A 57,671-nucleotide genomic window follows, 5' to 3' on the forward strand; every position below is an offset into this window, starting at 1 on the left:
TTGGAAGAAAGAAGATACACCTAATAAATTTAAACCGTTATTTAGTACACCGATAATAAGTACACCGATGAATGTACCAACAATCCATCCTCTTCCTCCAGAAAGACTTGTTCCACCTAATACAACTGCTGCAATTGCATCTAATTCGTAAGAAGTACCTGCAGTCGGCTGTGCAGAATCTAATCGTGATGTTAAGACAATACCTGCAAGCGCTGCCAAAATTCCGGAAAGACCGTAAATCATTACTTTAATTCTCGTAACATTAATACCTGATAGTGCTGCTGCTTCTTCATTTCCACCAATTGCAAATGTACGGCGACCAAATGTCGTTTTCTTCAAAATGAAATACAGTACTGCGAAAGCAATCATCATTGTAACAGCTGGTACCGGAATACCAAGAAAATAACCGCGGCCAAACATTTGGAACATTAAATGATCACCAAGGCCAGTGATCGGACGTCCGTCCATATAAACAAGCGTCAACCCGCGAAAAATAGTCATTGTTGCTAAAGTTGCAATAAATGGAGCTACTTTTCCTTTCGCAATGATGATACCGTTTACAATTCCCATTACAAGACCTGCCAATAATCCAACTGCCATTGCAAGAAACGGATCCATGCCACTTGCCATCATTCCAGCAACAAGTGCACTTGATAATGCTAAAATAGAACCTACCGATAAGTCAATACCCCCTGTTAAAATTACAAAGGTCATTCCGAATGCAATAAGCGCATTAATCGATACTTGGCGCAGTATATTAAATAAATTTGGAATTTCAATAAATGCTGGATTTAAAGCCGTAATTACGACGATAATTAGTGCTAAACCGATTAAAGAACCGAGTTGCTGTAATACATTCCCCTTCTTAGCCATCCTTATTCTCCCCCTGTAGCTAGTGCCATAATAGACTCTTGTGACGCCGCATCTTTCTCTAAAATACCGCCGACTTTTCCTTCATGAATGACAAGAACGCGATCACTCATTCCTAAAACTTCTGGAAGCTCAGATGATACCATAATAACGGCATCTCCTTGCTCGGTAAGCTTATTCATAATAGAGTAAATTTCTTTTTTCGCTCCAACATCGACACCCCTTGTTGGCTCATCTAAAATGAGTAACTGCGGGTGGATACCTAACCATTTTGCAATAACAACCTTTTGCTGATTTCCACCAGAAAGAGATTTCACTGCTTGCTCTCCACTAGATGCTTTCACATTAAGAAGCTTCATCATATCCTCTGTAAACTGTTGTTCTAGCTCGTTGCTTAGAACACTTCCCTTTGAAAGACTTTCTAAATTCGGTAAAGCTAAATTTTCTCGAATTGAAAAATCTAACACTAATCCTTCAGACTTTCTATCTTCTGTAATGAAAGCAATTCTTTGTCTAATTGCATCTATTGGACTATCAATCTTTACTTCTTGTCCATTTATAAAAATTTGTCCAGAGTCTAAAGGTTCATAACCAAATATCGCTTTCATAATATCAGTGCGACCAGCCCCCATCAAACCAGCTACACCAAGGATTTCACCTTTCCTCACTTGAAACGAAACATTTTCAAATTTTCCTTTCTTCGTTCCGTTACGCATTTCCAAAATAACATCGCCAATTTGACTATTTCGCTCTGGGTAACGTTCACCAATGCTGCGCCCCACCATCATACTCACTACTTCATCAAACGATGTTTCTGGAATGGATCTCTTTCCGACGTATTCCCCATCACGTAAAATCGTAATGGCATCGCATATTGAAAAAATTTCTTCCATTCGGTGTGAGATATAAACGAACGAAACACCTTCTTTGCGTAATTTATTAATAACAGTAAACAACGTTTCAATTTCACGATCTGTTAATGCAGCTGTAGGTTCATCCATAATAATAACGCTCGCGTTTGTCATTAACGCTTTCGCAATTTCAATAATTTGCTGTTGTCCAACCGATAACTCTCCTGCCAACATAGCGCCTTTTACATGTAACCCTAGCTCCGCTAGTTGCTGCTGCGCAATCGCGTTCATTTGACGCGTACGTAAAATACCTGTCTTTCCATACATTAACTCTTTACCGAGAAACATATTTTCAGCTACTGTTAAATTCGGTAATATGTTCAATTCTTGATGTATAAATGCAATACCGTACTCTTCAGCTTCTTTCGCATTTTTAAAAGTTCGCTCTTTCCCATCAATCGTGATTGTTCCACCATCTTTTTTGTATACACCTGTTAAAATCTTCATGAGCGTTGATTTACCCGCTCCATTTTCCCCCATCAATGCATGAACTTCTCCTGTTTCAATCATAAATTGTGCATTCTTCAAAACAGGATTGCCATTGAACGCCTTTGAAATATTTTTCATTTCAATACGCATTCTCATCACTTCCCTTTATTAAAAAATCACGCCTGCATGTAAAATTACATTAGCATAAGGCGTAGCCTCTCCTGTACGAATAATCGCCTTCGCTTTCTTCGTATGCTCTTTAAATTGTTCATGAGATACATATTCAAACGCTGGCTCTATTAATTTCAGCTCAATTTCTTTATTTACTTCCACATTATTGTTAATAACTTCTTCTGCTAACGTCACTTTTTCAATTGCCATATCATCAGCTACCACTTGCAATACGTCTAAAAAGCTAGGTTTTCCAATCTCAACAGCTAAATCAATTCTTTTTACTCCGTCAGGAATTGGTAAACCGCAATCAGCAATTACAATCGTATCCGTATGCCCAAGTGAAGCAAGGACTGATGCAATCTCACTGTTTAATACGCCGTGCTTTTTCATCCGACAATCACCTGCACTTCACGTACTTTATCTCTCGTTGGCATACCGCCTTGCGCCCCAAGTTTCGTTACAGAAAGACCACCAGCAATATTCGCAAAACGAATTGCTTTTTGAAGTGTTTCTCCTTCAGAAAGCGCAACTGCTAATGCACCATTAAATGTATCACCAGCTCCAGTCGTATCTACTACATCAACAGCAATGCTAGGAACATGTACAATCTCCGTGCCATTATGGAAACGTACACCGTTAGAACCTTCTGTCATCAATAGTTTGTTTGGATATTTAGCCAGTAACTCTTCAATTGGTGATGTGAAATCATCTAATACGATGCGGCACTCATGTTCATTCGGCGTAATATAAGTTGCCTTTTCTAAAATATCTTCTGATAACACTTGTGCTGGCGCTGGATTTAACATAACCGGGATTTTGTGTTCCTCACAAATAGCCAATACATATTTTACTGTTTCAAGTGGAATCTCAAGTTGAAGAACAACCATATCTGCTTTTGTAAGAAGATCTTTTGAACAATCTACAACCGGCTCATTTACAAGAGCATTCGCCCCTTGCACGACAACAATACTGTTATCCTCTTCTGCTAAAACGATATGAGCAATTCCTGTCACCGCATCTGTAACCGGTACCACATAGTCGATAAAAACGCGCTCGTTCTCTAAATTTTTTCTAACTATCGTTCCATAATTATCGTTTCCTACCGCACCAATCATCGCTACATTTGCGCCTAATCTAGCTGCAGCAACCGCTTGGTTAGCTCCTTTCCCTCCTGGAATTGTATGAAATGCTTCACCAATTACTGTTTCCCCTGCTTTCGGACGTTTTTTTGAAACGGCCACTAAGTCCATTGAAATACTACCTACTACTGCAATATTTGGCATCTATTTCATCTCCTTACTTCGTTGTATTTCGTTCTATAATTTCAATCGGTAAACGATAGTGTTTCTCTTCTAATACGTTTCCTTCCATCTGCTCTAACAGCAGTTCTGTTGCAATTTTCCCCATTTCATAAATTGGCTGTGCAACAGTTGTAATAGATGGATACATCATCTCTGTTAAAGAAATTCCATCGAATCCGATAATTTGTAAATCATCCGGAATAGAAATTCCCTTTTGAAGTGCAGCCTTTACAATACCTATTGCAATTAAATCATTTCCAGCCACAATTCCATCAATATGCGGATACTCTTCTAATAATTCCACCGCTACACGCTCACTATTAGCTGGATCAAATGTACTCTCTGCAATCATATAAGAAAGATTATTTTGCGTAATAACGTCTACAAAACCTTCAAAACGTTCATTAGCCGTGCTTACGTCACGCGGTCCGCGAATATGCGCAATATGTTTACAGCCTTTATCTATTAATAGCTTTGTCGCTGCCTGACTCCCTGCATAGTTATCTGCATATACAGTAGGAATACGCTCATTAAACATACGGTCAATTGCAACAACTGGAACAGACAAGTTCATGTAATTCACACTATTTTGTGGATTTGTTGCTACAATAAATCCATCCACATTATTTTGCCTAAGTACATCAATATATTGCTTTTCTTTCTCTAAACTCTCATCAGAGTTACAAAGGACAACTGTGTATCCTTGCTTATGCGCTACATCTTCTACGGCACGTGCAACTTCTGGAAAGAATGGATTCACGATATTTGGAACAACTAAGCCAATTAAACGAGATTTTTTATTATATAGTGAACGCGCTACTGTACTAGGTTTATAATCTAGCATCTCAATCGCTCGCTCCACTTTCTTTAATGTATCTTCATGAACATATCCATTTTTATTTAACACTCTGGAAACGGTCGCAACAGATACTCCCGCTAATTTTGCAACGTCTTTAATCGTACTCATTCTCTTTCCTCTCCATTTCATGTAACCGTTTACAGAAAATAATATAACGTATTTCTAGAAATACGTCAATCATTTCTCACGAAAAAGCTTTTAAGGTTATACTCAAAAAAGCATCGCCATAAGGCGATGCTTTTTCATTACGAATATGATACAGTTTGTTCTTTTTCCTCTGTAGCTGGCTCTTCAGCATCCTTTTTACGATCTGACAGTTTAATCTTCTGTAAGAAAATCGTAAAGATAGCACCCACTACAATAAATACTAATCCTGTTAAGAATACAGTGTGAAGCGAGTCTACTAAAGAGTTTTTCAAGATTGGTACAATGCTGTTAGCGAATGCTTCTGGCATTTGTTTTAATGCCTCTGGGCTAAATAGCATTGAATATAAACCTTGTGGGTCCGTATGAATCATATCTTTAAATTTCGTTACCATTTGTCCCGCTTCTTTCGGGAACGTATCTAATACAGGTACTAAATTTTTTGTTAATGTTGTACCTGAAGTATTATTCATGATTGATCCTAAAATTGTAATACCAAATGTTCCACCGATTTGACGGAAGAACTGACTTGATGATGTTACAACCCCAAGATCTTTTTTCGGGAAGCTTTCTTGTAACGCTAATGTTAATGTCGGCATGACAAGACCCATTCCTAAACCGATAACCATCATATAAGAAGTAGCAGTCAATTTGGTTGTGTGCATATCCATCGTTGTTAATAACCAGAATCCTCCAGCCATTATAAGCATTCCTGTAATAATTTGTGGTTTCACACCAACTTTTAATACAAGTTGCCCACCGATAATACTCATTACAATCATTGTAATCATCATTGGCGTCATGATTGTTCCTGATTCAGCAGCACTTACTCCTACAATTCCTTGCATAAAGAATGGTACGAACATAATCGCACCGAACATTCCGATACTCATAAAGAATCCAATTGCATTTAATAATGTAAATGTACGATTTTTAAAGAAGTGCATCGGTAAAATTGGTTCTTCTGCTTTCGTTTCAACGATAACAAAGCTAACAATACCAATTAAAGCTAATGCAAATAACCCGATAATTTGCCAAGAATCCCATGCGTAATCTTTCCCGCCAAACGTTAATGCAAGTAATAAACTTACAACACCGAGAATCATCGTAAAGATTCCAGCGATATCAATTTTAATTGGTCCTGTTTGTTTATGTGATTTTAATCCCATTGCAATAAAGATTGTTGCTAAAATACCAACTGGTAAATTGATATAGAATACCCATCTCCAGTTCACTGCGTCTACAATCCAACCACCAACTTGTGGCCCAATTACAGAAGCAAGACCGTATAACGCACCAAAAATACCTTGCCATTTCGCACGTTCTTTCCCCGTGAACATATCTCCGATAATAATCATAGCCATCGGCATCATAATACCGCCACCAAGACCTTGAATACCACGGAAAATAATTAATTCTGTCATGCCGTTTGCCATACCACATAACGCTGAGCCAACCATAAAGATAACTAGCCCTGTAATATATACGTTACGACGGCCAAGTAAATCCGCTAATTTACCTGCAATTGGTACAACTGTCGTTGATGTTAACATATAGGCTGTTGTTAACCACGTCATTAAGCTTAATCCACCTAGTTCACCGACGATACGCGGCATTGCTGTACCAACGATTGTTCCATCTAAGGCAGCAAATAGCATCGCGATGATTAAACCGATTAACAACAACTTTCTATTTATATTTTCTTGTTGCTCCATGTAATCTCCTCAATTCCTCTTAGTTATTCTCTTTTTTCTCTTGTGTCCCGCAAATAATTGTTTCTAACTTCTCAAAGAGGCGTAACAAATCTTCTCTTTCTTGTAATTCTAAATGTGAGAAATATTTTGCAATGTGCTCATTACGAGCGGTCATTGCCTCTTCTACTCTAGCTTTCCCCTTTTTTGTTAACTCAATGACGACAACACGACGGTCCTCTTTGTCGTGATAACGCTCTACAAGCTCTTGGTCAATTAAGCGATCGATCATCACTGTAATTGCACTAGGCTTTACATACATCTTTTTTGCTAATTTTGTTGCCCTTGAAGCTCCATAATGATCTAAAATCTTTAAAATATAAAACTGCGGTGGTGTAAGTCCTGTTGCTTGCATTTGTTCTAATAACTCTGTCTGCATTTTCTTTCCAATCGAAAAGGCAAGAGCTTGAATTTTATCGATATGCGTCATATCATTTGGCATGTTATCCACCTCTTATTTAAACAATAAAATATTTAACGTATTTAAATATTAATCCGACGAACAAAATCCGTCAACACTTTTTATTTATAAAAACGTTTACATTTTTGTCACAAAGTTGTATAATTTTCGACGAAGTTAATATTGACAGTCACGGAGAATCGGAGTATACGGCTATGAATCATAAAAAAGGAAACTTTTTTATATTTCATGGCCTTTTTATATTCTCTCTGACTTACGACACTTCGAATTAATTTGGGGAGGATTTTCATTTTATGTTTTTCACACAATTCTTTAAACCTGCGCCCCACGCGGAACGCTTACCAGCTGATCGCGTTGATAGTGAATACCGTAAATTACGTTTACAAGTATTCTTAGGTATCTTCATCGGCTATGCAGGTTACTACTTTGTTCGAAAAAACTTTTCACTAGCAATGCCATACTTAATTGAACAAGGCTTTAGTAAAGGGGAACTTGGGGTTATCCTTTCAGCAGTTTCTATCGCTTACGGATTAAGTAAATTTCTTATGGGTATCGTATCCGATCGTTGTAATCCTCGCTACTTTTTAGCAGCTGGGCTATTTTTATCAGGTATTATTAATATTATTTTCGGCTCATTTTCTTTCATTACAACGAGCATTATACTTATGTTTGTACTTCAGTTTTTAAATGGATGGGTACAAGGTATGGGATGGCCTCCTTGTGGTCGTACGATGGTTCACTGGTTCTCTATTAGTGAACGTGGTACAAAAATGTCTATTTGGAACGTCGCTCATAACGTCGGTGGAGCGCTTATGCCTTCCCTTGTAACATTAGGCTTATACTTCTTCGCAGATGACTGGAAAAGTATTTTTTACTTCCCAGGTATTCTTTCAATTTTAGTTGGTATTTATGTATTAATTACAATGAAAGATACGCCTCAATCTTGCGGATTACCTTCTATTGAAGAACATACTGGAGAATATCCACCAGATGAAAAAGTAAAAGATCGCGAACGCGAACTTTCAGTAAAGGAAATTTTATTTAAATACGTATTAAACAATAAGTTTTTATGGTACATCGCTATTGCGAACGTTTTCGTATATTTCGTACGTTACGGCGTTGTAGACTGGGCTCCTACTTATTTAGTAGAAGAAAAAAGCTTTACTCATAGTAGCTCACGTACTGCTTACGCTCTATATGAATGGGCTGGTATTCCAGGTACACTCCTTTGCGGATGGATGAGTGATAAACTATTTAAAGGACGCCGCGCACCTGCTGGTATTTTATTTATGGTTGGTGTATTTATCGCAGTCCTTGTTTATTGGCTAAACCCTCCTGGTAATCCAATGGTTGATAGTATTGCACTTGTCGCAATTGGATTTTTAATTTACGGACCTGTTATGTTAATTGGTCTACACGCTCTTGACTTAGCACCAAAGAAAGCTGCTGGAACTGCAGCAGGCTTAACTGGCTTCTTCGGTTACTTAGGCGGAGCAGCTTTCGCTAGTGCTGCTATGGGCTTTATCGTCGATGCATTTGGCTGGGATGGCGGATTCATCTTATTGCTTGCATCTTGTGTACTTGCAATGTTCTTCCTTGCTCTTACTTTAAAGACAGGATCTCCAAAACAAAAGCAAGCTTAAGCACTAATATTATTCTTATCAAAAAAAGAGAGACTGTTCTTTCCAGAACACCTCTCTTTTTTCTACATATAAATCTTTTTTCTTACAAAAGATTTATCCTCCTCTCATTATATGTTAGCGTTTTCAAATAACTTCAATCCCTTATATAACAGCATTCAATCTCTGTATAAAAAGATTTTTGAATATTTTCTCAACTTTTCCTTGTCAAACATTGTCAATTTATATTAAAATAACAACAACATACAAAATATTTAGTCTTTTCAGAAAAGATGGAGGGATAGCCATGAAGAATCCACTTCTTCGCATTGAAAACTTACAGACTTCCTTTCGCATTCAAGATCAATATCATGCAGCCGTTGATGATGTTTCGTTAACTGTCCATGAAAATGAAATTGTCGCGATAGTTGGTGAATCTGGTTGCGGAAAAAGTGCACTTGCCCTTTCTATTATGCGACTGCATAATGAAGCAAATACAAAATTACAAGGGCAGCTTAACTATAGAGATAAGGATTTACTATCTATGTCAGCCGCAGAAATGAATAAAGTACGCGGATCAAACATCGGCATGATTTTCCAAGAACCTCTTACAGCACTCGATCCTCTTATGACAGTTGGAAAACAAATCGAAGAAAACTTAGACTACCACACAAGCCTTTCAAAAGTTGAAAAGAAAGAACGCACCTTAGAACTACTTCATCAAGTTGGTATTCCAAAACCAGAACTTACATATAAACAATACCCACACGAATTATCTGGCGGAATGAGACAAAGGATTGTGATCGCAATTGCAATTGCTTGTAACCCAGCACTCGTTATTGCGGATGAACCGACAACGGCTCTTGACGTAACCATCCAAGCACAAATTTTAGACTTACTAAAATCTATTCAAGAACAAACGAAAATGGGCATCATTTTAATTACTCACGATTTAAGTGTTGTAGCAGAAACAGCCGATCGTATCGTCGTTATGTACGCTGGACAAGTTGTAGAAACAGGAAAAGTTGAAGAGATTTTTAATAACCCTCTTCACCCATATACTCGTTCTCTATTAAACTCCATTCCATCTGCATATGCTGAAAAAGAAAAGTTGCATGTAATTCAAGGTGTGGTTCCTTCGTTAGCGAAGATGCCTCGCACAGGGTGCCGTTTCCAAGCTCGAATTCCATGGATTAGACCTGATCAACACGAGGAAAATCCAATTTTACATGAAGTAAAACCAGACCACTGGGTGCGTTGTACTTGCTACAAGCATTTCAACTTCCAAGATAAGAAAGGAGATGACGTAACTCATGGCACTGCTTAAAGTAGAAGATTTAAAAGTACATTTCCCAATTAAAGGTGGTTTCTTCGGCCGCACATTAGATTACGTGCGTGCTGTCGATGGTGTAAGTTTTGAATTACAACCGGGTGAAACATACGGGATCGTTGGTGAATCAGGAAGTGGTAAATCAACAACAGGTAAAGCAATTATGCATTTAACGAAAGCAACAGAGGGTAGCATTCATTTTAATAATAGAGATTTAACAAAGTTAAGTCGCTCTGAGCTACGTGAACAACGAAAAGATATTCAAATGATTTTCCAAGATCCGTATTCATCGCTAAATCCAAAGAAACGTGTTCTCGACATTATTGCGGAGCCTCTTCGAAATTTTGAGAAACTCTCACCTGATGAAGAACGTAGAACTGTTCAAGAGTATCTTAGTATAGTTGGATTAAACCCAGAATCTGTTTATAAATATCCACATGAGTTTTCTGGTGGGCAAAGACAGCGCATTGGTATTGCACGTGCACTTACATTAAAACCAAAGCTTATTATCGCGGACGAACCAGTATCTGCACTAGATGTTTCTGTACAAGCTCAAGTATTAAACTTCTTGCAAGATCTACAAGCTGAACTAGGACTAACTTACTTATTCATTAGTCATGATTTAGGTGTAATTCGTCATATGTGTGACCGTATTGGTGTTATGTATCGCGGACGCATCGTTGAAGAAGCAACAAGTTCTGAAATTTATAATAACCCACAACATATTTATACGAAGCGCTTAATATCAGCTATTCCTGATATTCGTCCTGAAAACCGCGAACAGCAACGGAAATTACGTCGTGAGGTAAGTGCTGAGTATGAGAACTCATATGAAAATTATTTCAACGAAAATGGCCGTGCTTACGATTTAAAACCAATCTCGCCAACGCATCGGGTGGCATTACCATAAGGGAGTGATAAATCATGTGGAAGTTTATATTACGCCGAATCTTAATTATGATTCCGCAATTATTCATATTAAGCGTACTCGTCTTTCTACTAGCTAAAGCAATGCCAGGTGATGCATTAACTGGAGCAGAGATGGCAAATCCGAAAGCAGATCCAAAAGTCCTTGAAGAACAACGTGAAAAGCTAGGATTGAACGATCCTGTAACAACGCAATATGTACGGTGGATTAAAAACGCTGTACAAGGTGACTTCGGTGTTTCCTATGCTCATAAAATGCAAGTAACAGATTTGATTGGTGAACGTCTCGGAAATACAATTTCATTAGCAATTGTTATTCTTATTCTCACTTATATTATTGCCATTCCACTTGGAGTAATAAGTGGCCGTTGGAACGATACTTGGGGCGATCGCCTCATTACACTCTATAACTATTTAGGGTTTGCTACACCGCTCTTTATTTTCGGATTAATTATGCTCTTCCTTTTCGGATTCCAGTTTCCAATTTTTCCAACCGGGGGTAGCGTAGATCCACAAATTGATACTGGTACATTTGCTTATTATGTAAGTAAATTTAATCACCTTTTATTACCGGCCCTATCAGGTGCATTAATTGCCACTGTAGGTACTGTACAATATTTACGTAGTGAAATTATTGATACGAAACATAAAGACTTTGTACGAACAGTCCGAGCAAAGGGTGTTCCTGAATCTAAAGTTTATTCACGACATATTTTACGAAATTCCTTTTTACCAATTGCGGCCTTTTTAGGTTATGAAATTACAGGTTTAGTTACTGGAGCACTCTTCTTAGAGAATATCTTTAGCTATCCAGGAATTGGACAATTATTCATCCAATCTATGGGACAACGTGACTTTAGTGTAGTAACTGCCATTGTTTTATTTACTGGATTCGCAACGTTACTCGGAACACTTCTTTCCGATATCATTTTAAGCATCGTTGATCCACGTATTCGAATCGATTAATGGGAAGGAGGAAAAAATCATGTTAGCAAATCCTGAAAAACAAACCGAAGTCATTCATTACGAGAAAAGCCCCTCTGGTTTCTCCATTATGTGGCGCGAATTTCGTAAAGATAAATTAGCAATGTTTTCACTAATCTTTCTAGCAATCTTACTTTTAGCAGTCTATGTAACATCTTTTATTATGAAGCAAGAAGATATTGTACGCGTAGATTTGTTTTCTATCTACGCACCTCCCTCTGCTGAACATTGGTTAGGCACTGATTATGGAGGCCGTGATATTTTTGGACAACTTATCATTGGTACACGAAACTCATTTACTATCGGACTAGCAATAACGATCCTTTCTTGTTTAATTGGCCTTTCTATCGGATTAATTGCAGGTTATTTCGGAGGAAAAGTTGATAATGCTATTATGCGCTTCATTGATTTCGTAATAGTACTACCAACATTAATGCTTATTATCGTATTTATCACACTTGTACCTACTTTTAATATCACAACGTTTATTCTAATTATGACTGCTTTCTTATGGACAGGAAAAGCACGATTAATTCGATCAAAAGTATTAACTGAAAAAGAACTCGATTATGTAGCTGCATCAAAAACATTGGGAACACCTAACTGGAAGATTATCCTTTTCCAAGTGTTACCTAACTTAAGTTCTATTATTATCGTAAGTGTTACATTAAACCTTGCAGGGAACATCGGTATTGAATCTGGTTTAACTTACTTAGGATTCGGTCTACCAGAAAGTACACCTAGCCTTGGTACACTCGTAAGTTATGCAACAAACCCAGATGTTTTACAAGAGAAATGGTGGATTTGGTTACCTGCATCAATCATGATTTTAGTGTTGATGCTGTGTATAAATTTTATTGGTCAAGCGTTAAAACGTTCGGCTGATGCAAGACAAAGAAAAGGATAAGGGGTGGAGAATTTATGAATAAGCCAAAACTTTACAAAGTATTAAGTACATTAGCAGCTTCAACACTACTACTATCTGCATGTGGGGGTGCCGATAGTGGAAGCAAAAAGACTAGTACTTCTAGCAATAATAAACAAGTAGATACGCAAAAATTTAATGCTGCTGTTAAAAATGATAAAAAAGAAATTAAAGACGGCTCATTAACATACGCTCTTGTTTCAAATACACCATTCGCAGGTGTTTTAAGTAGAGTTGTATATGATGGTGCTCCAGATGCTGAAGTCATTAACTTTTTTGATGAATCACTATTATATACAGACAAAAACTGGGAAATTAATAATGAAGGTCCTGCAACTTATACAATTTCTGACGACAAGAAAACAATTACAATTAAAATTAAAGATAATGTAAATTGGCATGACGGTAACCCTGTAACAGCGGAAGATTTAGAATATTCATATTTAGTTATCGGTAATAGTAAGTATAGTGGTGTTCGTTACGATGCACAAATGCAAATGATTGAAGGGATGGAAGAATATCATGCTGGGAAAGCTGATAAAATTTCAGGGGTAAAAGTAATTGATCCGAAAACAATTTCTATTACTTACAAACAAATAAACCCTTCTATGAAAACAGGTATTTGGACAGCTCCTACACCTAAAAAATACTTAGGCGATGTACCAATTGATAAGTTAGCAGAATCCGACAAAGTTCGTAAAAATCCAATTGGATTTGGGCCATTTAAAGTGAAGAAAATCGTTCCTGGTGAATCAGTGGAATTTGAACGCTTCGATGACTACTGGGGCGGTAAACCTAAATTAAAAAATTTAACTTTAAAAGTAGTAAACCCTGCAATCGTAAACGCGTCACTGAAAAAAGGTGACATTGATATCGCAAAAGTTACTGCAGATCAATATCCAAATGTGAGCAAACTAAAGAATACACAATTAATCGGTGTCACAGACTTATATTATAGCTATATCGGATTTAAATTTGGACATATGGACAAAGACAAAAAAGAAGCTGTAATGGATAAAGACAAATTTAAAGATGTCCGTTTACGTCAAGCGATGGCATATGCAGTGAATCGTGAAGAACTTGGACAGAAGGTATATCATGGCCTTCGCTTCCCAGCTAACTCACCAATTCCACCATCTATGCCGAAGTTCCATAATAACAAAGCTGGTGCATATGACTTCGATGTAGAAAAAGCGAAGAAATTATTAGATGAAGCTGGCTATAAAGATAAAAACGGTGATGGATTCCGTGAGGATCCAAAGGGCGGAGAATTCAAAATTAATTACTTAGCTAGTAGCGGTAGCGATACAAGTGAACCACTTGCAAAATTCTTTATTCAATCTTGGAAAGATATCGGCTTAAAAGTAGAGCTTGTTGATGGTCGTCTACACGAGTTTAACTCATTCTATGATATGATTAAGAAAGATGATCCAAAGATTGATATCTTCGGTGGAGCTTGGGGCACTGGTTCTGATCCTGACTTATCTGGTCTTTGGGCAAAAGATGCAAGCTTCAACTACGGTCGCTGGGTAAACGATGAAAACACTAAATTATTAAACGAAGGTTTATCAGAAAAATCTGGTGATGAAAAATATCGTAAAGAAGTATACGATAAATGGCAAAAATTAATCCATGATGAAGCACCTATGATCCCACTTCACTATCAATTTGAATTAACAGGCGTAAATAATCGTGTGAAAAACTACGATGTTGCTCCTGGTGCAAAATTAACATGGAAAGACGTTGCAGTAACAAGCGATAAAGCAGAAACAGAAAAATAATAAAATAGCTCCTGGCACTGAGATACATGCCAGGAGCTATTTTTTATTTATAATCCTTCTCTTACTATTTATAACAACCAATTCCTTCCCTACTGTAAGATTAAAAGATTTGATGAATCATCTTTATTACAACAGCTAACGTAACAGATGCAGCAAATCCCCCTAAACAAATAAGACTGACACCTTGACTATATGATAAATTTTGAAGTGCTTTCATCTTTTTCATCCTCCCTATCTTCCCTTCGTTATTTTTATTTTACCAATGGAATAATTTTCATAACATCGATTTTTCTGACAACAAACTTACAAATTTGTAAGTTAATATTTTCTAAAACTTATGTATCTATTATGTCCACACTCTCCCCTTTTATACGTCAAAAAAGACCTTGAATTATATCAAGGCCCTGCTTACACTACAGAATATCTCACTCAATTTATTTAATAATCATCACCGGACATTTCACACGCTTTGCTATTTTATGACTCACACTACCAAGCACCATTTCTTGCAGTGTATTTAGCCCTCTACTCCCAGCAATAACAAGATCTATATCTCCTGTATTCACATATTGAACAATCGTATCTCCTGGATCGCCATGTAATATCGTAATTGTATAAGAAATGTTCTCTTTCTTTAATAAACCTTCAATCTCTTTTAATTTATCTTTTCGACTAGCTGATATCGTTTCTAAATCTGTTTGACCTTGTATAATATCTGATTTTGCTGTTCTATTATCTACTACGTACACAACTTCAACATTTGCTTCTTCGCTACATTTCGCAATATATGTTGCATGTTCCGCTGCTCGAAGTGCATGTTCAGAACCGTCACATGCTAATATAATTTGTTTATACATATGCTGAATCCCCTTTTCGTTATCCTACTCGTATTATATAATAAAGCCCCCTAAAAAGGAGGCTTCTAACTAGCAATTCTTTTATTATAAGTAGCTAAATTTGTAACAAGTTTTGCACTACGTTCATTTAATCCCGTTATACTTACTTTCACGCCACTTTGTTCATACTTCATGATAACTTTATCAATTGATGCCACTGCTGAATCATCCCATACGTGTGCGTGAGAAAAATTCAACTCAATTTCTTTTACATCTTCCTCAAATGAAAAATTATTTATAAAATCTGCCGTAGATGCAAAGAAAAGTTGGCCGTGAATTTCGTATATTTTCTTATTTTCAATATATAAATGTTTCACGTGAATCTTTGCCATATTGAATGCAAATAAAACCGCACTAATTACTGTTCCGATAATTACACCTAATGCTAAATTATGTGTAATTAAGACAACCACAACTGTTACGATCATAACAAATGCATTCCCTTTTGGCACTTTATGAATTGCTGTTACAGAGTTCCAATCAAACGTTCCGATTGAAACCATAATCATAACCGCAACTAAAGCTGCCATCGGAATATGAACAACATAGTCCCCTAAAACAAATAGTAATACGATCAAAAATCCACCCGCTACAAACGTCGATAATCGTCCACGTCCACCTGATTTAATATTAATAACAGATTGTCCAATCATTGCACATCCTGCCATTCCTCCGAAGAAACCAGCGACAATGTTTGCAATCCCTTGTCCACGTGCTTCTTTATGCTTATTACTTTCCGTATGCGTCATATCATCTAAAACTGAAGCTGTTAGTAATGACTCTAGTAAACCAATAATTGCAAGCATAATTGCATACGGTAAAATAATCCCTAATGTCTCAAGTGTAAAAGGCACATCAGGAATACTAAAGAACGGTAATTCTTTCGGCAGGCTTCCCATATCCCCTACTGTTTTCAACTGTAATCCACTCATAATTGCAATACTTGTCACAATAATAATGGAAATAAGTGTCGATGGGACAGCTGTCGTAATACGTGGAAATACATATATAATAACAAGTCCTAATACGACAAGTGCATACATTTGCCAAGTTGCATTTTTAAAATGCGGCAATTGTGCTGTAAAAACTAAAATTCCAAGTGAATTTAAAAAACCACTCATAACAGATTTCGGAACAAACTTCATAAATGAGCTCAGTTTGAATACGCCGAAAATAATTTGGACAATACCTGTTAATATTGTTGTAGCAAATAAATATTGTAAACCATGATCTTTAACAAGCGTTACCATTAATAATGCCATTGCACCTGTTGCAGCTGAAATCATCCCAGTTCTTCCACCAACAAATGAAATGGTAACAGCAATACAAAAGGCTGCGTATAGTCCAACTGTCGGATCTACGCCTGCAATAACAGAGAAAGCAATCGCTTCAGGAATTAATGCTAAAGCAACGACAATTCCTGATAAAACGTCCCCTCTCACATTAGAAAACCAATCATTTTTTATCGTTTGAAACAAAATACCACTCCTCTACTCTTTTACCCCGCTATTTGCCGGGCAGTAAGACCCTATCTCAAAATTCAGCGACAGCAAAGAAGTTAGGTGGGGATCCACTGCCCATAAAAGCCCGATTGGTGAAGGCTAATAATCATTGGAGATGAACAACCCCCAATGATTAAAGTTTCACTTTATCATTTGATTTTCTCCATAAGAAAATCTAAGCTGAATGCACGAGGGCTATTATATAACGAGTAGAGAGAGTTTTGCTATGTAAAAGTTTCCTAAAGAAAAAGACGATACCTTAGCAGCGTCTTTTTCTTTAATGTCCACCGTGACCTTGACCACTTTCTTGCACAATCTCTAACCTCTCATCCAATATACCTTGTGTTTCAAATGAAATATCACTCGTACTCCCTAATAAGAAGCCGTGGTTATACGGTCCAAGTGTTGGGTCATCTTTAAACTTCGGTTGAATAGTAGCAAGGAAATCATACACTGGTTGTGAAGCTTTTCCTTCCTCTAATAAGATAACAGGTGCATGTTTACCCATATGTGAAAATGGTGCTCCTGCAACTGCTAAGTCTGGTGTTTTGTTTGAAACAAATGATACACCATGGCCTGGTTTCGTGAACCCCCATCCAAATTTTGTTTTTTCATCTTTAAACTTTGCGAATGCAATAGAATTTTCTACTGGAGTCTCTCCACTAATACGCGTTACTTTCCCGTATTTGCTTAACTCTTTTTCTACTTCTTTTGAAATGATTTTTTCTGGTCCTAGTAAATATATATTTGCTTTATCTTTTCTCATCTTTAATGCCTCTATCGTCGCTTCTGGCACTTTATTCTTTTCTGTATAAAGTAATGGTTCTGGCATATGAGAAATCCAGTTTACAGCTGGTGTTGTATATAAACGCCCTTCCTCTTCGGATGAGCCGATAATAACACTATTCGGATAACTACCTGTTATATCCGCATACTCTTTATCAACATCTTTAGCAAATATAGCTGGATCCGTTTCTTTTATTTGCTTTACTTTATACTCTGTTAATTGCTCAAGGATTGATGCACCGACATCCCCCATCACCATAATTTGTGTTCCATCTTTCGTTCCGAGCGGATTTAGCCGTTTTATTTCTTTTAACGTCATTTCGGGTACCTTTTCTTTTTCTATAAATAGAATCGGTCCGTTATTCGGATGATGAATAAGGTCTGCACTTGCAATACCTAATTGCCACTCGTTTACTGGTACTAAAATAACAGCGCCTGGCTGATTCTCTTTATGCGTTGCTGGCCATATCGTCTGCGAAGTTAATACTGCCATTTGGAGAGGATCATTTGTGTTTAATCTCGTTACATTTTTTAAACTTATCGTTAATAAATCATTCGATGCACCTTGATTCATTTCTTTCGGTGCAGTTGCCTCCTGATTCATTTTCATTTCCTTCTGCTCTGTTTTCTTCTCTTCTTTAGATTCATGATTTTGATGATCTGTATTCGTTTGTCCACATGCCGCAAGACCAACTGCTGTAATTATTGTTATCCCAAAAACTCGGGTCATTTTTTTCACTATACCGCCTCCGTATGAATCATTTTCGAGCCAATATCATTACCTAAAATGGAATTTCAACTTTACAATAACAAGCAATTCTGAAGAAATTATGCAGACGCATTACAATCTGCACCATTTCTTCATGATTTTGCATTACAATTTAAGTAAAGATTATATATGGAGGGCTCTCTATGATTGATATACTACTCGTAGACGATGAACCGAGAATGCTTGAATTATTAACGCTTTATCTTACTCCAATTGGATACAACTGCGTATGTGCACGATCCGGAGAAGAAGCGATTTTACATATAGAAAATCAAAACTTTAAATTTGTTTTACTCGATATTATGATGCCAAAGATGGACGGATGGGAAACGTGCAAAAAAATCCGCTCATTTAGTAACGTTCCTATCATTATGGTAACAGCTCGTGATCAAACCGTAGATCTCGTCCAAGGATTAAGAATCGGAGCAGATGATTACGTAACGAAACCTTTCCATGAAGAAGAACTTTTTGCAAGAATTGAAGCTGTTTTAAGGCGAACGAATCAACACGCCCAAATCCAATATGACGGCATTTTATGGGATGAGGCAAAGCATTTCGTTTCTGTCTATAATGAAGAACTTCTTCTTACACCAATTGAATTCTCTTTACTCGGATTATTTTTACGTCATGTGAACTACGTATTAAGCCGTGATCAGCTCATTGAACGAATTTGGGGATTAAATACAAATACAGAAGATAGAACTGTCGATTCACATATTCGTAATTTGCGTGATAAATTACGAAAAGTAAATTTCCCTATTGATGATCATTTAAAAACTGTGTACGGAGTTGGTTATCGATGGATTGATACCGAACATTAAGGAGCAAAGTGATGAAACGAATCTCTATTCAATTCGGATTTTATTTTTTAATTGTCACACTTTTAATTGAAAGTGTTCTATTTGTGTTGCTCTATTATAGTCTCGTAAACACTCGAGTAAATGAAGAAATGACTGCTTTATTAAAACGTGGAAACAGTCATCGTGATGTACTTGAAAAATATTATGATAAGCAAACAATCTCTCACGTAGCACTAATGGAATCTGAAGCTGAAACAACTGTCGTTATTACAAATACAAATAAAGAAGTGCTAGCTAAATCTAACGAAATAAACACGACTATAAAAAATCACATTAGTAGCATGCAGACTCGAACAGACCATAACGGAGCGATTATAGAAAATCACTGGAAAACATCTAATTATATATGTACAGTTAGTCCTATCATAGTAGCTGGAAAACATGAAGGGTATGTGTATATGTTTCTTGGAACAGAATCCATTGAAAAGTTGGTAAATGGATTAACGAAACAGTTCATTATTGCTGGCGCCATCACATTTCTACTCACAGTCATTACCATTTTTCTTTTATCTCGGTTATTAACAAAACCATTGTTACACATGAAACATGCCACTGAAAAAATGAGTAAAGGCGATTTATCCGTTTCGTTAACGACTACTCGAAATGATGAAATTGGTGAACTAGCCTCATCAATTCAAACGCTTGCTAATGATTTACATTATATGAAAACAGAGCGAAGTGAATTTCTAGCAAGTGTTGCTCATGAATTACGAACACCTTTGACATACGTAAGAGGTTACGCTGACATTGCTTTAAAAGAAACCACATCGCCCAAGCAACGTTTACGATATTTATCTATTATAAAAGATGAGTCTGATTACATTACAAACTTAGTTCAAGATTTGTTTTCACTTGCACAAATGGAACAACATAACTTTTCTATTCAAGTAAAGGAAGTACATTTACACACTTTCCTTACTCGCATAGCCGAAAAAGTAAACGCCATGTATAAGGAAAGATACATTACAGTTTCTTTCTCTTGTCCTCCTACACTGCTAGTAAACTTAGATGAACAACGATTCGAACAAGTTGTGGGGAATATTTTAAATAACGCTTATAGACATTCAAAAGAACATTCTCACATCCGCATTTCTGTTATAGAAGAAAATAAACGTATCACCATTACAATTGAAGATGAAGGTGAAGGTATTCCGTCTGAAGACCTCCCTCACATTTTCGATCGGTTTTATCGTGTTGATAAAGCAAGATCACGAGCTACAGGTGGAACTGGTTTAGGACTATCTATCGTGAAAGAAATTGTAGAATTACACGGCGGAAATATTACTGTAACGAGCGAAGTCGATCATGGATCTTGCTTTATCATTTCATTACCATCTGTAAAGAAACACGACTACCACCAGTAGTCGTGTTTCTTTATCATTTTACTTTATAATATAAATTTACAAATTGCCCAAAACGTTTCGTATCCGTTAAAGTTAAATTAATTTCCGGGTTCTTGTCTTGAAATAATGGAACTCCAGAACCTAATATATGAGGTGTAATCGTAACAACATATTCATCAATTAGATTATTCTTAAAGAACTCTCTCAGTAGACTCCCTCCACCGACCATCCATATTTTAGATCCTTCTTGCTCTTTCAACCTTTTTGTAAACTCCACTACATCTTCACTTACAAACTCCACGTATTCATTTGAACCTTTTTCTGAGTTAGAGAAAACATAACATTTTTTATCTACATACGGGAATGTTTCCATATGCTCTACTACATAATCGTACGTTCTTTTTCCCATGATTATTGTATCAATTGTTTCATACATCTCTGTATAACCGTTATCTCCCTCTCCTTCCGTTTCCATTAACCACTCTAAATCATCATTTTCTTTCGCAATATATCCATCTAAGCTCGCCGCAATAAATAAAACAATTTCACGTGACATCTCTTTTCCTCCTTGCATCTCATCTTGATAACATATGATGTAAACAATATACTAACAATAAAACATGACAATTTATGTCATGTTAAAAAGAAAAGGTGATACATTTGTCAAAAGCTAAACGCTTATTAGATATTCTTATATTTGCTTCTGCCAAAAAGACATTTACAGCGCAAGAAGTAGCTGATGAATTTAATATCTCCGTTCGTACTGTCCATAGATACATTTTAGATTTAAATGATATGGGATTACCCATTTACGCAGAACAAGGTCGTAACGGAGGCTATAAAGTATTAACGAATAGAATCATTCCACCTATCTTATTTACGGAAGAAGAAGCAGTCTCCATCTTTTTTGCTTTTCAATCTTTAAGTTACTATCGAGACTTACCTTTTAACACAGAAATCAATTCTGTTACTCATAAACTGTACAGCTCTCTACAACATGATGCGAAAACGAAAGTTGATAAAATACGTTCTTATATCGCTTTTTGGAATCCAAAAAGAACAATTGATACCCCTCTTTTAAACGAAGTGTTAACCGCAGCTATTGAAAATAAAAATTTACACTTTCAATACGAATCTAAATCGGGGATAAAAACAAAGCATGTTCATCCTATCGGTGTATATGCTCATGACGGATTATGGTACTTACCATCCTATGACTTCAGTAGAAAGAAAGTATTACTGTATCGTATTGATCGTATTCTTTCTATATTATCAACAGAAGAAAATAAAGATCCATTCATGAATTTAGAAGAGTGGTTTGCCTCTAACTCTCACGTAGTACATAATCCTACTCAGTTACATGTTTTACTGTCAACAGAAGGCGTACGCCAATGTAAAAGCGTGCCTTACCTTGAAGAATTCGTTGTAGTAAACGAAGATGGGACAGGATATATACATTCAACAATTGATAAAGGAGAAATCAATTTTATTACGCCTTTATTTTATAGACTTGGAAAAGATGCACAAGTGTTAGCACCGACAGAATTGATAGATGTTTTACGTATACGTGCGAAAGAAATTTTACATATGTATGGAGACGAAAAAAGCTGCTAAATATAAGCAGCTTTTTAGTCTCTTTGTTACTATTGACGAATATCAATCCACCAACGATATTCCGCATTCATATTTTCAGTGCCACCATTCCCTCTGTAATGGAAAGCATCAAGGAAGATTGAATCTAGTTTATCCTCATCTACAAAATAACCTAAGTTAACTTTCATCGTTTGTCCTGGTCGGATACTGCCAATATTATAAAAACTTTTTCCATCTCCGTGAGGTTCTAAATAATCAACTTCACCTGTCATAATACCCGTTGCGTCCATTCCCTCTTCTTTAGCGTATTTCCATGCATTCCCTTCAAATTTAAGCTGTTTTATGGATGGATGCATATAGATTTCTTCTGTCGACTTTTTACCAATATTTTTCACTGTTGTTGTTAAGTAGACAAATTTAACATTAACTAATTTCGAATCTACTAATGTATCAATTGAATCTTTACCATTCCCTAATTTATATTCATCTCGTCTGTACGATAGTAATTTTCCCGTCTGATCTAAAGCCTTATTCTTGCTTAATATCTCTAGGCCAAGTTCATTAAAGTTCTCTTGTTTAAAATCTTTGATTGAATCAAAAACTTCAACTTTTTCTATCACATATTCAATTTGGCTGTTATCCATAGATATCGTTACTGGAACCTTTTGTCCTATATGAAATAGTCGTTTACTATCTTTTTTCAAAGGAATCACCTTATTTTCTTTCGGTTCAGCTGCTTTGGTAAAGCGATTTTCATCATAATCTGCTATATATGATGCCTTTTCTTTTGACGTAGGCTCAAGTGAAATACTCCCTAACACATCCATCATTTGTTCTTCATTTACATCGGATCCAATATAACTTTCTAACATAATCCCTTCTTTCTCAAAAAAGAGAAAGACCTTTCTGTCAAACATTACGTTGTTGTTTCCAGTTTCTTTATGAACAATTACTGCTTTCCTGCCATTTATCTCTTTTTCTTCATAACTTTTTGAATATAAAGTTTGAAAATCCGCATTTTCTCCCACTCTCGAAAGAACGAATGAAAACCCGCCCATTGCGTCGTTATCTTTAAATGAATATTTCATAGCACTATCATCGATTGCTTCCATATTTTCTGGCAATTTACCTATTTTCAGCTTATACCACTTATCACTCTTTTTTGAGTCCTTATTTTTTACCGAAACATTTACTTCGTAATTTTGTTTCTTAACAATCATATTATAGACTTTTACTGCACCAAAAACGGTTGTCGGCATACCAATCAATAAGCAAGCAGCAGCGATTAACATACGATGTCTTTTACGCTTTTTCTGTGGTTGCTCGCCCTTAAGCTTCATTTCTTCCATAAACAATTTCTTTTTGCGCGTATATGTATGTGAAAATTCATGTCGTTCTTCGAGTTTATCAAAATCATCTAAAGCAATTTTTTCAGCAAGGTCATACATTTCTTTGGAGTTCTTTAAATTCGTCATGTTGTATACCTCCTATCATATTTTGAACTCGTTTTCGAGCACGCTCAAACTGCTTGCGGACATTAGCCTCCGTTATCCCCATGACACTTGAAATTTCTTGATACGTTAAGTTATAGAAGACTTTATACTTAAACACCTGTCTATTAGACTCTTTTAACTCTTTTAACAATGCATCAATTTGAACCTCGGACATTACACGTTTTTCCCACTCTTCAATATTTTCATCTACTGTTTCTGTTGATTCTCTTTCATATTCTTCTAAAAATGTTTCATGTCGTCTATTTTTCCGGTAGCTATCAATTGCCTTGTTTTTCGCAACCCTCAAAATGTAGCGTTTAAGCTCTTCAGTACTCAAGCTATGGAGCTTTTCCAAGTTCTTATAAAGAGTAATAAACGTCTCTTGAACCGAATCTTCGGCCTGCTGAATATTATTTAAAATAGAATATGCTACATAATAAATTTTTTGCTCGTACAACTCATATAGCTCTTCCATCTTTTCATAATCGTTGTTTGTAACTTTCATATAATTCCTCCTCTCACTCTATATAACGAATGAGCACTATACTTTGTGACACTGTAAAATCTTTTTATAGATAAAATTTAATAATAGGATAAACAAAAGCCCAATTTCTCTATTTTAACTGAGAAATTGGGCTTTTTAATATTAGAATTTTCCTGACTGTATCTCTAAGAAAAATTCTTTTACACCTTTTCAATATGTAGCATTTGCTCTATCGCTTCTTTTAACAAATGCTTTGTCTCTTCAAAGTTATGATTCTGTTTTTCTTCAGGTTGTACCATATAAAACTCAGCAAACGAGCGCTCTTTATATCTTGGTACGACATGCATATGGTAATGTGTTAACTCGTTAAATACTCCACCATTTTGACAAACTGTAACCCCATCTGGTTTGTATAATGCCTTAATCGCTTTTGTAATAAGCTTAGAAGCATCCATAATTGCTTTTGCTACAACATCATCTAATTCATCTACTTCTACAACATGCTGCTTCGGCACAATTAAAGTATGTCCCGGATAGAAAGGTTCATGATCTAAAAAGCAAGTTACATAGTCATCTTCATATATTTTATATATTTTTTCCTCTCCGCCTGCTAATTTACACCCTAAACATTCCATCATATCTCCCCCTTTATTACAAACATAAAAACGTGAGAGCTATATTCTCACGTTTTTATATTTTACTTTATCCCGCATTAACGGGCAGTAAGATCCCTATCTCAAAATTCTGCTGTAAAGCAAAGAAGTAAAATAGGAGATCAACTGCCCGTAAAAGCCCGATTGGTTCAACTAGTAATCAGTGGGGATAAACACTTTCACTGATTACAGTTTCACTTTATTAATTCAATCGTTTCCGTAACTTTTATACTATCTTTTACAGATTGAACAATTGTACAATTTTTCACTGCAAGCTGCAGCGCCTTGTCCAACTGCTCTTCTGTAATGTTTTGTGCTTTAATTTTATAGTGCAAATGAACACTTTCAACTGGTTTTGATAATGCTTCACTTCTACCAATTTCCGTTTCAATTGTAAACGTATCGTATGGAATACGTTTCTTTTCTAAAATGGTTCGAAAGACAATTGCACTACATCCTGCGATAGAAGAAATGAGTAATTGTAACGGTGAATACCCATTTTCTTTTCCAATCACTAATTGACCATACGATAAATCCGCTTCTATATCATCGTGTTTGATTGTTAGTTTCATTTGTTTTTTCCATCTCCACTTTCATCGGTTTCTGCCGTTTCTTACTAATATAATAATATATATAGCAGAAAATGATAAATGGAATACCACAGTATAATGCCATTCTTTGTTCAGGAATAAACGCTAAACTAATAACAACGATACTATTTGTAATTAAAGCTAAAATAGGAACAATTGGATATAACGGTGTTTTATATTTTAAATCCTCTAACTTTCCTCCGCCTTTTATATACTGACTTCTAAAGCGCAATTGCGATAAAGCAATAATGATCCAACTTGAAACAGCCGATAAACCAGCTATAGATAATAAGTACATGTATACTGTATCTTCTGCAAGGAAACTTGTGAATAAAGAAAGGCCAGCTACAGCAATCGTTACAACTAGCGCTGTAATTGGAATACCACGCTTATTTACTTTCTGGAAGGAAGTTGGTGCCATTCCTTCATTTGCAAGTGACCATAGTATACGCGTCGCTGCATATAATCCAGAGTTCGCTACAGATAATAACGCAGTAATAATAACGAAGTTCATAATATCAGCTGCGTATGGAATACCAATTTTATCAAATACGACTACGAATGGACTTTCAATTACGCCTGCTTCTTTCCAAGAAATTAATCCTACTAAAATCGTCATTGTTAAAATGAAGAATAACATAATGCGCCATACTGTATTACGGATCGCACGTGGAATTGTTTTTTCTGGATTTTCACTTTCTCCCGCTGCAATCCCGATTAACTCTGTTCCTTGGAACGAGAAGTTAACTGTAATCATTGTAAGTAATACAGCAGCTAGTCCATTCGGGAATAATCCACCATCACTTACAAAGTTAGAGAAAAGAGGTGCTGCTTCTTTTCCGTCATATGATATAAACCCTAATAATGCACTACCACCAAGAACAACAAATGCAAGAATTGTAATTACTTTAATACTAGAGAACCAAAATTCTAATTCAGCATAACTTTTCGCCGAAATTGCGTTTGAAGCATATAAAATAACGCCGAATACAAGGCACCATACCCAAACATCAACATTCGGAAACCATCTTTTCATCATTAAACCGATTGACGTTAATTCTAATCCTACTGTTACTGCCCAGCCAAGCCAATATAGCCAGCCAATCATAAAGCCTGTTCCTGGTCCAATAAACTTCGTCGCATACTTTTGGAAAGAACCTGAAACTGGCATTGCTACCGTTAACTCTCCAAGACAAAGCATTGTTAAATACATAATAAATCCGCCTACTAAATATGAAAGGATGGCTCCCCCTGGTCCAGCCTGATTAATGGTGTAACCTGAACCTAAGAAAAAACCAGTTCCGATTACACCACCTAGTGCGATCATAAATAAATGTCTACTCTTCATCGTACGATGTAATTTCTCATTCGTTGGTTGCTGCATCTAAATCCTCCCCCTACCAATACCCCTATATCTTGTTAAAATTTTCTGATAATAAAAATATACACGAAAGCGATTACATTTTCTATATAAAATTAAAACTTTTCTGATAAAATAATATAAAAAATCGAATTATTGCAAGATTTAGATTCTATTTAGAGGAAAATAAGGAGAAACAAGGAAAAAACCCTTACATATATTGTAAGAGTCAACGGAGTTCTAACCTTCTCGATAAAATTGATAAACTATAATTTACGATAAAATACATACAAGCTACTACTATAAACGTTGGAATCGTATAATTCACATTTTGTCCGCTAATAATTTGAGCATTATGCATAAGCTCTGGCAGTGATATAACGACTGCTAGTGATGTATCTTTCAGCAATGAAATAAACTGACTAACAAGCGGCGGGACCATTCTTCTTAATGCTTGCGGTAAAATAATATGCCAAAGTGCTTGAACATACGTTAATCCTGAAGATCTTGCGGCCTCAATCTGTCCTTTTTCAATAGATAATAGGCCACTTCGAACAATTTCAGATATCATTGCTGCTTCAAATATTGTTAAAGCAACAATTACAGCTGTTATAATTTCTAATTTCAATCCTGCTTCTGGAAGTGCAAAATACGTGAAAAATATAATTAAAAGTAGTGGTAAGTTTCGAATCACTTCAACGACAATTCCTAATATTTGTGAGACGACAGGGATTTTCATGTAGCGCAATATTCCTATTACGCTACCAATAATAAAACTAAGTATAATTGCTACGAGCGCTACCTCTAACGTTATAAGTAATCCTTTTAATAAAAAGAGGATATGATCTCCTGTAATTGCTCCCTTAAAATCCATTTATACCGCCTCCTTTGCTAAGCGTTTTTCTAAATAACGCACTAGCATACTGAGCGGAATTGTTAATATTAAATAAAACATCCCGACAAATATATAGACGTCGAACGTAACAAATGTCTTCGTTGAAATTAAATCTCCTTGATACATTAAATCCGTACCAGCGATAATTCCAAGTATTGAGGAGTTTTTAACTAAATTGAGAAACTGGTTTCCTAAAGGGGGAATTACAATTTTCACAGCTTGGGGTAACACAACATAATACATCGCCTGCACATACGTTAGCCCTGAAGAGCGAGCAGCTTCCATTTGCCCTTTCGCAACTGATAAAATACCAGCGCGAATGACTTCAGCAATAAAAGCTGCCGTATATACGGTAAGCGTAGCTGTTCCTGCTACAAAACCATTTAAAGTAATTCCTACTACAGGTAAAGCGAAATAAAATATAAATGCAATTAATACGAGCGGAATATTTCTTACAAATTCTACAATAGCAGCTCCCAACCAATTTAAAATGCGAATCGGTGCAATACGCATTACCGCCAAAATTACTCCTAAAATAAAGCTTCCTATTAATGCAATTACACTAGACATCACTGTATATTTAAAGCCCTCTAAATACATATCAATGTTATTCGTTAGTATAGAAAAATCAGGCACATATTCTCCCCTCTTTCTTTACAAGAAGAGGATGAGCATCCCTCATCCTCTTACTCTTCAATAAGAATAAAGCCCCACTAATTAAAGTTTCACTTTACTTCTCTTGTTTTTGACCAATCCATTTCTCATACAATTTATCGTATTCTCCATTCGCTTTCATATCTTTTAGTAAGCTATTAATCTCTTTCGTCAAATCATCTGCACCTTTTTGCACTGCAATTCCGTATGGTTCATCCGTAAAAATTTTCCCTACAACTTCATAATTTGAATCTTGTTTTGCCATGCCGTAAAGAATGGCATTATCTGTCGTTAAAACATCACCTTTTCCTGCTTTTAACGCCGTAAATGCCTCACTGTAATTTTCAAATTCTAAAACAGTCGCTTCCGGTGATTTTTGGCGAATGTTATTTGTCGATGTTGAACCTTTTACGGCTAACACTTTCACACCCTTTTTCACATCATCAATACTTTTAATATTGCTCCCTTTTTTCACGAGTAACGACTGCCCTGCTTTAAAATATACATCTGAAAAATCAACCTCTTTTTTACGTTCTTCCGTAATTGTCATTGTTGCGATAATTGCATCAATGTCACCGTTTTTCAGGAGTGGAATACGCGTTTTAGACGTTACTTCTTTTAATTCTAGTTTCTTTTCATCTCCGAGGATTTTTTTCGCAAGCGCCTTTGCAACATCAACATCAAATCCTTCTACCTGCCCTGTTGAAGGGTTTTTCAATCCAAATAAGTTCGTATCATTCTTCACCCCAACTACTAGTTTTCCGCGCTTCTTAATTTGCTCAACGGCCCCGCCTTGCTTCGTATTCGTTTCTTTCGCCTCATCTTTTTTACCTCCGCACCCAGCAACGACAAGTACGAATAAACATGAAAATACAATTAAGGTGAACAACCTTTTCATTTTAAGCATAAAATTCCTCCTTTAATGATTTAACACTCGGCTTAAAAATAAACGTGCTCTTTCTTGTTCAGGACTCGCAAAAAATTGCGCCGGTGTTGTATCCTCAATGATCTTGCCATCATCCATAAATAAAATCCGATCAGCTACTTCTCGCGCAAATCCCATTTCATGCGTGACAACGACCATCGTCATCCCTTCTTTAGCTAGCGTTTTCATAACATCAAGTACTTCCCCGATCATCTCTGGATCAAGAGCAGACGTAGGCTCATCAAATAGCATAATTTCCGGCTGCATCGCAAGTCCTCTAGCAATGGCTACCCTTTGTTGTTGTCCTCCGGATAATTGATGTGGGTATACGTTAGCCTTCTCCGGAATTCCTACTTTCTCTAAATAAAACATCGCCGTTTTCTCAGCTTCCTCTTTTGAAACTTTATTCACTTTAATAGGTGCCAGTGTAATATTTTGAAGAACCGTTTTATGTGGATATAAATAAAAATGCTGAAAGACCATCCCGATATTCCGGCGTAATTCATTCATATCTGTTTTTACATTGTGTACCTCCATATTTTGTACAATTAACTCTCCATCTGTAATTGTCTCTAGCTGGTTTATACACCGAAGCAACGTGCTTTTTCCTGATCCAGAAGGCCCAACAACTACTACCACTTCACCTTTTTTCACTTGCACATTAATATCTTTTAAAACTTGAAAATTACCATAATATTTATTTACGTTACGAAACTCTATCAACATACTCACCCCTTCCCCTAACAAAGCATGTACATTCTTTTTATATTCAAAAACAGTCCCAAAAATAACTTCTCCCTTCATTTTTGCCCATAAAAAAAAGCAAAGGGATTTCCCTTTGCTTCTTCATTTCTATTCTGTTAAGATACTTCTTCTTTCTTATCTTTCCCGTATTCATGCTCCCAGAAATCAGCATTTTTAATTCCTAATGGTCCTGGATCGAATACTGGATCTTTTCCTTCTTTTTTCTGCTTTTCATAATCCTTTAATGCAACTAATGCAGGTTTTTGTAACAATAAAATCGCAATGATATTTACCCATGCCATAATCCCTACGCCGATGTCCCCTAAAGCCCAAGCTGTGGCTGCTGTTTTTATACAGCCATAGAATACAGCTCCTAAAAATACAAATTTTAATACCATAGACATCCAAGGACGGTCTTTATCACGATTTAAGTACGCGATATTCGTTTCTGCAATGTAGTAATACGCCATAATTGTTGTAAATGCAAAGAATAATAAAGAGATTGCAACGAAACCGTTTCCAAATCCAGGGAAAACAGATTCTACTGCTGCCTGTGTATATCCTGGTCCTGGCTGAGCACCATTTAATTTATTTACGATAAAGTTTTTTCCGCTTGCATCAAATACGTTATACATGCCTGTAATAATCATCATAAATGCTGTTGCTGAACAAACAAATAATGTATCAATGTAAACGGAAAATGCTTGCACTAAACCTTGCTTAGCTGGATGTGATACTTCAGCTGCTGCCGCTGCATGTGGCCCAGTTCCTTGCCCTGCTTCATTAGAATAAATACCACGTTTTACTCCCCAAGAAATTGCTAAACCGATAATACCACCAAATGCTGCTTCCAATGCAAATGCACTTCTTATAATTAACATAAATGCTTCTGGCAATTTTTCAATATTCATAGCAACAATAACGCAAGCTACTAAAATATAGCCGATTGCCATAAACGGTACGACAACTTGTGCTACGTTAACAATTCGCTTTACTCCACCGAAAATGATAAGAGCTAATACGACAACTAATATAGCCCCTGATACGGTAGTATTAATACCAAAAGCCGTTTCTAAACTTACAGCAATACTATTTGCTTGCACGCCCGGTAATAACAGCCCAGTTGCAAGAATTGTCGCTGCAACGAATACTAAAGCATACCATTTCACACCTAAACCTTTTTCAATGTAATAAGCAGGCCCACCACGAAACTGCCCTTGATGTTTCGTCTTATATATTTGCGCGAGTGTTGATTCTACATAGGCTGACCCTGCCCCTAAAAAGGCTACTGCCCACATCCAAAATACAGCTCCTGGTCCACCGAATGCAACCGCTGTTGCTACCCCAGCAATATTTCCTGTTCCAACGCGTCCAGATAACGAAAGTGCTAACGCTTGGAATGAAGAAACACCAGCTTCTGATTTTTCTCCTTGAAATGTCAGCTTCACCATTTCTCCTACGTGCCTTACTTGTAAAAACTTCGTTCGAATGGAAAAATATAAACCTACTCCTAAACATAAATAAACAAGTGCTGGACTCCAAACAATATTATTTAACCAATTTACGAAAGCTTCCACCATTCCCCCTCCTTTTTTATAAAGAATATTCAGAATATATATAAAATTATAAGTGTATACCGAATCTAGGACAATATTATTTTAATAAAGTAAACATATTTTTGTATAAAAAAACAAAGTATATATTTGTTTTATATACTTTGCTTTGAACTAAATGTATTATATATTCACAATTGCTTCTCTTTTTATAATTCTTTCGTATAGCTCTTCCGATAATTTCAAGAAATTATTAGGCATATCTTTTCCTTTAAACTTCTTTTGAAGCGTTCCATATAAACCTATATCACGTAGACGTAAAAATAGCGGTAACGATTCATACCAACTATCCGCCAGCCTATGCTCATATTCGTATCCTTTTCGTAACACTTGTAACTGTTTACGAGCAAAGTCTGTCTTCTCTTCCGCTGTCCACGGTGTAAATAGAACAGAGTAATAGAGAACCATCGCTAAATCGTGTATAAAGTAATTATAAGCCGCATCATCAAAATCAAAGATCGTTAGCTCTTTTCCATCATAATGAAAATTCCCTGGATGAATATCACCATGCATAAGGCCGAACGTTTCTCTTTCAATTGGAAGAGCCTTTATCTCATCCATTAATACCGCAGCAATATTTTTCACTTGATCATCTTCTAATTCATTAACAATCCCACTCTCATCTTCTTCCCACGTATCACGATGATCCGTTTTAGGATAGTTCATTGTTAGACGATGCAGTTGTCCAATCGCTTTTCCCCATGCTTCAAAGAGAGGCTCGCCCCAATAAGGCGATTCTTCTCCTTTTACTTGCTCCCCTTTTGCATATGTAAATAAGGAAGCGAAAAAGCAAGTTCCATCCTCTGCTCCGATTTCTTCTACAAGATTTTGAGACGTTGAGTAAAGAGGTCCCGCTACCTTTGCCCCGTTTCCCGCAACATATCGTAAAAAATCTAGTTCAGCCTCTACCTCTTGTTTAGATCGATGCGAAGAATGCGTTAAACGTAATACATAGTCCTCATCATTATCACCCTTCGCCTTAAAAATATAATTCTCAAAATCTCCAAGCGGCTTCTCTTCCACTGTTACATGAAACAAACTCGCTGCTCTTTTTAAAATCTCTTTCGTAAAAACACGTTCTACAGCTATTTCCATATGTATCCCTCCTATATATCTTCTTAATTCGACATAAATGTTAAAAGTACTGCTATGAAATTGAATAATGTACAAAAGACAATGTAACGTAACTTTCAACCCTCTTTTTAAAAAAATAATTCAAGCATAAATTTCTCACAAACGACAAAAATTAACAGAAACAATTGCACTTTAAAAGAGGTAGAAATTATGACCGAACAGGAAAGTTCACAACAAGATAATAACAAAAAGCATATGTTTCCATCACTTCCGGAAAATATTAATTACATTGAAAATAAGCTATGTCACTCAGATGATATAAAAAAATTAGATGTCCCATTTCAAAACGGCAAAGGAACAATCTTATATATCGAATCTTTAGCAGACCCCAATTTAATCCATCAATTAGCTCTTGAGCCTTTATTAACTCGGTCGGATTTGGCTTTAGATAAAGCTTTTGCCACATTAAATATGAAAAAAGAAACAAATTTAAATTACGGTTTGCAGCTTTTATTACAAGGAAAATCATTATATTTTCATGAACACGTCGACAGTTTTTGTATTTTTGAAACAGCTTTATCGTTAAAGAGAGATATAGCAGAGCCTGATAATGAAGGCATTGTACGTGGACCACATACTGGTTTTGTAGAAGATTTAGCAACCAATTTAGCTTCCATTCGTAAACTCATAAAAAGTCCAAATATCGTCGTTAAATATTTCACACTTGGTGAAGAAATGCATACGAAAGTGGCAATTGCTTATATGCAAAACATAGCGAATGACGAGTTAGTTACAGAAGTAAAAAGAAGGTTAGAAACGATTAAGACAGATGCACTTATGCCTCCGGGATATATACAAGAATTTATAGAGGATACGTCTTTCTCACCATTTCCGCAGCAATTAAATACAGAGCGTCCAGATAGAGTCGCAGCAAATTTAATGGAAGGACGAGTTGCTATTTTATCTGATGGAGATCCAACAGCGCTCATCGTTCCTGTTACATTATTCGCTTTCTATCAATCGCCAGATGATTATAATAACCGCTGGATTGTCGGTTCTTTTGTCCGAATGATTCGCTTAGTGAGTTTCTTGATTGCTTTTCTCTTACCAGCTATATATATCGCAACCGTAGCCTTTCATCCTGATGTATTGCCGCTCGAACTTGTGTATACAATTAAAGCTTCATTAGAGAAAGTACCACTTCCTCCTATTTTTGAAGCTCTCTTAATGGAATTAATATTTGAATTATTACGGGAAGCTGGTATTCGTTTGCCGAGCAGAGTTGGACAAACAATCGGTATTGTAGGCGGTTTAGTAATTGGTGATGCAATTGTAAAAGCTGGACTTGTTTCTTATACGATGATTATCGTTGTAGCTTTAACTGCCATCTCATCTTTTCTCGTTCCATCAAACGATATGAGTTCAGCTGTTCGAATTCTTCGTTTTCCATTAATGCTCCTTGCTGCCCTATTCGGATATGTAGGCATCTCATTCGGTCTCATTATAACTTTCGTTCATTTATGTCAGCTACATTCATTTCATACACCATATCTTTCTCCTGTTGCCCCGATGCGGATAAAAGATATGAAAGATTCTTTTGTAAGACTACCAATTTGGTCATTTTGGGAACGACCACATGATCCAAAACCGAAAAAAATGCAGCGCCAACATGTAACGAGAGAGGATGAGGACGGTGACAAACACGCAAAGTAAAATTTCGCTAGTTCAATTTACCTTTTTCGTTATTCAATGCCAAATTGGAGTGGGTATACTTTCCCTGCCTAACCGTCTTCACCCAATAGCAAAAGGTGGTGGATGGATTTCCGCGCTCATCGCCGGGCTTGCGATTCAGCTTATTATTTTACTTATGTGGCTTTTCTTAAAACGATTCCCTGATGCAGATATGTATGAAAGTGTTTGTATGCTATTTGGTAATAAGTTTGGAAAACTATTAGGTTTTGCTTATGTTTTTTACTTTACTCTTATTGGTATGACGGTTATGTTGAATGCTTGTAATGTCATTAAAGTTTGGATATTACAAGCTACTCCTTGGTCTGCCATTCTCATCCTATTTACAATAGCTTGTTGCTATGTAGCCTATAATACATTTAAAGTAATTGTGCGATTTTATGTCATGGCTTCTATTCTTATTTTCCCAATGGCACTTTTAATTGGACTTGGGCTCTCACGGGCTGACTTTTCTTATATTTTTCCCATTACAGAAGCTGGATGGTGGAATATTATTCAAGCATCCAAAGAAACAATTACAGCCATGTATGGTTTTGAAATTATTCTTATCGCTTTCCCAAAAGTAAATGGGAGTTCTATTGCAAAACTGAAAGCCATTTCTATCGCCAATGGATTTGTAACTCTCTTTTATACTTTTACCGTTTGGATTTGCTTTATCGTATTTAGTCCAAAACAAGTTGAACTTATTCCAGAGCCAGTTGCTTACTTATTACGCTCCTTACATATCGGAATTATAGATCGAACCGATTTACTATTTATACCAATATGGATGATAACAGTTGTGGCTTCTATTGCTAGTTATTATTGTGCTGCTTCAATCGGAGTGGGACATATATTCAATCTTGCTAATCATAAAAAAGCTGTTCCAATCATTGGTATTATTGCTTTTAGTGTAGCCTTATTTATAGATACACCTGAAGAATTAAAAGTAATCTCAACTTTCACTGATAAGTTCACCTATATTTTCATCGTTGTCCTCCCTCTTTTATTTCTACTTTATTCTGTGATACGAAATAAGAAAGGAGAACAGTATGTTCAAAAGAAAAGCTAAATTACTTTCTATATTATGTGCTAGTTCCGTCCTTTCTGGCTGTTGGGATCAAGAACCATTAAGGGAAGCAAGGTTAGCTTATAGTATTGGATCTGATATTACGGAAGAGAATCAACTCCAGCAAACAATCGAACTCGTAAAAAGTTCAAGCGGAGAGCAATCTTCATTCGAAAATGAAATACATTCAGCAACGGGTCATAACATAAGGGATACAAGCGATGCCCTAAAAAAAAATGTTACTGGGAATATTCGCTATTTTAAATATGGTGTTCAATTACTAGGAACCAAAATTCTAAAAAAGGGGATACTACCCTATTTAGATGTCAGCTTTCGGGACCCAACAAATCCAACTGCTTTAGTAAAGCTTATTGCAGTAGATGGTGAAACATCGGAGATACTAGAAAAAAAGAAAGTAGGAAATTTACTAATTGGAGATTTTCTAAAGAAAAAAGTGAAAAGCTTAGAAGATATGAGTGTATTTCCAAAAGAAACTTTAGAAACAGCTGCTACAAAAATGTTAGATCCCGGTAAAGACTTTACCCTCCCTTCTATAAAAATAAAAGGAAAAGAAGTAATTACAAACGGGTTAGCTTTATTTAACAATGATAAATTGACTGGACATTTACCTTTAAAACAATCTGTTTTATTCGTATTATTAACCGGAAAAATGGGAACAAGTGCCCGTATAACCCAAAAACTTACTAGCGATGAATCCGAGAAGACATCTGACTATTTAACAATGGAAGTGAGTAATCGGAAATTAAAACGAGACTTAAAAATAACAACAGATAAAAAAGGAAATGTTTATGCTCACATTAAGCTTCACTTAAAAGTTATCGCTCTTGAAGCTCCAAGAGACAATCTTTACAAAATGGATGAAAGAAAAAAACTAAATAAAGAATTATCGAAACAACTTACAAAAGAAGCGAAAAAAATAACAAATAAGCTACAAAAGGCAAATTGTGATGCTTTCGGGATTGGTAGACACCTTATCGCATATCACCCTGATTTATGGAAGAAAAAAAATTGGAATAAAGATTATGCAAAAGTAAAGTTTAAACCTGAAGTAGAAGTAAGCATTTTGTATAGTGGTGTCTTAAAATAAAAGGTTGTATGCCACGCGGGCATACAACCTTTTTATTTCGTATATCGATATACAATTGATTCGTATGGTCTTAAGTTAAGTTTTGTAATATCCTTACTGGAATCTTTATAATTCGACAGTAGTACTTCTTGTTTCATTCCATGTAATTGAACGTGCGCTGGTACAGAGTACGTTATTTCTTCTCCATAGAAGTTATTTATAACAAGTAGCACTTCACTTTCTGTAGTACGAGTATATGCCCAAACTTTAGGATCATTTTTATCCAAAATAGCATATTCTCCTTCTGTAATTACATCATACGTTTTTCTAAGTTCTATTAACTCTTTATAATGATAAAATACAGACTCTTTATCTTCTAATGCCTTCTCTACGTTTATTTCTTTAAAGTTTTCAGCCACTGAAATCCAAGGTGTACTTGTTGTAAAGCCACTGTTCATCTCTTCATTCCACTGCATTGGAGTACGGGAGTTGTCACGAGATTTTTGTTTTAAAATCCCGATAATCTCTTCTTTTGATAATCCTTCTTCCAGCTTTATATCATATATATTTAACGATTCTACATCGCGATATTGCTCAATAGACTCAAATTTAGGATTCGTCATACCGATTTCCTCACCTTGATAAATATAAGGTGTGCCCTGCAACATATGCATAGCTGTCGCTAACATTTTTGCAGACTCATTTCTATACTTCTCATCATTACCGAAGCGTGACACGATACGAGGCTGGTCATGATTACACCAGAATAACGCATTCCATCCTCCACCTTTTTGCATTTCAATTTGCCAATTAGACATAATCTCTTTTAATTTAATAAAATCAAAATTCGCTTTCGTCCACTTATCACCATTCGGATAATCTACTTTTAAATGATGGAAACTAAACGTCATACTTAATTCATTACGCTCAGGATTTGAATATTTAATACAATTATCAATTGTCGTAGATGACATTTCTCCAACTGTAATTACATCTTTCCCTTCAAAAACATTTCGGTTCATTTCTTGTAAATATTCATGAACACGCGGGCCATCTGTATAATATTTACGGCCATCGCTTGTCGCCGTACTTCCGTCATCATTTAAGAACTGTTGATCTTTTGAAATTAAATTAATAACATCTAATCGGAATCCAGTTACCCCCTTATCAAGCCAAAAGCGCATCATATCATATACTTCTTCACGAAGTTTTTCATTTTCCCAGTTTAAATCCGCTTGTGTCTCATCAAATAGATGTAAATAATATTGCTCTGTCTTTTCATCATATTTCCAAGCAGACCCACCAAACTTAGATTGCCAATTATTTTTTTCATCACGCCAAATATAGTAATTACGATATGGATTATTTTTATCTTCCTTCGCTTCTTTAAACCACTTATGTTCCGTCGAACTATGATTTACAACGATATCAAGCATAATTTCAATGTTACGTGCTTTCGCTTCTTCTAAAAGCTCTTCAAACTCTTCCATCGTTCCGTAAGATGGATCAATACGGTAGTAATCACTTACATCGTATCCATTATCATTTTGTGGTGATTGGTATATCGGTGTTAACCAAATATAATCTACTCCGAGTTCTTTTAAATAATCTAGTTTCTCTGTAACCCCTTTTATATCACCGGTTTCTTTATTGTAATAGCTATTAAAGCTCTTCGGATAAATTTGATAAACTACACTTTTATGCCAATCCTTCATGTTTAACTTCCTCCTACTTCTGTTTTACTCGTTTTGCAAATAACCACGTTAGCGTAAATGGGATTACAACTGCGATAATCATTCCGACAATAAACATTGGAATCGATTTCGGAATGATAGAAATAAATGCGGGTAATCCACCAATTCCGATAGCAGGTGCTAATACACCATTTAACGTAATAAATATCGCTGCCACAGCCGATCCTATAATTGCTGCATAGAATGGAAATTTATTTCGTAAATTCACACCAAACATAGCTGGCTCTGTAATACCGAAATATGCTGAAATTGCTGATGTAGATGCCATACTTTTATCATTTTGGCTTTTAGAAATCCAGAACATCGCAAGTGCCGCACTACCTTGCGCAATGTTAGAAAGGGCAATCATTGGCCAAATGAATGTACCACCGTGTTGTGCAATTAATTGTAAATCGATAGCAATAAACATATGATGCATACCTGTAATTACAAGTGGTGCATATAATGCTCCAAACAATACTGCTCCAACTACTGGTACTGTTTCATATACACCTACTAATCCAGCTGTTAATAAATCTCCAATATGACGTGTAACTGGACCAATAATCCCTAATGCTAACACACCTGTTACGACAATCGTTGTAATTGGTACAACTAGCAATTGAATTGCATTTGGTACATGTTTCTTTAAGAAGATTTCCACTTTACTTAATACAAATGCTGCTACTAAAACCGGTAAGATTTGACCTTGATACCCTACCTTTTCAATTTGAAATACGCCTAAAATATCGAAGTACTCAATCTTTTGTCCGTCTAAACCAGTTGCTGCTTTTCCGTAATCCCACGCGTTTAATAATGCTGGATGCACAAGCATTAATCCCATAACAATCCCTAATATCGGACTACCACCAAAACGCTTTGTTGCTGACCAACCGACAAGTGCTGGTAAGAATACGAATGCTGTATTCGCCATCATATTAATTAAATCCCAAAGCCCACTTAAGTTTGGATATACATCTAATAAATTTTTACCTTCAAAGAATAAGTCCTTCGCCCCTAATAGATTGTTAATTCCCATTAGTAAACCAGCTGTTACGATTGCTGGTAATATCGGCATAAATACATCTGAAAATACTTTTACAAACTTTTGAGCTGGATTTAGCTTTTGATTTCCAGAATCTTTCACATCAGCTACTGTCGCTTCCTTCATACCTGCAAGCGTTATCAATTCAGCATATACTCGATCAACATCTCCTGGACCAATTACAATTTGAAATACCCCAGCGTTATGAAACGCTCCCTTTACTAATGAAACAGACTGCAATTTATCGTTATCTATTTTACTTTCATCTTTTAAAGCGATACGGAGTCTCGTTACACAGTGCGCAGCTTGTTCAATATTGTCTTTCCCACCAATATACTGCAACACTTCCTCTGCTGTTTTACGATAGTCTTTCCCCATATTCCCGTCCCTCTTTTCTTTTTTTGATACCGTTTACAATTACATATTAACTCGTATATATAAGTTAGTCAACACTCGTATATACGAGTTTGCGATTTTTTTATAAAAAAAGAGATGAAACGTTATTTCGTTCCATCTCCTTATTTTCTCCGCGCCACATCCGAAAAATGAAAAATATCTAAGCGATGGCGTGATTCTGTGTATTCGAACTGACTTCCATCATAAAAATGCGTAAAGTTTTTCACAACGACAACATAATCTGTTCCATTTAAATCTAAATACTTTCTATCGTCCTCTGTACATGGTTGCACTTCAATTACCCTCTGGGAGTAACTAATAGGAAGACCTAGTTCTTTCTCAATGTATTTATAAATGGATTCTGCTGCAATTTCACTCGTTAATCCAGGAATATATTCCGATACAAAATGATTGATATCCAAAATTACTTTTTCTCCATCAATATTTCGTACGCGTTTAATATGATCTATTTCTGTCTTCTCTTTCACATTTAATAGCTTTGCAACCTCTTTTGTCGCTTTTACTTTCTCCATTTCTACGACTTCAGTAATACAATGGCGTCCTAAACGTTCATTTTCTTCTTGAAAACTTACAATACCACCAAAGTTGAATTCAATGTTTTTTCGCTTTAAAACAAAAACACCTTTTCCGTGTATTTTTTGAACATATCCACGTTCTTGTAATAAATCTACAGCTTTTCTTACAGTACCACGACTCGCTTCATACTGCTTCATTAATTCAGTTTCTGATGGGATTTTGCATCCCTCTTTTAATTGTTTATTATCAATAGACTTGCTGATTGCTGTATAAATTTGTTCATACTTACTCATCATCTATAATAGCCCCTTGTCACCTTGTAATTCTATATGTATTATACCATGCTACACTCTTCTGCCAATCTCTCACTTATTTTCCAGTATAGGAAAAATAAAGGTAAATATTTAATCTTTAAAACGTATTTTTATAAAAATTTTTATATTTTTCTTTTCATTCAAAAAAACATGTAGTATACTAACTTCAAAATCAGAGGAGAAAGGGAGCAAAGAACTATGCTTACTTATACAACAATTGTAGTTACATTTGCACAAAAACATCATCATCATACGTAACCCTTGAAACCTAGCGGAAAAATTACGCGTAGGTACAAGGGTTATTCCCGTTGTACCTACGCTTTGGCGAAGAGCCATGTAGGTATTTTTTATCTACATGGCTCTTTTTTTATTCCCAAAAAGCTAGTGAAAAATGATGTTTAAGCAAAACTTACTACAAAGGAGTTAACAAAAATGGAAACGAAAAAATGGGGATTATGGATTTTAACAGCTTTTGTTATCGGAAATATGGTTGGCGGTGGCGTATTTATGCTCCCAGCAAATTTAGCACAAGTATCAGGTCCAATGGGCTCTACACTTGCATGGAGTATTACAGGTCTTGGCGTATTTATGATTGCACTCGTGTTTGGAAATTTAGCAATTCGAAAACCAGAATTAAAAGCGGGGCCACAAAGTTACGCTCAAGCAATGTTCCCTTCAAAAAAAGCGGGTAAAGTTGCAGGATATAGTATGGCATGGGGATATTGGGCTGCGAACTGGGCTGCAACAGCATCTGTTATTATTTCCTTCGCTGGATATTTATCAACATTCTTTCCAGTTTTACAAAGTAAGCAAATTCTCTTTTCAACGAACGGATTTTCACTAGAACTCGGAAAAGGATTAACTTTCCTCGTATGTAGCCTTATGTTATGGGGAATTCAATATATTCTTTCTCAAAATATTGATCGAGCTGGAAATATGAATCTTCTTGCTACCATTGCAAAAATTATCGGATTCACAATGTTTATTGTAATCACATTATTCATTTTCAATGCCTCTAATTTCGGAGATGGGCAAACATTTATGAATGAAGCAGGACAATCGATTTCGTTAGGTGGACAAATTAATTCAGCTGCTATCGCAACACTTTGGGCGTTTATCGGTATTGAATCTGCTGTCATGCTTTCTAACCGTGCAAAATCTCAGCGCGATGTAAAAAAAGCTACCATTTTTGGATTAATTATCGCTCTTCTTATTTACATGTCAATTACTCTACTTACAATGGGAGCTCTCTCGCAAGATGCTTTAAAAGAGTCTCAAAAACCATTAGTAGACGCATTAAATTTAGCAATTGGCAATAAAGGCGCATATATAATGGCTTTACTTGCACTTGTATCTTTATTTGGATCTACAGTTGGCTGGATCGTTGTTAGTTCAGAGGTACCTTACCAGGCAGCAAAGAATGGACTTTTCCCGAAGTTTTTCGCGAAAACAAATAAAAAAGGTAGTCCTTCAAAATCATTATTGATTACAAATGTGATGACGCAAATTTTCTTATTCTCAACGATTTCTGGTACTGTATCAGAAGCTTATAATTTCGCTATCGTTGTAGCAACATTAGCTTATTTAATTCCATACCTTGTTTCTACACTGTACCAATTCAAATTAGTTATTACAGGAGAAACGTATGATATACTGCCTGGCTCTCGAATAAAGGACGGGATTATCACTACATTAGCATTTGTATACTCTATTTGGGTTATCAAAACGGGAACTGCTGATTTAAAAACGTTCTTCTTAGGAATCGGATTGTTCGTATTAGGTCTTATTCTTTATCCAGTACTAATGAAAAACTCCCAAAAAATGAATTAAAAAAAGAGAAGCTACCCGCTTCTCTTTTTTATTCAAAATCTGTAATCAACTTTTTTTTTAACTCTCCTACAGATAAAGGTTTCGCATAATAAAATCCTTGTACATAATCACAACCCATAGATTGTAATAAACTTTCTTGCTCTACTGTCTCTACCCCTTCAGCAACTACTGCTAGATTTAAGCTATGGGCAATTTCAATAACAGATTTTACAATCGTTCGCTCTGGCTGTGCATGATCATAATGAAATTCACGAATAAAATTACGATCAATTTTTACTATATCCAGCGGTAATTGTTTTAAATAATATAAGGAAGAATAGCCCGTTCCGAAGTCGTCTAAAGCAATTAAAATACCCATATTTCTTAATTCTTGTAATGTAGCAATAATATAATCAAAATGACGAACAGCAATGCTTTCCGTTATTTCTAAAATTAAACGATTCGCAGGAAAACCAGTTCTCCTTAAAATACTACGTACAGATATAATAAAACGCTTTTGCATTAATTGTTGTATGGATAAATTCACAGATAACTTTAGTCCTTCTTCATACTCCGGCAATGTTTTAAACAAGCGGCATGACTTTTCTAATACCCAGTCTCCTAGTTTTATAATAAGTCCAGATTCTTCAGCTACTGGAATAAATTCGTCTGGCGAAATCGGTCCTTCTTCTGTTGAACAACGTGCTAAAGCCTCAATACCAGTATATTTCTTCGTTTTCAAATCAATAATAGGCTGCAACGCCACCTCTAACTCTTCATCACGAATTGCCTTTTGCAAAGCAAATTCAATTTTCATTCTACGATTTATTTTTGCACGTAACTCACCTGTAAAGAAGCACGCTGCATTTCTCCCCTGTTCTTTCGCACTATACATAGCTAAATCCGAATTCTTCAATAGAGTTTCTACATCTTGTCCATCTTGCGGATATGAGCACAGTCCTAGACTAGCTGAAATGTATACTTCATGACCTTCAAGCATAAATGGTGCCTGAAAGCATGACAATACAGATGTCGCTAGCTGCCTCATCTCATCTTGTGTATGATTTTTTGTTAACAACACAAATTCGTCGCCACCCAGCCTAGCCAGAACATCTTTCTCTCCTAGCACATAATGCAACCGTGAAGCAACTTCGCTTAAAAGTAAATCTCCTATCATATGACCTAGCGTATCGTTTACTAATTTAAAACGATCCAAATCAAAATAAATCATACCAAACTCTTTTTTATCTGCAATCAATTCGTTAACAGTCGTTATTAATTGTAAACGGTTCGGTAAACTCGTTAAAGCATCATGATACGCAAGCTCCCTATAACGACTTTCACTTAACCGCAACCTCTGTTCTGCTTCTTTCCTACTACTAATATCATTTCGGATCGCAATAAATTGATATGGCTCTCCTTTTTCATTTAAAAATGGAACAATTGTTGTTTTAACCCAATAATATGTACCATCTTTTGCTTGATTTCGAATCTCACCTCTCCATACTTTTCCGCTCAAAATACGCTTCCATAGCATTTGAAAAAATGTTTTCGGGTGATGTCCTGAATTTAAAATACGATGATCTTTCCCTATTAACTCTTCTCGTGTATATTTGGAGATTTCACAAAACTTATCATTTACATATGTAATAAGACCCTTTCGGTCTGTAATCGCAACAATTGAAGACTCATCTAATGCTAACTTTAAATCTCGCAATGAAGATTCATATAATGCATGACCTCTTTGTTCTAGCATGCGCATCTCTCCTTGCTTCCTATCTGACTAAAACACAACTTGTTTCTTTTCATAGAAATAGAGATATTTCATTTCCTAATAATCGTCCTTTACATACATCACGTTTTGAAATATGCCGATTAAAATAACATAATATTATTTGTAATAAAAAGCAATATAATACCGTTTCAATTATAAATAGTAGTTTTCGAATTATAATAACAAAATATTAACATATTTTCACCTTAATTTTGGAAGTATTTTATAAATAAATACTTTATTAAGCAAAAAAGAGGATAACCTCTTTTTTGTTTAATACGGATATGGTGTTGGATATGGCGCTGGATATGTTACTGGGTACGGTGCTGGATATGGCGCTGGATATGTTACTGGGTATGGTGCTGGATATGGCGCTGGATATGTTACTGGGTATGGTGCTGGATAGTAGCCTCCACCTGCTGCACCCGTTAATGCGCCAGCTGTAAGCCCACCTAACACACCTCCAGCAAAACTTCCTGGGAAAAAGCCACCGCCCCATGAGCCTCCACCCCAGCCCCATCCACCTCCGTGATGATGATGGTGATCATGGTGATTGTGTCCTCCATGGTGGTGATGTCCGCCATTATGGTTGTGCCCCCCATGATGATGATTACGATAATACAATCCGTTATTTTCTATATAATTCATGTTTCCCCGCTCCTTTTCGATTTTTTCATTTTCATATGCGTTAAGAGTGAGATAAAAAATGGGATAGTACACTGTATGTAGGACAAATGCGGAAAGTATAGGTGAAATGTCTATATTTTGTAAAAAAAGCAAAACACCTTATAATAAAGATGTCATATTACATCTTCTATTTAAGAAGTCTATATTGAAAAAAAGATTAGGGGAATTATATAGAAATGAAGAAGCCTATCGTTCAATTACTATTAATATTTACAATTGTATCTATCGTTCTGTTCCTATTAAATACATCTTATATTTCGTTATATACATTTGTCGGCGTTCTCTGGTCCATCACAATTGTAGGAATTTCATTCGTCATTTTTATCGAAAATAGGTCTCCTCAAAGTACCTTAGCGTGGTTTTTAGTATTAGCACTTCTTCCCGTTATAGGTGTGCTTTTATACTCTATTTTCGGGCGTAGCCGTTGGAGAAGAAAAAAGCATCTTCATCGTTCAGAAGAACAAAGAAAGTTATTCCGTGAAATATTAGAAGGAAGACGACTAGAGTTATCACTCAAAGTCCCATTAAGTGAACGCTCTGTCCATTTAACAAAAGTCATACAAAAATTTGGAGGCGGACCCGCCGCAGATAGAACAACTACAAAACTTTTAACAAATGGTGATCAAACATTCTCAGAAATTTTGCAAGCGATTGAGCAAGCAAAACATCACATACATATTCAATACTATATTTATAAATCTGATGAGATTGGTACAAAAGTTCGGGATGCGTTAATAAAAAAAGCAAAAGCTGGTGTTATTGTACGTTTCCTTTATGATGGATTAGGAAGTAATACGTTAAGAAGACGCTTTTTAAAACCTATGAAAGAAGCTGGGATTGAAATTGTTGAATTTGACCCTATTTTTTCAGCTTGGTTACTTGAAACAGTTAACTATCGTAATCACCGTAAAATTGTCATTGTAGATGGAGAAATCGGTTTTACGGGGGGACTCAACGTCGGTGATGAATATCTTGGCCGTTCAAAAAAATTTCCTGTTTGGCGTGATAGTCATTTAAAAATAGAAGGAAAAGCGTTATATAAATTACAAGCAATCTTTCTAGAGGATTGGCTCTATGCATCTAGTGGATTGAATACTTATTCTTGGGATCCATTTATGAATAGACAATACTTCCCAGGTAAAGAAATTTCAAGTGCAGAAGGTGCTGTGCAAATTGTAGCGAGCGGACCAAGCTCAGATGATAAAAGCATTCGTAATACGTTATTAGCTATTATGGGCTCTGCAAAAAAATCGATTTGGATTGCTACACCATACTTTATTCCAGATCAAGAAACCTTAACATTATTACGTTTAAGTGCAATATCTGGCATAGATGTACGCATTTTATATCCTGGTAAAAGTGATAGTATTATTAGTGATCAAGCATCCCAGTCCTACTTCACTCCACTTTTAAAAGCTGGTGCCTCCATTTATAGTTATAAAGATGGCTTTATGCATGCAAAAATTGTAATTGTTGATGATAAAATTGCAACAATCGGTACAGCAAATATGGATGTACGCAGCTTTGAATTGAATTACGAAATTATTAGCGTACTGTATGAATCAGGAACTGTTCATGATATTAAACGTGATTTTGAAGAAGACTTTAAGCATTCCACTGAAATTAAATGGAACGCTTTCCAAAAAAGAAGTATCAAAAAACGAATATTAGAGTCTTTTATGAGGCTCATTTCTCCTTTACTATAAGCAATCAATGTACTATTGATTGCTTTTTCTTTTATATTTGTCCCCTCTCCTTTTCTTTGCATACCATATTAAAACAAGTTATCATAAGATGTATTACTTTATGAAAATAATGTTAGGTGGGAAATACATGTTAGAACAATTTCATATACATGCTGATTTAAAACAACAGCTCTCTACAATTCACGAAAAGAATAAGCAAGAAGCTGGTGAAAATGCACATTTAATCGGTACAAAAATATATAAAGCATCTGATAATAGCATTATCGAAGATGCCATTACAGCACTTCTTCTTGGCAAAAACATTCTATTAAAAGGGCCGACTGGTAGTGGTAAAACAGTACTAGCTGAAACGCTTTCTTCTTTATTCCAAAAACCAATGCATAGCATTAACTGTTCTGTCGACCTAGATGTAGAAGGTATTTTAGGATACAACACACTACAAACGAAAGATGGCGCATCTGAAGTTGCATTCGTTAACGGTCCTCTTATGAAAGCAATGAAGAACGGTCATTTCCTATATATTGATGAAATCAATATGGCAAAACCTGAAACGTTACCACTTCTTCACGGTGCATTAGATTACCGTAAAATGATTACAAACCCGTTTACACAAGAAGTTGTATACGGTGATGACGAATATCGCGTAATCGCGGCAATTAATGAAGGTTACGTTGGTACAAGTGAACTGAACGAAGCGTTAAAAAACCGTTTCGTTATTATTGAAGTTCCTTACATTCAAGGTGATACATTAAAAGAATTATTATTAGCAGAATCAAAATTAAAAGATGTTGCAACAATTGAAAAGTTCGTTGCATTTGCAAGCGATCTTATGCCTTTAGCTCGTGATGGCCGCGTAAGTGAAGAAGCAGCAAGTATTCGTGGCATTATCGATGCATGTGATTTAGGTGTATATATTCCTGTTATGCGTGCAATTGAACGTAGTATTATCGCAAAATTAAACGATGAAACAGAACAAATGACTGTCCGTGAATTAGCAGAAAGTTATTTCTTTGAGGGATAATTCATGAGACAAATTTTTAGTGACAAAAAAATTGATGCGTCGCTGTTTCTACAAATGGAAAACTTAATGTATGCCCTTCTCAAAGAAGATGATGCCTACCTTGAGTATGGCTATAAAGCATACTACGACGAAATTGAAAAAAAGGTTGTCATTAGTCACTTTTGGGATGATCGAAAAGAAGAGGATACAGTAATCGGATTAAAAAGCGAAGTGTTTTTAAAAGCACTTGGTAATAAACATTACTCGGACATGACTTTAATTCGTTCTTATGCAATTGAATTGCAAGAATCACCATTAAAAAAGTTTTTAACACAATTATTTGTTCTATTAGAAGATTTACGTGTTGAGGAAATCGTAAAAAACTTACGCCCTGGCACAAAGCATGTTTTTAAAAGAAGAAAAGAAATGTATCGCAATTACTTTAGCTCACAAAATGAAATCAATCGCGTTCGTAACTATCACGGTGATCGCCTATTTTGTCTATGCTATCTTTCATTAACGAGCGATAAATATGAAATGTTTAATAATGAATATTTCGAGCAAATTGAAGCGATTTTGCATGAAACATTCCAAGCTCGTAATACGGAAGATATTATGTATATCGTTGAGAAAATTCGCTATCGCTTAGAGGAGCTTCTTGAAAGTGATATGCTTAACAACTATTTCGGGCATGCACCGCTTTATTTATCTGTCATTGCAGACGAAAAAAACTGTCGCGTCGAAGATTTAGCAAATGATGATACGCAGCTCATAGATGACGATGAAAATAAAAACAAAATGGATGAAAGCTTCTCAACATGGCACCGTGAAAATAAAAACAATGAAAACGAGAACTTTTTACGCTTTGAATTAGAAAGCGGAACAAAAACAAATATGATGGGTGACACTGCTCGCGAATCAGAAGATGGCGACCAAGCACTTGGCTCTGTACAAGGTACTTCTCAAAAAAGTACACAATCTAACTTTGATGGTGCTGACACAAAAGAAGCACCAGCTTCTCACGCTTCTAGTCAAAATGATGGTGCATATGGTAAATATAACACTGGCGCTTCTCATACATTTAAAGAAGCACGTAAACCAAATCCTGATGAGAAAAAGGATTACCAAGCTATCAAATCAGTCGTTAATAAAGATGTAAAAGAATTAAAGAAAATTATTGAAAAAACGATTGAAAATAAAACGAATGCAAATAGTGATAAATATTACGGAAGACTTCGTAAGAAATTCCTTCGTATTTATACTGAAAAGCAGCCTCGTATGTTTTATAAAAAAGGGCAAGAATCACAAGAGCTCGACGTTGCATTCCAACTATTAGTAGACTGCTCTGGTTCTATGTATAACAAAATGGAAGAAACGAAAAAGAGTGTGGTCCTATTCCATGAAGCGTTGAAATCTTTAAAAATCCCGCACGCTATTAGCGGATTTTGGGAAGATGCTTCTAGTGCTAAACCTGAAGATAAGCCGAACGTTATCCATGAAGTTGTAACGTATAAAAACTCAACGTTACCAAACGTTGGTCCAGAAATTATGCAACTTCGCGAAGAAGAAGATAACCGCGACGGATATATTATTCGTATCGTTTCTGAAAAGCTTGCAAAAAGACCCGAAAAGCATAAATTCTTACTTGTCTTCACAGACGGTGAGCCTTCTGCGCTAGACTACCAACAAGATGGTATTTTAGATACGCATGAAGCTGTCAAACTTGCTCGTAAAAGTGGTATGGAAGTAATCGGAATTTTCATTGAAGAAGGCGAAGCGAAAGAAGCAACGTATCAATTAATGAAGAACATTTATAACCATCACTTCTTAGTTGCAAATCACGCTGAAGATTTACGTTTGAAGATTAAACCACTCTTGAAAAAGTTATTACTGAAGACGATTGAATAAAAAAAACAGGAGCGTTGCGCTCCTGTTTTTTTCTTTCAATCACTTTGTTTCTGGTTGAAACTTGTATGGAATGGCTACTTCTAATAATGAATCGAATCCTCCATCGTAGAATGGGAATCGTTCATTTGCGATTGTTCGATCCACCCACTCTATTGCGGAAATTTCCTCTTCATCTTCTGCTATAAGTTCACCTTTTACTACATTCGCTCGGAATGTAAATAATAGTGCATGATTCTCGGATTCTTCAAAGAATTTTTCATTGATCGCAACAAGTCCACCTGCCATAGCCGTTAAACCTGTCTCTTCTTTTACTTCCCTTACTAGAGCTTCCTCTAACGTTTCACCCTTTTCAACAGCCCCACCTGGCAATGACCAAACATTTTGTTCTACATTATGTACCATTAATATTTTATCTGTTTCTTCGTCATGTATTAGTGCATATACGACATCAACTCTTTGCATGTTGCTTTTCTCCTTCAATTAACTCATCCATTGTAAATAAAGAATGTAGTTGTAAGCCATCTTCTAATAAGTTTTCTCTTCCCTCTTTTGTTCGTTCAATTACGCCTAAAACATGATGTACATTCGCACCTAGTTCTCTTAAATCTTTCGTGCTTAATAGTATTTGACCACCTGTCGTAATAACATCTTCAACAACACAAACATTTTTCTCAGTAATATCAACGCCTTCTGCTAACTTGCATGTACCGTACTTTTTCGCTTCTTTTCTTACAAATACAACTGGTATACCTGTTTGTAAAGATAATGCTGTTGCTACTGGAATTCCTCCCATCTCTAAACCCGCCAGTACTTCTGTCTCAGGAGGAATGAGCTCTTTCAATTGTTTAGCAATTTCTAATAACAGTACTGGATTAGATTCAAATAAGTACTTATCAAAGTATTGATTTGATACTTGTCCTGATCGAAGCTTAAATGTTCCCGTTAAACGTGACGTATTGTAAATTTCCTTTGCTAACTCCCATTTCTCCATTCCCTGTCTCCCCTTTACACACAAATTAACTCATTCTATCACATTTGTAATTATTTGTATATTCCTAAAATACAAATAAAAAGGGTCGATTCCTAAGAATCGACCCTTTTTATTAATTCATCACTAACTCAGCTGTGAGCTTTTTTTTTAACTTAGCCAACATGTCCGTTGTCATTTTGTCTAAATCGTATTCTGCTTTAAAGCCCCACTCTTTCATTGCTGCTGTTGCATCAATAGAGTTTGGCCAGCTATCAGCGATTGTTTGACGAGCAGGATCTACAGCGTAATCCATTGTAAACGCCGGGATGTGTTTACGAATTGATGCTGCGATTTGCTCTGGCTCAAAGCTCATTGCTGTAATATTGAACGCGTTTCTATGCACAAGTCTACTTGGATCAGCTTCCATTAATGAAATGATCGCTTGTAAAGCATCTGGCATGTACATCATATCCATGTATGTTCCTTCTGCAATGTATGAGGTGTATGTGCCTTTTTTAATCGCCTCATAATAAATTTCAACTGCATAGTCAGTTGTTCCGCCTCCTGGAGGAGCTACGTAAGAAATTAACCCTGGGAAACGTACACCGCGCGTATCAACGCCAAACTTTTGATAATAATAATCACATAGTAATTCTCCTGCTACTTTGTTTACCCCATACATCGTAGTAGGACGTTGAATTGTATCTTGTGGCGTATTATCTTTCGGCGTTGATGGACCAAATGCACCGATAGAACTTGGCGTGAAAAACTTACAGTTTAATTCACGAGCTGCTTCTAATGCATTTACAAGTCCGCCCATATTTAAATTCCATGCAAATAACGGATTTTTTTCTGCTGTTGCTGAAAGTAAAGCTGCTAAATGAATAATTGTATCTACTTCATTACGCTTTGCGATATCATGTAGTTTTTGTCCATCTGTTACATCTAACGTTTCAAATGGACCAGACGTTACTACTTCACTATCTGTTTCACGAATATCTGTTGCAATAACATTTGATGCGCCGTATACATCACGAAGTTTCATTACTAGTTCAGAACCAATTTGCCCTAAAGAACCGGTTACTAGAATTTTTTTCATTTTCCCCACTCCTCATTTGCAAGCTATTCAAAAGATGTCGTTACTTAAATGATGCCCATTTCTTTCCCTACTTTTTCATACTTACGAATTGCTTCATCTAACATTTCTTTCGTATGAGCTGCTGTTGGCATATTACGAACGCGTCCGGTTCCTTTAGCTACAGTTGGGAACACGATAGATTTTGCATATACGCCTTCTTCATTTAGGCGTTTACTAAATTCTTGTGTTAATACCTCGTCACCAATAATACAAGGTGTAATTGGCGTTTCACTTTCCCCGATGTTAAAGCCAAGTTCTTTTAACCCTTGTTTTAAATAGCGACCATTTTCCCATAAACGATCATGCAACTCTGTGCTTTCCATTAAGATTTCAATTGATCTCATGCAAGCTGCAGCATCAGCTGGTGTTAATGCTGTAGAGAATAAGAATGGACGTGAACGAACTTTTAACCAGTCAATTAAGTTTTGTTTCCCTGCTACATATCCACCAATTACCCCAATTGCTTTTGATAATGTACCAATTTGGAAATCAACTTTATCAGACAGACCGAAGTGCTTTACAGTTCCTGCACCTTTTCCAAGTACACCTGAACCGTGTGCATCGTCTACGTATGTCATTAAATCTAATTCTTCCGCAATCTCAACAATTTCTGGTAGTTTTGCAACATCTCCATCCATTGAAAAGACACCGTCTGTAATTACCATTAATTTATTGTAAAGCCCTGATTCTTTCGCCGCGATTGCTTTTTGGCGTAAATCTTCCATATCAGAATGTTTATAAACAATAATTTTTGCTTTTGATAGACGACTACCATCAATAATAGAAGCATGGTTTAACTCATCTGAAAGGATCGCATCATTTTTATCCATAACGGCTGAAATCGCTGCCATATTACAGTTAAATCCTGATTGATAAGCAATCGCTGCTTCTGTATGTTTAAACTTTGCAATTGTTTCTTCTAATTTAATATGCAAATCTAAAGTACCGTTAATTGTACGAACAGCTCCTGCTCCAACGCCGTACTTATGAATTGCACCAATTGCTGCTTCTTGCAAACGGCTATCTGTTGCTAATCCAAGATAGTTGTTTGAAGATAAGTTAATATATTCTTTTCCGCCAATTGTAATGATTGGTCCATTTGAACTCTCAAGCGGATCAATTACGTTATAAAGCCCCTTTGATTTTAAATCCTCTAAATTTTCTTCTAAAAATTTTGCAAGTGTTTTACTAGACATCGTGAAGCCTCCCATCGTTCATGTAAGCGAATTATTGTCTTAATAGTTCTAATAATCCCTCTACTAGCTTAACACGTTTTCAGAATTTATTATAGAAAAATAGTTTAAAGTAACCGCTTACAACTCTAGATTATATACGATTCATTACAAGAAATCTATCATTTACTTTTCATATTTGGTAGAATAAAAAAAATATGTAAGGGGGGCTTCAATCATGGCATTTACTGAATCAGATGTATATAATAATGAAGCATTTTTTGAACAATATATGAAACGAAGATACCGAGCAAATAGCCCAAATGAATCACTTGAAAAGCCAGCCTTCTTTCAACTCATTGGTGATGTGAAAGGAAAGCGAATTCTCGATTTAGGCTGCGGTGACGCAAAATTTGGCAAGGAATTATTAGAAAAAGACTGCCACTCTTACACTGGTATTGAAGGCTCCGAACTTATGTATGAAAAAGCTAAAAAACAACTAGAAGATAAAAATGGGATCGTCCATTTTTTAAACCTCAAAGACTACACATACCCTCCTGCTACTTTTGATTTAGTAACATCTAGACTCGCCTTACACTATATTGAACATCTTCCTATCATTTTTCAAAATGTGTACGAAACTTTAAAAACAAATGGAACCTTTACTTTTAGCGTTCAACATCCTATTATTACCTCTTCATTTGAAAGCTTACAAACGAGCGGGAAAAGAACGAGCTGGCTCGTCGATGATTATTTTAAAATGGGTAAACGCGTTGAACCTTGGATTGATCAAGAAGTTATTAAATATCATCGTACAATGGAAGAATATTTCTCATTATTACAACAAACTGGATTTACGATTACAAACATAAAAGAAGCTACACCAAACCAAACTTATTTTCAAAGTACGGAAGAATATGAACGACGTTTACGTATTCCCCTCTTCCTCTTATTCTCTTGCCGAAAATAATAAGACGATGAACCCCTCATCGTCTTTTTCATTATCTCATTGCCTGAGCAACCTCTTTACGTACACGTCTTCCTTTTCCATGCGGGATACAAAGTGGCGTTCCAAATAACGGATCCGTACTGATTTGACACTCCATTCGGAATACATCACGTACTAGCTTCTCATCCACTACTTCTTCAGGTTTACCTTGTGCATATATTTGTTTATCTTGAATGGCTACAATATTGTCTGCATAACGACATGCTAAATTTAAATCGTGTAATACCATGACAATTGTTCTTTGTTCTGTTTCATTTAATTCGAATAATAAATCAAGCACTTCAATTTGGTGAGTCATATCTAAATAGGTAGTAGGCTCATCCAATAAAATAATATCTGTATCTTGTGCAAGCGTCATTGCAATCCAAGCACGTTGACGTTGTCCACCTGAAAGAGCATGTACATCACGCTCAGCAAATTCTGTCATCCCTGTTGCTGCAAGTGCTTTCTGTACCATTTCCTCATCTTTTTCTGACCATTGCTTCAGCCATGTTTGATACGGATAACGTCCTTGCTTTACAAGTTGCAATACTGTAAGCCCTTCTGGCGCTTGCGGTCCTTGCGGTAAAATTGCCATTTGACGAGCAATTTGCTTCGTTTGCATACTTTGAATAGCTTGATTATCTAACAAAATATCACCATTTGTTGGCTTTAATAATCTAGCTAGTGAACGTAATAAAGTTGATTTCCCGCAACCATTAGAACCAATGAAGATTGTAATTTCGCCTTTTGGAATTTCTAAATTCAACTCATCAATAATAATTGTTTCACCATAAGACAACGTCAAACGTTTCGTCTCCAATGCTTTTTGCATATTCATCTCCCTTTATGAATTCCGACTTTTATAAAGTAAATAAATAAAATAAGGTGCACCAATTGCTGATGTAAATACCCCTGCTGGAATTTCAAGTGGGGTGAAAACTGTACGCCCAATTAAATCTGCAGCAAGTACTAAAATTGCACCAACGATTGCCGCAACTGGGAGTAATGCACCATATAAAGAACCAACTAGTCTTCGTGAAATATGAGGTGCCATTAAACCGACAAATCCAATTCCTCCAGCAAAGGCAACTGCTCCACCAATTAAAGCTGTACTCAGTAATAACATGAATATGCGCGATTTCGTTAAAGGAACACCAAGTCCTACCGCAATATCATCCCCTAGCTCTTGCGCATTTAAATGTCTAGCAGCTATAAACGATATTACCGTTAAAATGAGAACCCACGGCGCAAGTACCATGACGTTTTGCCATGAAGATCCATAAACAGTACCTGTAATCCATACATTCGCTTGACTCGCTTGGTAAATTGGCGCTAACAACATAAACAAAGTCGTTGCCGCTTTCGTTAATGCCCAAAACCCAACACCAATTAAAACAAGGCTAATCGGTGATAACCCGTCATTTCTCCATGCAAATAAATATACAAAAAGCGCTACAATCGTTGCACCAACAAAGGCTGCTAGCGGCATATAATGAATGCTTACGGTTAGCGCATTATTTTTATCACTAAATATAGCTAAAAATAATACAACTGCAACACTTGCACCACCTGTAATCCCGATGATATCAGGAGAAGCCAGTGGATTTCGAACGAGACCTTGTAAAATACATCCTGCTACAGCAAGTGCAATTCCTACAAGGATGGCAATTAAAATACGCGGCATACGAAACTTATTTACAACCATATTGGACATCGCATCGCCATTTCCAGTGATTGCTTGCCATACATCATAAGGAGCAATTTTCATATCTCCCATACCTGCACTCGCAAAAAATAATCCTATTAAAACAACTAGTAAACTGAATAAGACGAGACAAGCTCGTTTATACATTAAAAACGAGAGCCCGCCTTTTCCTATACGAAACGGAATATACTTCTTCATTTGCTAAGCCCTCTCTTACGTGCAATATAAATAAAGAACGGTGCACCAATAAATGCTGTCATAACCCCTACTGGTACTTCTTGTGGCATAATGACATATCTTGCTGCTATATCAGCTAAAATCAATAGTATTGCACCTAACAAGCCGCTATACGGTATTCTCCATCTGTGATCTACTCCAACAAGAAACCTGGAAAAATGCGGAGTAATAATTCCAATAAATCCAATTGGACCAGCAACAGCAACTGAACCACCAGATAACAGGACAATAATAAGTAAAACGAATGATTTCATTAAAATTGTTCTTTGCCCAAGTCCTTTTGCAACGTCTTCCCCCATCATTAATGTATTTACTTTCCCTGCCATCATAATAGATGCAATCCAGCCTATTAATAAATACGGGAATACAGATTGTAAAATTTCTAACTTTCTTCCTTGCACAGATCCGGCAAGCCAAAATAATACTTCTTCAAGCGCCTTTTCATTTAAAACAAGTAATCCTTGTGTTAATGATGAAAATAACGCACTAATTGCGACCCCCGCTAATGTTAATTTAAGAGGCGTTGTCCCCTCTTTTCCTAAAGAACTAGAAGCAAATACAAGTACAGCTGCAACTGCTGCCCCCAAAAAGGCAATCCACGTGAAAGCTGATAGTGATGTCACGGAAAAAATAACAATTGCTACAACTATGAAGAAAGCAGCACCTGAATTTAATCCAATAAAATCTGGAGAAGCAAGTGGATTCTTCGTTAAAGTTTGCATAAGACAACCTGCAATGGCTAAACTAGCACCAACACTCGCTGCAATTAATGCTCTTGGTAGACGCACATTTTGAATAATAATATGTTCATTGGACCCATTAAAATGGAAAAAAGCATCTAACGCTAATTTCCAACTCGTATTTGTATATCCGAAAATAATACTTCCCCAAATACAAGTAATGACTGCAATGATTCCAACAAATAATCCAATCCATTTTGCTTGATTTGTTTTTAATAACATGCAGCGTTTCCCCTTCAATGTATAATGATACGTTGTAAGTGTATTTCAACTTAATTCTCATTGTCAACGGAAATGAGAATTATTTTCAACCGTATATATTGACAATCAAAAGATAAAGGCTTAATATCATGCTTGCTATTGAAAAAAATTCTCACTATGTAGGGGGTACATAATGAATTTCATGCCAAAGAAATCGTTTACAGTATTTGTATTTTTATTAGCCTTTTCACTACTTTTAAGTGCTTGTGGAAAATCAAATACGAAAGAAGATACAAAAAAAGAAATGATTACAGTTGAACATGCAATGGGTAAAACAGAAGTTCCTGCTAATCCAAAACGTGTAGTTATTTTAACAAACGAAGGAACTGAAGCTTTACTTGAGCTAGGTGTGAAACCAGTTGGGGCTGTAAAATCTTGGACTGGTGATCCGTGGTATCCACATATTAAAGATAAAATGAAAGATGTAAAAGTTGTTGGTGATGAAGGACAAGTGAACGTAGAAACTATCGCTTCTTTAAAACCAGACTTAATTATCGGTAACAAAATGCGTCACGAAAAAGTGTACGAGCAACTAAAAGCAATTGCACCTACTGTGTTCTCTGAAACATTACGCGGTGAATGGAAAGATAACTTCAAGTTTTATGCGAAAGCATTAAATAAAGAAAAAGAAGGCCAAAAGGTTTTAGCTGATTACGATAAACGTATGAAAGATTTAAAAGCCAAACTAGGTGATAAAGTAAATCAAGAAATCTCTATGGTTCGCTTCATGCCTGGTGATGTTCGTATTTATCATGGTGATACATTCTCTGGTGTTATTTTAAAAGAACTTGGATTTAAACGTCCTGGCGATCAAAATAAAGATGACTTCGCAGAGCGTAACGTATCTAAAGAACGTATTTCTGCAATGGATGGCGATGTATTGTTCTACTTCACATTCGATAAAGGAAACGAGAAAAAAGGCTCTGAATTAGAAAAAGAATATATCAATGACCCACTATTTAAAAACTTAAATGCAGTGAAAAATAATAAAGCATACAAAGTTG

53 protein-coding genes (2 of these 53 cut by a window edge) are annotated in these 57,671 nt (G+C 36.0%); 18 read left to right on the forward strand and 35 right to left on the reverse strand.

Features of this window, described 5'->3' with window-relative positions:
* The 7 genes from AC2CGR_RS25100 to AC2CGR_RS25130 form a co-directional block, all read right to left on the reverse strand.
* On the reverse strand, positions 1-873 hold the 5' portion of the coding sequence (locus AC2CGR_RS25100) for an ABC transporter permease subunit (RefSeq protein WP_001074633.1). It extends 63 nt beyond the left edge of the window; the window shows 873 of its 936 coding nt (coding positions 1-873); its start codon is at positions 871-873; its stop codon lies off the left edge, out of view.
* 2 nt (positions 874-875) lie between these two features.
* Entirely contained in the window at positions 876-2,360 is a 1,485-nt protein-coding gene (gene rbsA / locus AC2CGR_RS25105; protein ID WP_087967033.1) for a ribose ABC transporter ATP-binding protein RbsA, read from the reverse strand.
* Between the two features lie 18 nt (positions 2,361-2,378).
* On the reverse strand, positions 2,379-2,774 hold the full coding sequence (gene rbsD, locus AC2CGR_RS25110; RefSeq protein WP_063261562.1) for a D-ribose pyranase: 396 nt from the start codon (positions 2,772-2,774) through the stop codon (positions 2,379-2,381).
* Positions 2,771-3,667 carry a ribokinase gene (gene rbsK / locus AC2CGR_RS25115; RefSeq protein WP_087967035.1) on the reverse strand — a complete coding sequence of 299 codons (897 nt, stop codon included), beginning with the start codon at positions 3,665-3,667 and terminating at the stop codon, positions 2,771-2,773. The genes rbsD and rbsK overlap by 4 nt, the downstream gene beginning before the upstream one ends.
* Before the next feature lie 13 nt (positions 3,668-3,680).
* A complete protein-coding gene (rbsR, locus tag AC2CGR_RS25120) occupies positions 3,681-4,652 on the reverse strand; it encodes a ribose operon transcriptional repressor RbsR (protein ID WP_087967037.1) in 972 nt (323 codons plus the stop codon).
* A 137-nt stretch (positions 4,653-4,789) separates the two neighbouring features.
* A complete protein-coding gene (locus tag AC2CGR_RS25125; RefSeq protein ID WP_000437635.1) occupies positions 4,790-6,403 on the reverse strand; it encodes an MDR family MFS transporter in 1,614 nt (537 codons plus the stop codon).
* Between the two features lie 19 nt (positions 6,404-6,422).
* Positions 6,423-6,881, reverse strand: coding sequence for a MarR family winged helix-turn-helix transcriptional regulator (locus AC2CGR_RS25130; protein ID WP_001132364.1), 459 nt, complete (start codon positions 6,879-6,881; stop codon positions 6,423-6,425).
* 272 nt (positions 6,882-7,153) lie between these two features.
* Between AC2CGR_RS25130 and glpT the strand changes: the two genes are divergently transcribed.
* The 6 genes from glpT (at position 7,154) to opp4A (ending at position 14,426) form a co-directional block, all read left to right on the forward strand.
* A complete protein-coding gene (glpT, locus tag AC2CGR_RS25135) occupies positions 7,154-8,503 on the forward strand; it encodes a glycerol-3-phosphate transporter (protein ID WP_029437472.1) in 1,350 nt (449 codons plus the stop codon).
* A 283-nt stretch (positions 8,504-8,786) separates the two neighbouring features.
* On the forward strand, positions 8,787-9,806 hold the full coding sequence (locus AC2CGR_RS25140; RefSeq protein WP_048552797.1) for an ABC transporter ATP-binding protein: 1,020 nt from the start codon (positions 8,787-8,789) through the stop codon (positions 9,804-9,806).
* Positions 9,793-10,719: an ABC transporter ATP-binding protein gene (locus tag AC2CGR_RS25145; protein ID WP_048552791.1), complete on the forward strand. Its 927-nt coding sequence runs from the start codon at positions 9,793-9,795 to the stop codon at positions 10,717-10,719. Before AC2CGR_RS25140 ends, AC2CGR_RS25145 begins: the two co-directional genes overlap by 14 nt.
* A 14-nt stretch (positions 10,720-10,733) precedes the next feature.
* A complete protein-coding gene (gene opp4B, locus AC2CGR_RS25150; protein WP_044791348.1) occupies positions 10,734-11,702 on the forward strand; it encodes an oligopeptide ABC transporter permease in 969 nt (322 codons plus the stop codon).
* A 19-nt stretch (positions 11,703-11,721) separates the two neighbouring features.
* Entirely contained in the window at positions 11,722-12,627 is a 906-nt protein-coding gene (locus tag AC2CGR_RS25155) for an ABC transporter permease (protein WP_087967039.1), read from the forward strand.
* Between the two features lie 14 nt (positions 12,628-12,641).
* Complete coding sequence (gene opp4A, locus AC2CGR_RS25160) at positions 12,642-14,426, forward strand: oligopeptide ABC transporter substrate-binding protein (RefSeq protein WP_073542880.1); 1,785 nt, start codon at positions 12,642-12,644, stop codon at positions 14,424-14,426.
* A 100-nt stretch (positions 14,427-14,526) separates the two neighbouring features.
* Here opp4A and AC2CGR_RS25165 read toward each other — a convergent pair whose 3' ends face one another.
* From AC2CGR_RS25165 to AC2CGR_RS25180, 4 genes are all read right to left on the reverse strand, one after another.
* Positions 14,527-14,652 carry a DUF4027 family protein gene (locus tag AC2CGR_RS25165; protein WP_000738301.1) on the reverse strand — a complete coding sequence of 42 codons (126 nt, stop codon included), beginning with the start codon at positions 14,650-14,652 and terminating at the stop codon, positions 14,527-14,529.
* 208 nt (positions 14,653-14,860) lie between these two features.
* On the reverse strand, positions 14,861-15,283 hold the full coding sequence (locus AC2CGR_RS25170; protein ID WP_000277992.1) for a universal stress protein: 423 nt from the start codon (positions 15,281-15,283) through the stop codon (positions 14,861-14,863).
* Between the two features lie 65 nt (positions 15,284-15,348).
* Entirely contained in the window at positions 15,349-16,800 is a 1,452-nt protein-coding gene (locus AC2CGR_RS25175; RefSeq protein WP_131101392.1) for a SulP family inorganic anion transporter, read from the reverse strand.
* A 301-nt stretch (positions 16,801-17,101) separates the two neighbouring features.
* Positions 17,102-18,349 (reverse strand): cell wall-binding repeat-containing protein, encoded by a 1,248-nt coding sequence (locus tag AC2CGR_RS25180; protein WP_087967043.1) that lies wholly within the window; start codon positions 18,347-18,349, stop codon positions 17,102-17,104.
* Positions 18,350-18,522: 173 nt separating this feature from the next.
* Here AC2CGR_RS25180 and AC2CGR_RS25185 point away from each other — a divergent pair, with 173 nt between their 5' ends.
* A complete protein-coding gene (locus AC2CGR_RS25185) occupies positions 18,523-19,200 on the forward strand; it encodes a response regulator transcription factor (RefSeq protein WP_087967045.1) in 678 nt (225 codons plus the stop codon).
* 11 nt (positions 19,201-19,211) lie between these two features.
* Entirely contained in the window at positions 19,212-20,603 is a 1,392-nt protein-coding gene (locus AC2CGR_RS25190) for a sensor histidine kinase (protein WP_087967047.1), read from the forward strand.
* 13 nt (positions 20,604-20,616) lie between these two features.
* Here the strand turns inward: AC2CGR_RS25190 and AC2CGR_RS25195 are convergent, their stop codons facing one another.
* A complete protein-coding gene (locus AC2CGR_RS25195) occupies positions 20,617-21,138 on the reverse strand; it encodes a dihydrofolate reductase family protein (RefSeq protein WP_087967049.1) in 522 nt (173 codons plus the stop codon).
* 104 nt (positions 21,139-21,242) lie between these two features.
* On the opposite strand from AC2CGR_RS25195, the gene AC2CGR_RS25200 reads away from it, so the two are divergent.
* Positions 21,243-22,196 (forward strand): helix-turn-helix transcriptional regulator, encoded by a 954-nt coding sequence (locus tag AC2CGR_RS25200; protein ID WP_131101389.1) that lies wholly within the window; start codon positions 21,243-21,245, stop codon positions 22,194-22,196.
* A gap of 29 nt (positions 22,197-22,225) precedes the next feature.
* Here the strand turns inward: AC2CGR_RS25200 and AC2CGR_RS25205 are convergent, their stop codons facing one another.
* The 11 genes from AC2CGR_RS25205 to AC2CGR_RS25255 all read right to left on the reverse strand — a co-directional run bounded on the left by AC2CGR_RS25205 (position 22,226) and on the right by AC2CGR_RS25255 (position 32,681).
* On the reverse strand, positions 22,226-23,650 hold the full coding sequence (locus tag AC2CGR_RS25205) for a DUF4367 domain-containing protein (RefSeq protein ID WP_087967052.1): 1,425 nt from the start codon (positions 23,648-23,650) through the stop codon (positions 22,226-22,228).
* Positions 23,616-24,173, reverse strand: coding sequence for an RNA polymerase sigma factor (locus AC2CGR_RS25210; protein WP_087967054.1), 558 nt, complete (start codon positions 24,171-24,173; stop codon positions 23,616-23,618). Before AC2CGR_RS25210 ends, AC2CGR_RS25205 begins: the two co-directional genes overlap by 35 nt.
* A gap of 179 nt (positions 24,174-24,352) precedes the next feature.
* Positions 24,353-24,787 (reverse strand): HIT family protein, encoded by a 435-nt coding sequence (locus tag AC2CGR_RS25215; protein ID WP_087967056.1) that lies wholly within the window; start codon positions 24,785-24,787, stop codon positions 24,353-24,355.
* A 212-nt stretch (positions 24,788-24,999) separates the two neighbouring features.
* Positions 25,000-25,377, reverse strand: coding sequence for an OsmC family protein (locus AC2CGR_RS25220; protein WP_087967058.1), 378 nt, complete (start codon positions 25,375-25,377; stop codon positions 25,000-25,002).
* Positions 25,352-26,779, reverse strand: coding sequence for an amino acid permease (locus AC2CGR_RS25225; protein WP_087967060.1), 1,428 nt, complete (start codon positions 26,777-26,779; stop codon positions 25,352-25,354). Before AC2CGR_RS25225 ends, AC2CGR_RS25220 begins: the two co-directional genes overlap by 26 nt.
* 205 nt (positions 26,780-26,984) lie before the next feature.
* The gene (locus AC2CGR_RS25230; RefSeq protein ID WP_000345965.1) at positions 26,985-27,629 is read right to left on the reverse strand and encodes an amino acid ABC transporter permease; all 645 of its coding nucleotides are present in this window, start codon (positions 27,627-27,629) and stop codon (positions 26,985-26,987) included.
* Positions 27,630-28,286 carry an amino acid ABC transporter permease gene (locus AC2CGR_RS25235; RefSeq protein ID WP_001112676.1) on the reverse strand — a complete coding sequence of 219 codons (657 nt, stop codon included), beginning with the start codon at positions 28,284-28,286 and terminating at the stop codon, positions 27,630-27,632. It lies immediately after the preceding gene.
* Positions 28,287-28,380: 94 nt separating this feature from the next.
* Entirely contained in the window at positions 28,381-29,211 is an 831-nt protein-coding gene (gene glnH, locus AC2CGR_RS25240; protein ID WP_131101382.1) for a glutamine ABC transporter substrate-binding protein GlnH, read from the reverse strand.
* Between the two features lie 12 nt (positions 29,212-29,223).
* Entirely contained in the window at positions 29,224-30,033 is an 810-nt protein-coding gene (locus AC2CGR_RS25245; RefSeq protein ID WP_131102701.1) for an amino acid ABC transporter ATP-binding protein, read from the reverse strand.
* A 56-nt stretch (positions 30,034-30,089) separates the two neighbouring features.
* A complete protein-coding gene (locus tag AC2CGR_RS25250; RefSeq protein WP_000387160.1) occupies positions 30,090-31,550 on the reverse strand; it encodes an alanine/glycine:cation symporter family protein in 1,461 nt (486 codons plus the stop codon).
* Positions 31,551-31,709: 159 nt separating this feature from the next.
* Complete coding sequence (locus AC2CGR_RS25255) at positions 31,710-32,681, reverse strand: phosphotransferase enzyme family protein (protein WP_087967066.1); 972 nt, start codon at positions 32,679-32,681, stop codon at positions 31,710-31,712.
* Positions 32,682-32,870: 189 nt separating this feature from the next.
* Here AC2CGR_RS25255 and gerKA point away from each other — a divergent pair, with 189 nt between their 5' ends.
* From gerKA to gerKC, 3 genes are read left to right on the forward strand one after another with little or no spacing between them, the layout of a single operon-like run.
* Positions 32,871-34,373 carry a spore germination protein GerKA gene (gerKA, locus tag AC2CGR_RS25260; protein WP_131101380.1) on the forward strand — a complete coding sequence of 501 codons (1,503 nt, stop codon included), beginning with the start codon at positions 32,871-32,873 and terminating at the stop codon, positions 34,371-34,373.
* On the forward strand, positions 34,354-35,460 hold the full coding sequence (locus AC2CGR_RS25265; RefSeq protein WP_131101378.1) for a GerAB/ArcD/ProY family transporter: 1,107 nt from the start codon (positions 34,354-34,356) through the stop codon (positions 35,458-35,460). The genes gerKA and AC2CGR_RS25265 overlap by 20 nt, the downstream gene beginning before the upstream one ends.
* On the forward strand, positions 35,441-36,565 hold the full coding sequence (gene gerKC, locus AC2CGR_RS25270; RefSeq protein ID WP_087967072.1) for a spore germination protein GerKC: 1,125 nt from the start codon (positions 35,441-35,443) through the stop codon (positions 36,563-36,565). The genes AC2CGR_RS25265 and gerKC overlap by 20 nt, the downstream gene beginning before the upstream one ends.
* 32 nt (positions 36,566-36,597) lie before the next feature.
* On the opposite strand, the gene treC is transcribed toward gerKC, so the two are convergent.
* From treC to treR, 3 genes are all read right to left on the reverse strand, one after another.
* Positions 36,598-38,259, reverse strand: coding sequence for an alpha,alpha-phosphotrehalase (gene treC, locus AC2CGR_RS25275; protein ID WP_087967074.1), 1,662 nt, complete (start codon positions 38,257-38,259; stop codon positions 36,598-36,600).
* 13 nt (positions 38,260-38,272) lie between these two features.
* Positions 38,273-39,700 carry a PTS system trehalose-specific EIIBC component gene (gene treP / locus AC2CGR_RS25280; RefSeq protein WP_087967076.1) on the reverse strand — a complete coding sequence of 476 codons (1,428 nt, stop codon included), beginning with the start codon at positions 39,698-39,700 and terminating at the stop codon, positions 38,273-38,275.
* 140 nt (positions 39,701-39,840) lie between these two features.
* Positions 39,841-40,551 (reverse strand): trehalose operon repressor, encoded by a 711-nt coding sequence (gene treR, locus AC2CGR_RS25285; protein WP_029437442.1) that lies wholly within the window; start codon positions 40,549-40,551, stop codon positions 39,841-39,843.
* A 450-nt stretch (positions 40,552-41,001) separates the two neighbouring features.
* On the opposite strand from treR, the gene AC2CGR_RS25290 reads away from it, so the two are divergent.
* Complete coding sequence (locus AC2CGR_RS25290) at positions 41,002-42,399, forward strand: amino acid permease (protein WP_029437441.1); 1,398 nt, start codon at positions 41,002-41,004, stop codon at positions 42,397-42,399.
* Between the two features lie 28 nt (positions 42,400-42,427).
* Here AC2CGR_RS25290 and AC2CGR_RS25295 read toward each other — a convergent pair whose 3' ends face one another.
* Both AC2CGR_RS25295 and AC2CGR_RS25300 read right to left on the reverse strand, forming a co-directional pair.
* Entirely contained in the window at positions 42,428-44,134 is a 1,707-nt protein-coding gene (locus AC2CGR_RS25295; protein WP_061657187.1) for a putative bifunctional diguanylate cyclase/phosphodiesterase, read from the reverse strand.
* 291 nt (positions 44,135-44,425) lie between these two features.
* Entirely contained in the window at positions 44,426-44,800 is a 375-nt protein-coding gene (locus AC2CGR_RS25300; protein WP_484481325.1) for a cobalt transporter, read from the reverse strand.
* 215 nt (positions 44,801-45,015) lie between these two features.
* Between AC2CGR_RS25300 and AC2CGR_RS25305 the strand changes: the two genes are divergently transcribed.
* From AC2CGR_RS25305 to AC2CGR_RS25315, 3 genes are all read left to right on the forward strand, one after another.
* Positions 45,016-46,545, forward strand: a complete 1,530-nt coding sequence (locus tag AC2CGR_RS25305) for a cardiolipin synthase (protein WP_087967078.1) — start codon at positions 45,016-45,018, stop codon at positions 46,543-46,545.
* A gap of 127 nt (positions 46,546-46,672) precedes the next feature.
* Positions 46,673-47,566 (forward strand): ATP-binding protein, encoded by an 894-nt coding sequence (locus AC2CGR_RS25310; RefSeq protein WP_000892968.1) that lies wholly within the window; start codon positions 46,673-46,675, stop codon positions 47,564-47,566.
* A gap of 3 nt (positions 47,567-47,569) precedes the next feature.
* Positions 47,570-49,453, forward strand: a complete 1,884-nt coding sequence (locus AC2CGR_RS25315) for a vWA domain-containing protein (RefSeq protein ID WP_484481326.1) — start codon at positions 47,570-47,572, stop codon at positions 49,451-49,453.
* Positions 49,454-49,492: 39 nt separating this feature from the next.
* Here the strand turns inward: AC2CGR_RS25315 and AC2CGR_RS25320 are convergent, their stop codons facing one another.
* From AC2CGR_RS25320 to AC2CGR_RS25335, 4 genes are all read right to left on the reverse strand, one after another.
* The gene (locus tag AC2CGR_RS25320; RefSeq protein ID WP_087967080.1) at positions 49,493-49,915 is read right to left on the reverse strand and encodes an NUDIX hydrolase; all 423 of its coding nucleotides are present in this window, start codon (positions 49,913-49,915) and stop codon (positions 49,493-49,495) included.
* Positions 49,902-50,444, reverse strand: a complete 543-nt coding sequence (gene pyrE / locus AC2CGR_RS25325) for an orotate phosphoribosyltransferase (protein ID WP_029437434.1) — start codon at positions 50,442-50,444, stop codon at positions 49,902-49,904. Before pyrE ends, AC2CGR_RS25320 begins: the two co-directional genes overlap by 14 nt.
* 112 nt (positions 50,445-50,556) lie before the next feature.
* Entirely contained in the window at positions 50,557-51,522 is a 966-nt protein-coding gene (locus AC2CGR_RS25330) for an L-threonine 3-dehydrogenase (protein WP_087967082.1), read from the reverse strand.
* A 44-nt stretch (positions 51,523-51,566) separates the two neighbouring features.
* Positions 51,567-52,757: a glycine C-acetyltransferase gene (locus tag AC2CGR_RS25335; protein WP_000095906.1), complete on the reverse strand. Its 1,191-nt coding sequence runs from the start codon at positions 52,755-52,757 to the stop codon at positions 51,567-51,569.
* A 214-nt stretch (positions 52,758-52,971) separates the two neighbouring features.
* Between AC2CGR_RS25335 and AC2CGR_RS25340 the strand changes: the two genes are divergently transcribed.
* Entirely contained in the window at positions 52,972-53,703 is a 732-nt protein-coding gene (locus AC2CGR_RS25340) for a class I SAM-dependent DNA methyltransferase (protein WP_131101370.1), read from the forward strand.
* A 31-nt stretch (positions 53,704-53,734) separates the two neighbouring features.
* Here AC2CGR_RS25340 and AC2CGR_RS25345 read toward each other — a convergent pair whose 3' ends face one another.
* From AC2CGR_RS25345 to AC2CGR_RS25355, 3 genes are read right to left on the reverse strand one after another with little or no spacing between them, the layout of a single operon-like run.
* Complete coding sequence (locus tag AC2CGR_RS25345; protein ID WP_087967087.1) at positions 53,735-54,556, reverse strand: ABC transporter ATP-binding protein; 822 nt, start codon at positions 54,554-54,556, stop codon at positions 53,735-53,737.
* A gap of 12 nt (positions 54,557-54,568) precedes the next feature.
* Positions 54,569-55,627, reverse strand: coding sequence for a FecCD family ABC transporter permease (locus tag AC2CGR_RS25350; protein ID WP_000760067.1), 1,059 nt, complete (start codon positions 55,625-55,627; stop codon positions 54,569-54,571).
* Entirely contained in the window at positions 55,624-56,628 is a 1,005-nt protein-coding gene (locus AC2CGR_RS25355) for a FecCD family ABC transporter permease (RefSeq protein WP_001976134.1), read from the reverse strand. Before AC2CGR_RS25355 ends, AC2CGR_RS25350 begins: the two co-directional genes overlap by 4 nt.
* Before the next feature lie 172 nt (positions 56,629-56,800).
* Here AC2CGR_RS25355 and AC2CGR_RS25360 point away from each other — a divergent pair, with 172 nt between their 5' ends.
* Positions 56,801-57,671 carry the 5' portion of an ABC transporter substrate-binding protein gene (locus tag AC2CGR_RS25360; RefSeq protein WP_087967089.1) on the forward strand. Its footprint extends 83 nt past the window's final position, so only the first 871 of its 954 coding nucleotides appear in the window; the start codon lies at positions 56,801-56,803; its stop codon lies beyond the right edge, outside the window.

It is taken from the genome of Bacillus sp. LSHTCR4 (assembly GCF_057197025.1).

Bases quoted from the DNA above. Each gene is read 5' to 3' on its own strand.
- AC2CGR_RS25335 (WP_000095906.1), bottom strand. From the start codon at position 52,757: ATGTCTAGTAAAACACTTGCAAAATTTTTAGAAGAAAATTTAGAGGAT.
- pyrE (WP_029437434.1), bottom strand. From the start codon at position 50,444: ATGGAGAAATGGGAGTTAGCAAAGGAAATTTACAATACGTCACGTTTA.
- AC2CGR_RS25300 (WP_484481325.1), bottom strand. From the start codon at position 44,800: ATGAATTATATAGAAAATAACGGATTGTATTATCGTAATCATCATCAT.
- rbsD (WP_063261562.1), bottom strand. From the start codon at position 2,774: ATGAAAAAGCACGGCGTATTAAACAGTGAGATTGCATCAGTCCTTGCT.
- AC2CGR_RS25255 (WP_087967066.1), bottom strand. From the start codon at position 32,681: ATGGAAATAGCTGTAGAACGTGTTTTTACGAAAGAGATTTTAAAAAGA.
- gerKC (WP_087967072.1), top strand. From the start codon at position 35,441: ATGTTCAAAAGAAAAGCTAAATTACTTTCTATATTATGTGCTAGTTCC.
- glpT (WP_029437472.1), top strand. From the start codon at position 7,154: ATGTTTTTCACACAATTCTTTAAACCTGCGCCCCACGCGGAACGCTTA.
- AC2CGR_RS25155 (WP_087967039.1), top strand. From the start codon at position 11,722: ATGTTAGCAAATCCTGAAAAACAAACCGAAGTCATTCATTACGAGAAA.
- AC2CGR_RS25140 (WP_048552797.1), top strand. From the start codon at position 8,787: ATGAAGAATCCACTTCTTCGCATTGAAAACTTACAGACTTCCTTTCGC.
- AC2CGR_RS25305 (WP_087967078.1), top strand. From the start codon at position 45,016: ATGAAGAAGCCTATCGTTCAATTACTATTAATATTTACAATTGTATCT.
- AC2CGR_RS25205 (WP_087967052.1), bottom strand. From the start codon at position 23,650: ATGACGAATTTAAAGAACTCCAAAGAAATGTATGACCTTGCTGAAAAA.
- AC2CGR_RS25185 (WP_087967045.1), top strand. From the start codon at position 18,523: ATGATTGATATACTACTCGTAGACGATGAACCGAGAATGCTTGAATTA.
- AC2CGR_RS25210 (WP_087967054.1), bottom strand. From the start codon at position 24,173: ATGAAAGTTACAAACAACGATTATGAAAAGATGGAAGAGCTATATGAG.
- AC2CGR_RS25340 (WP_131101370.1), top strand. From the start codon at position 52,972: ATGGCATTTACTGAATCAGATGTATATAATAATGAAGCATTTTTTGAA.
- opp4A (WP_073542880.1), top strand. From the start codon at position 12,642: ATGAATAAGCCAAAACTTTACAAAGTATTAAGTACATTAGCAGCTTCA.
- AC2CGR_RS25130 (WP_001132364.1), bottom strand. From the start codon at position 6,881: ATGCCAAATGATATGACGCATATCGATAAAATTCAAGCTCTTGCCTTT.
- AC2CGR_RS25125 (WP_000437635.1), bottom strand. From the start codon at position 6,403: ATGGAGCAACAAGAAAATATAAATAGAAAGTTGTTGTTAATCGGTTTA.
- AC2CGR_RS25230 (WP_000345965.1), bottom strand. From the start codon at position 27,629: ATGGATTTTAAGGGAGCAATTACAGGAGATCATATCCTCTTTTTATTA.
- AC2CGR_RS25220 (WP_087967058.1), bottom strand. From the start codon at position 25,377: ATGAAACTAACAATCAAACACGATGATATAGAAGCGGATTTATCGTAT.
- AC2CGR_RS25170 (WP_000277992.1), bottom strand. From the start codon at position 15,283: ATGTATAAACAAATTATATTAGCATGTGACGGTTCTGAACATGCACTT.
- AC2CGR_RS25225 (WP_087967060.1), bottom strand. From the start codon at position 26,779: ATGCAGCAACCAACGAATGAGAAATTACATCGTACGATGAAGAGTAGA.
- glnH (WP_131101382.1), bottom strand. From the start codon at position 29,211: ATGCTTAAAATGAAAAGGTTGTTCACCTTAATTGTATTTTCATGTTTA.
- AC2CGR_RS25320 (WP_087967080.1), bottom strand. From the start codon at position 49,915: ATGCAAAGAGTTGATGTCGTATATGCACTAATACATGACGAAGAAACA.
- opp4B (WP_044791348.1), top strand. From the start codon at position 10,734: ATGTGGAAGTTTATATTACGCCGAATCTTAATTATGATTCCGCAATTA.
- gerKA (WP_131101380.1), top strand. From the start codon at position 32,871: ATGACCGAACAGGAAAGTTCACAACAAGATAATAACAAAAAGCATATG.
- AC2CGR_RS25245 (WP_131102701.1), bottom strand. From the start codon at position 30,033: ATGAAGGGAGAAGTTATTTTTGGGACTGTTTTTGAATATAAAAAGAAT.
- AC2CGR_RS25190 (WP_087967047.1), top strand. From the start codon at position 19,212: ATGAAACGAATCTCTATTCAATTCGGATTTTATTTTTTAATTGTCACA.
- rbsK (WP_087967035.1), bottom strand. From the start codon at position 3,667: ATGCCAAATATTGCAGTAGTAGGTAGTATTTCAATGGACTTAGTGGCC.
- treC (WP_087967074.1), bottom strand. From the start codon at position 38,259: ATGAAGGATTGGCATAAAAGTGTAGTTTATCAAATTTATCCGAAGAGC.
- rbsR (WP_087967037.1), bottom strand. From the start codon at position 4,652: ATGAGTACGATTAAAGACGTTGCAAAATTAGCGGGAGTATCTGTTGCG.
- AC2CGR_RS25165 (WP_000738301.1), bottom strand. From the start codon at position 14,652: ATGAAAAAGATGAAAGCACTTCAAAATTTATCATATAGTCAAGGTGTC.
- AC2CGR_RS25215 (WP_087967056.1), bottom strand. From the start codon at position 24,787: ATGGAATGTTTAGGGTGTAAATTAGCAGGCGGAGAGGAAAAAATATAT.
- AC2CGR_RS25290 (WP_029437441.1), top strand. From the start codon at position 41,002: ATGGAAACGAAAAAATGGGGATTATGGATTTTAACAGCTTTTGTTATC.
- AC2CGR_RS25350 (WP_000760067.1), bottom strand. From the start codon at position 55,627: ATGAAGAAGTATATTCCGTTTCGTATAGGAAAAGGCGGGCTCTCGTTT.
- rbsA (WP_087967033.1), bottom strand. From the start codon at position 2,360: ATGCGTATTGAAATGAAAAATATTTCAAAGGCGTTCAATGGCAATCCT.
- AC2CGR_RS25295 (WP_061657187.1), bottom strand. From the start codon at position 44,134: ATGCTAGAACAAAGAGGTCATGCATTATATGAATCTTCATTGCGAGAT.
- AC2CGR_RS25315 (WP_484481326.1), top strand. From the start codon at position 47,570: ATGAGACAAATTTTTAGTGACAAAAAAATTGATGCGTCGCTGTTTCTA.
- AC2CGR_RS25355 (WP_001976134.1), bottom strand. From the start codon at position 56,628: ATGTTATTAAAAACAAATCAAGCAAAATGGATTGGATTATTTGTTGGA.
- AC2CGR_RS25310 (WP_000892968.1), top strand. From the start codon at position 46,673: ATGTTAGAACAATTTCATATACATGCTGATTTAAAACAACAGCTCTCT.
- treR (WP_029437442.1), bottom strand. From the start codon at position 40,551: ATGATGAGTAAGTATGAACAAATTTATACAGCAATCAGCAAGTCTATT.
- treP (WP_087967076.1), bottom strand. From the start codon at position 39,700: ATGGGGAAAGACTATCGTAAAACAGCAGAGGAAGTGTTGCAGTATATT.
- AC2CGR_RS25330 (WP_087967082.1), bottom strand. From the start codon at position 51,522: ATGAAAAAAATTCTAGTAACCGGTTCTTTAGGGCAAATTGGTTCTGAA.
- AC2CGR_RS25345 (WP_087967087.1), bottom strand. From the start codon at position 54,556: ATGCAAAAAGCATTGGAGACGAAACGTTTGACGTTGTCTTATGGTGAA.
- AC2CGR_RS25195 (WP_087967049.1), bottom strand. From the start codon at position 21,138: ATGTCACGTGAAATTGTTTTATTTATTGCGGCGAGCTTAGATGGATAT.
- AC2CGR_RS25145 (WP_048552791.1), top strand. From the start codon at position 9,793: ATGGCACTGCTTAAAGTAGAAGATTTAAAAGTACATTTCCCAATTAAA.